At 71.5% G+C, this 56135-nt stretch carries 53 protein-coding genes (2 of these 53 only partly in view); 27 read left to right on the forward strand and 26 right to left on the reverse strand.

Annotated elements, in window-relative coordinates; translation table 11 throughout:
* On the reverse strand, positions 1–1062 hold the 5' portion of the coding sequence (locus M6I34_RS07560) for a helicase HerA-like C-terminal domain-containing protein (RefSeq protein WP_272485081.1). 450 nt of this gene lie to the left of the window's left edge; 1062 of the gene's 1512 nt are visible here — the first part of the coding sequence; its start codon is at positions 1060–1062; the stop codon falls past the left edge of the window.
* A gap of 136 nt (positions 1063–1198) precedes the next feature.
* On the opposite strand from M6I34_RS07560, the gene M6I34_RS07565 reads away from it, so the two are divergent.
* Genes M6I34_RS07565 through M6I34_RS07605 form a run of 9 tightly spaced genes read left to right on the forward strand, consistent with a single transcriptional unit; the run spans position 1199 to position 8835 of the window.
* The gene (locus M6I34_RS07565) at positions 1199–1936 is read left to right on the forward strand and encodes a YebC/PmpR family DNA-binding transcriptional regulator (protein ID WP_272485082.1); all 738 of its coding nucleotides are present in this window, start codon (positions 1199–1201) and stop codon (positions 1934–1936) included.
* Positions 1933–3225: a phosphoribosylamine--glycine ligase gene (gene purD / locus M6I34_RS07570; RefSeq protein WP_272485083.1), complete on the forward strand. Its 1293-nt coding sequence runs from the start codon at positions 1933–1935 to the stop codon at positions 3223–3225. Before M6I34_RS07565 ends, purD begins: the two co-directional genes overlap by 4 nt.
* Positions 3222–4202 carry an oxygen-dependent coproporphyrinogen oxidase gene (gene hemF / locus M6I34_RS07575; protein ID WP_272485084.1) on the forward strand — a complete coding sequence of 327 codons (981 nt, stop codon included), beginning with the start codon at positions 3222–3224 and terminating at the stop codon, positions 4200–4202. The genes purD and hemF overlap by 4 nt, the downstream gene beginning before the upstream one ends.
* Positions 4202–4855, forward strand: coding sequence for a nicotinate-nucleotide adenylyltransferase (gene nadD / locus M6I34_RS07580; RefSeq protein ID WP_272485085.1), 654 nt, complete (start codon positions 4202–4204; stop codon positions 4853–4855). Before hemF ends, nadD begins: the two co-directional genes overlap by 1 nt.
* Positions 4856–4889: 34 nt before the next feature.
* On the forward strand, positions 4890–5459 hold the full coding sequence (gene rsfS / locus M6I34_RS07585) for a ribosome silencing factor (protein WP_272485086.1): 570 nt from the start codon (positions 4890–4892) through the stop codon (positions 5457–5459).
* A 21-nt stretch (positions 5460–5480) separates the two neighbouring features.
* Positions 5481–5951 carry a 23S rRNA (pseudouridine(1915)-N(3))-methyltransferase RlmH gene (gene rlmH / locus M6I34_RS07590; protein WP_272485087.1) on the forward strand — a complete coding sequence of 157 codons (471 nt, stop codon included), beginning with the start codon at positions 5481–5483 and terminating at the stop codon, positions 5949–5951.
* A gap of 55 nt (positions 5952–6006) precedes the next feature.
* The gene (locus M6I34_RS07595) at positions 6007–6624 is read left to right on the forward strand and encodes a Maf family protein (RefSeq protein WP_272485088.1); all 618 of its coding nucleotides are present in this window, start codon (positions 6007–6009) and stop codon (positions 6622–6624) included.
* Positions 6621–8084, forward strand: coding sequence for a ribonuclease G (rng, locus tag M6I34_RS07600; RefSeq protein ID WP_272485089.1), 1464 nt, complete (start codon positions 6621–6623; stop codon positions 8082–8084). Before M6I34_RS07595 ends, rng begins: the two co-directional genes overlap by 4 nt.
* Before the next feature lie 37 nt (positions 8085–8121).
* Positions 8122–8835 (forward strand): hypothetical protein, encoded by a 714-nt coding sequence (locus tag M6I34_RS07605; RefSeq protein WP_272485090.1) that lies wholly within the window; start codon positions 8122–8124, stop codon positions 8833–8835.
* Here M6I34_RS07605 and M6I34_RS07610 read toward each other — a convergent pair.
* Genes M6I34_RS07610 through dnaE form a run of 9 tightly spaced genes read right to left on the reverse strand, consistent with a single transcriptional unit; the run spans position 8795 to position 20885 of the window.
* Entirely contained in the window at positions 8795–10615 is a 1821-nt protein-coding gene (locus M6I34_RS07610) for a cation:proton antiporter (protein ID WP_272485091.1), read from the reverse strand. The genes M6I34_RS07605 and M6I34_RS07610 overlap by 41 nt on opposite strands.
* Positions 10616–10652: 37 nt before the next feature.
* Entirely contained in the window at positions 10653–11009 is a 357-nt protein-coding gene (locus M6I34_RS07615; protein WP_272485092.1) for a DUF4870 family protein, read from the reverse strand.
* A gap of 58 nt (positions 11010–11067) precedes the next feature.
* Entirely contained in the window at positions 11068–11646 is a 579-nt protein-coding gene (locus M6I34_RS07620) for a peroxidase-related enzyme (protein ID WP_272485093.1), read from the reverse strand.
* A 26-nt stretch (positions 11647–11672) separates the two neighbouring features.
* Entirely contained in the window at positions 11673–12500 is an 828-nt protein-coding gene (locus tag M6I34_RS07625; RefSeq protein ID WP_272485094.1) for an FkbM family methyltransferase, read from the reverse strand.
* On the reverse strand, positions 12497–13258 hold the full coding sequence (locus M6I34_RS07630) for a glycosyltransferase family 2 protein (protein WP_272485095.1): 762 nt from the start codon (positions 13256–13258) through the stop codon (positions 12497–12499). The genes M6I34_RS07625 and M6I34_RS07630 overlap by 4 nt, the downstream gene beginning before the upstream one ends.
* Positions 13255–14373 (reverse strand): glycosyltransferase family 4 protein, encoded by a 1119-nt coding sequence (locus M6I34_RS07635; RefSeq protein ID WP_272485096.1) that lies wholly within the window; start codon positions 14371–14373, stop codon positions 13255–13257. Before M6I34_RS07635 ends, M6I34_RS07630 begins: the two co-directional genes overlap by 4 nt.
* Positions 14374–14384: 11 nt before the next feature.
* Positions 14385–16145, reverse strand: coding sequence for a lipid A export permease/ATP-binding protein MsbA (gene msbA / locus M6I34_RS07640; RefSeq protein WP_272485097.1), 1761 nt, complete (start codon positions 16143–16145; stop codon positions 14385–14387).
* Positions 16142–17353, reverse strand: coding sequence for an O-antigen ligase family protein (locus M6I34_RS07645; RefSeq protein WP_272485098.1), 1212 nt, complete (start codon positions 17351–17353; stop codon positions 16142–16144). Before M6I34_RS07645 ends, msbA begins: the two co-directional genes overlap by 4 nt.
* A 52-nt stretch (positions 17354–17405) precedes the next feature.
* Positions 17406–20885: a DNA polymerase III subunit alpha gene (gene dnaE, locus M6I34_RS07650; RefSeq protein ID WP_272485099.1), complete on the reverse strand. Its 3480-nt coding sequence runs from the start codon at positions 20883–20885 to the stop codon at positions 17406–17408.
* Between the two features lie 18 nt (positions 20886–20903).
* Between dnaE and M6I34_RS07655 the strand changes: the two genes are divergently transcribed.
* The 3 genes from M6I34_RS07655 to M6I34_RS07665 are packed head-to-tail and all read left to right on the forward strand — an operon-like array spanning position 20904 to position 23495.
* Positions 20904–21794, forward strand: a complete 891-nt coding sequence (locus M6I34_RS07655; protein ID WP_272485100.1) for a DMT family transporter — start codon at positions 20904–20906, stop codon at positions 21792–21794.
* A 37-nt stretch (positions 21795–21831) separates the two neighbouring features.
* Entirely contained in the window at positions 21832–22668 is an 837-nt protein-coding gene (locus M6I34_RS07660) for an HAD-IIB family hydrolase (protein ID WP_272485101.1), read from the forward strand.
* Positions 22665–23495, forward strand: a complete 831-nt coding sequence (locus M6I34_RS07665; RefSeq protein WP_272485102.1) for an alpha/beta hydrolase — start codon at positions 22665–22667, stop codon at positions 23493–23495. Before M6I34_RS07660 ends, M6I34_RS07665 begins: the two co-directional genes overlap by 4 nt.
* Here the strand turns inward: M6I34_RS07665 and M6I34_RS07670 are convergent.
* Both M6I34_RS07670 and M6I34_RS07675 read right to left on the reverse strand, forming a co-directional pair.
* Complete coding sequence (locus tag M6I34_RS07670) at positions 23455–24042, reverse strand: flavodoxin family protein (RefSeq protein WP_272485103.1); 588 nt, start codon at positions 24040–24042, stop codon at positions 23455–23457. The two genes, M6I34_RS07665 and M6I34_RS07670, sit on opposite strands and share 41 nt — an antisense overlap.
* Before the next feature lie 49 nt (positions 24043–24091).
* Positions 24092–24790, reverse strand: coding sequence for a pirin family protein (locus M6I34_RS07675; RefSeq protein WP_272485104.1), 699 nt, complete (start codon positions 24788–24790; stop codon positions 24092–24094).
* Positions 24791–24907: 117 nt separating this feature from the next.
* Between M6I34_RS07675 and M6I34_RS07680 the strand changes: the two genes are divergently transcribed.
* Positions 24908–25852 (forward strand): LysR family transcriptional regulator, encoded by a 945-nt coding sequence (locus M6I34_RS07680; RefSeq protein ID WP_272485105.1) that lies wholly within the window; start codon positions 24908–24910, stop codon positions 25850–25852.
* A complete protein-coding gene (gene gluQRS, locus M6I34_RS07685) occupies positions 25849–26832 on the forward strand; it encodes a tRNA glutamyl-Q(34) synthetase GluQRS (RefSeq protein ID WP_272485106.1) in 984 nt (327 codons plus the stop codon). The genes M6I34_RS07680 and gluQRS overlap by 4 nt, the downstream gene beginning before the upstream one ends.
* A gap of 27 nt (positions 26833–26859) precedes the next feature.
* Here the strand turns inward: gluQRS and M6I34_RS07690 are convergent, their stop codons facing one another.
* Positions 26860–28362, reverse strand: coding sequence for a DEAD/DEAH box helicase (locus M6I34_RS07690; protein WP_272485107.1), 1503 nt, complete (start codon positions 28360–28362; stop codon positions 26860–26862).
* A 182-nt stretch (positions 28363–28544) separates the two neighbouring features.
* On the opposite strand from M6I34_RS07690, the gene M6I34_RS07695 reads away from it, so the two are divergent.
* Together M6I34_RS07695 and M6I34_RS07700 are read left to right on the forward strand one after the other, a co-directional pair.
* Positions 28545–29123 (forward strand): hypothetical protein, encoded by a 579-nt coding sequence (locus tag M6I34_RS07695; protein WP_272485108.1) that lies wholly within the window; start codon positions 28545–28547, stop codon positions 29121–29123.
* A gap of 152 nt (positions 29124–29275) precedes the next feature.
* Entirely contained in the window at positions 29276–30877 is a 1602-nt protein-coding gene (locus M6I34_RS07700) for a peptide chain release factor 3 (RefSeq protein WP_272485109.1), read from the forward strand.
* 246 nt (positions 30878–31123) lie between these two features.
* Here M6I34_RS07700 and M6I34_RS07705 read toward each other — a convergent pair whose 3' ends face one another.
* From M6I34_RS07705 to M6I34_RS07725, 5 genes are read right to left on the reverse strand one after another with little or no spacing between them, the layout of a single operon-like run.
* Positions 31124–32368 carry a YbfB/YjiJ family MFS transporter gene (locus M6I34_RS07705; RefSeq protein ID WP_272485110.1) on the reverse strand — a complete coding sequence of 415 codons (1245 nt, stop codon included), beginning with the start codon at positions 32366–32368 and terminating at the stop codon, positions 31124–31126.
* 1 nt (position 32369) lies between these two features.
* On the reverse strand, positions 32370–33719 hold the full coding sequence (locus M6I34_RS07710) for an MATE family efflux transporter (RefSeq protein ID WP_272485111.1): 1350 nt from the start codon (positions 33717–33719) through the stop codon (positions 32370–32372).
* Positions 33720–33744: 25 nt separating this feature from the next.
* Entirely contained in the window at positions 33745–34725 is a 981-nt protein-coding gene (locus tag M6I34_RS07715) for a quinone oxidoreductase family protein (protein WP_272485112.1), read from the reverse strand.
* A gap of 17 nt (positions 34726–34742) precedes the next feature.
* Positions 34743–36182 (reverse strand): aldehyde dehydrogenase family protein, encoded by a 1440-nt coding sequence (locus M6I34_RS07720; RefSeq protein ID WP_272485113.1) that lies wholly within the window; start codon positions 36180–36182, stop codon positions 34743–34745.
* Positions 36183–36196: 14 nt separating this feature from the next.
* Positions 36197–37126 carry a dihydrodipicolinate synthase family protein gene (locus tag M6I34_RS07725; RefSeq protein WP_272485114.1) on the reverse strand — a complete coding sequence of 310 codons (930 nt, stop codon included), beginning with the start codon at positions 37124–37126 and terminating at the stop codon, positions 36197–36199.
* Positions 37127–37320: 194 nt separating this feature from the next.
* On the opposite strand from M6I34_RS07725, the gene M6I34_RS07730 reads away from it, so the two are divergent.
* Both M6I34_RS07730 and M6I34_RS07735 read left to right on the forward strand, forming a co-directional pair.
* Complete coding sequence (locus tag M6I34_RS07730; protein WP_272485115.1) at positions 37321–38730, forward strand: DUF3300 domain-containing protein; 1410 nt, start codon at positions 37321–37323, stop codon at positions 38728–38730.
* A gap of 10 nt (positions 38731–38740) precedes the next feature.
* Positions 38741–39757 carry an alpha/beta fold hydrolase gene (locus M6I34_RS07735; RefSeq protein WP_272485116.1) on the forward strand — a complete coding sequence of 339 codons (1017 nt, stop codon included), beginning with the start codon at positions 38741–38743 and terminating at the stop codon, positions 39755–39757.
* Here M6I34_RS07735 and M6I34_RS07740 read toward each other — a convergent pair.
* Positions 39720–40730 carry a recombination-associated protein RdgC gene (locus M6I34_RS07740; protein ID WP_272485117.1) on the reverse strand — a complete coding sequence of 337 codons (1011 nt, stop codon included), beginning with the start codon at positions 40728–40730 and terminating at the stop codon, positions 39720–39722. The two genes, M6I34_RS07735 and M6I34_RS07740, sit on opposite strands and share 38 nt — an antisense overlap.
* Positions 40731–40853: 123 nt before the next feature.
* Between M6I34_RS07740 and M6I34_RS07745 the strand changes: the two genes are divergently transcribed.
* Positions 40854–42149: an MFS transporter gene (locus M6I34_RS07745; protein WP_272485118.1), complete on the forward strand. Its 1296-nt coding sequence runs from the start codon at positions 40854–40856 to the stop codon at positions 42147–42149.
* A 46-nt stretch (positions 42150–42195) separates the two neighbouring features.
* On the opposite strand, the gene M6I34_RS07750 is transcribed toward M6I34_RS07745, so the two are convergent.
* Together M6I34_RS07750 and M6I34_RS07755 are read right to left on the reverse strand one after the other, a co-directional pair.
* On the reverse strand, positions 42196–42336 hold the full coding sequence (locus tag M6I34_RS07750) for a hypothetical protein (RefSeq protein ID WP_272485119.1): 141 nt from the start codon (positions 42334–42336) through the stop codon (positions 42196–42198).
* Between the two features lie 220 nt (positions 42337–42556).
* Positions 42557–43633: an FAS1-like dehydratase domain-containing protein gene (locus M6I34_RS07755; protein WP_272485120.1), complete on the reverse strand. Its 1077-nt coding sequence runs from the start codon at positions 43631–43633 to the stop codon at positions 42557–42559.
* Positions 43634–43758: 125 nt separating this feature from the next.
* Between M6I34_RS07755 and M6I34_RS07760 the strand changes: the two genes are divergently transcribed.
* The 4 genes from M6I34_RS07760 to M6I34_RS07775 all read left to right on the forward strand — a co-directional run bounded on the left by M6I34_RS07760 (position 43759) and on the right by M6I34_RS07775 (position 47494).
* Complete coding sequence (locus M6I34_RS07760; protein WP_272485121.1) at positions 43759–43884, forward strand: hypothetical protein; 126 nt, start codon at positions 43759–43761, stop codon at positions 43882–43884.
* Between the two features lie 9 nt (positions 43885–43893).
* Positions 43894–45570 (forward strand): gamma-glutamyltransferase, encoded by a 1677-nt coding sequence (gene ggt, locus M6I34_RS07765; protein WP_272485122.1) that lies wholly within the window; start codon positions 43894–43896, stop codon positions 45568–45570.
* A 20-nt stretch (positions 45571–45590) separates the two neighbouring features.
* A complete protein-coding gene (locus M6I34_RS07770) occupies positions 45591–46211 on the forward strand; it encodes a glutathione S-transferase family protein (RefSeq protein WP_272485123.1) in 621 nt (206 codons plus the stop codon).
* A 110-nt stretch (positions 46212–46321) separates the two neighbouring features.
* Positions 46322–47494 carry a hypothetical protein gene (locus M6I34_RS07775; protein ID WP_272485124.1) on the forward strand — a complete coding sequence of 391 codons (1173 nt, stop codon included), beginning with the start codon at positions 46322–46324 and terminating at the stop codon, positions 47492–47494.
* Here the strand turns inward: M6I34_RS07775 and M6I34_RS07780 are convergent.
* Positions 47458–48594 carry an iron-containing alcohol dehydrogenase gene (locus tag M6I34_RS07780; RefSeq protein WP_272485125.1) on the reverse strand — a complete coding sequence of 379 codons (1137 nt, stop codon included), beginning with the start codon at positions 48592–48594 and terminating at the stop codon, positions 47458–47460. The two genes, M6I34_RS07775 and M6I34_RS07780, sit on opposite strands and share 37 nt — an antisense overlap.
* Before the next feature lie 62 nt (positions 48595–48656).
* On the reverse strand, positions 48657–49313 hold the full coding sequence (locus M6I34_RS07785) for an RraA family protein (protein ID WP_272485126.1): 657 nt from the start codon (positions 49311–49313) through the stop codon (positions 48657–48659).
* Positions 49314–49465: 152 nt separating this feature from the next.
* Here M6I34_RS07785 and M6I34_RS07790 point away from each other — a divergent pair, with 152 nt between their 5' ends.
* Entirely contained in the window at positions 49466–50647 is a 1182-nt protein-coding gene (locus tag M6I34_RS07790) for an alpha-hydroxy acid oxidase (RefSeq protein ID WP_272485127.1), read from the forward strand.
* Between the two features lie 79 nt (positions 50648–50726).
* Here M6I34_RS07790 and M6I34_RS07795 read toward each other — a convergent pair whose 3' ends face one another.
* Both M6I34_RS07795 and M6I34_RS07800 read right to left on the reverse strand, forming a co-directional pair.
* Entirely contained in the window at positions 50727–51713 is a 987-nt protein-coding gene (locus M6I34_RS07795) for an NAD(P)-dependent oxidoreductase (RefSeq protein WP_272485128.1), read from the reverse strand.
* Positions 51710–52495 (reverse strand): HpcH/HpaI aldolase family protein, encoded by a 786-nt coding sequence (locus tag M6I34_RS07800; protein ID WP_272485129.1) that lies wholly within the window; start codon positions 52493–52495, stop codon positions 51710–51712. Before M6I34_RS07800 ends, M6I34_RS07795 begins: the two co-directional genes overlap by 4 nt.
* Before the next feature lie 169 nt (positions 52496–52664).
* Between M6I34_RS07800 and M6I34_RS07805 the strand changes: the two genes are divergently transcribed.
* From M6I34_RS07805 to M6I34_RS07815, 3 genes are all read left to right on the forward strand, one after another.
* The gene (locus M6I34_RS07805) at positions 52665–53567 is read left to right on the forward strand and encodes a DMT family transporter (protein WP_272485130.1); all 903 of its coding nucleotides are present in this window, start codon (positions 52665–52667) and stop codon (positions 53565–53567) included.
* 141 nt (positions 53568–53708) lie between these two features.
* Positions 53709–55109, forward strand: a complete 1401-nt coding sequence (locus M6I34_RS07810; RefSeq protein ID WP_272485131.1) for an NAD(P)-binding protein — start codon at positions 53709–53711, stop codon at positions 55107–55109.
* 31 nt (positions 55110–55140) lie between these two features.
* Positions 55141–55782 (forward strand): urea carboxylase-associated family protein, encoded by a 642-nt coding sequence (locus M6I34_RS07815; RefSeq protein WP_272485132.1) that lies wholly within the window; start codon positions 55141–55143, stop codon positions 55780–55782.
* Here M6I34_RS07815 and M6I34_RS07820 read toward each other — a convergent pair.
* On the reverse strand, positions 55779–56135 hold the 3' portion of the coding sequence (locus tag M6I34_RS07820) for a 2-hydroxychromene-2-carboxylate isomerase (protein ID WP_272485133.1). The gene runs 285 nt beyond the window's last position; only the last 357 of its 642 coding nucleotides appear in the window; the start codon falls outside the window, past its right edge; the stop codon is at positions 55779–55781. The genes M6I34_RS07815 and M6I34_RS07820 overlap by 4 nt on opposite strands.

A 56135-nucleotide genomic window follows, 5' to 3' on the forward strand; every position in this document is an offset into this window, starting at 1 on the left:
GGTGATCGCCTTCTCGGTGTCGATCGCCGGGTTCTGGCGCATCGTGCTCGCCGCGGTGCGCACCGCCTTCTGGTCGCGCGGCGTGTAGGCGCGCAGCGCGTGCTGCACGCGGTTGCCGAGCTGGCCCAGCACGGTCTCGGGGATGTCGAGCGGATTCTGGGTCACGAAGTAGACGCCGACCCCCTTGGAACGGATCAGCCGCACCACCTGCTCGATCTTGTCGAGCAGCGCCTTGGGCGCGTCGTCGAACAGCAGGTGCGCCTCGTCGAAGAAGAACACCATCTTCGGCTCGTCGCGGTCGCCGACCTCGGGCAGGCGCTCGAACAGCTCGGACAGCAGCCAGAGCAGGAAGGTGCCGTAGAGCTTCGGCGCGTTCAGCAGCCGGTCGGCGGCCAGGATGTTGACGACGCCCCTGCCCTGCGCATCGGTCTGCATCAGGTCGTCGACGTTCAGCATCGGCTCTCCGAAGAAGCGATCCGCCCCTTGCTGGTCGAGCACCAGCAGCGCGCGCTGGATCGCGCCGATCGAAGCAGCCGACACGTTGCCGTAGCCGGTGGTGAATTCCCGGGCATTGTCGCCCACGAACTGCAGCATCGCCCGCAGGTCCTTGGCGTCGAGCAGCAGCAGCCCCTGCTCGTCGGCGATCCTGAACACCAGGTGCAGCACGCCCTCCTGGGTCTCGTTCAGGCCCATCATCCGCGACAGCAGCAGCGGCCCCATGTCGGACACGGTGGCGCGCAGCGGGTGCCCCTTCTCGCCGTAGACGTCCCACAGCGTGACCGGGAAACCGCTGAAGGCGGGCATCTCGAAACCGAGGCGGTCGAGCCGCTCCTTCAGCTTGGGCGAGGCGGCGCCGGGCTGCGAGATGCCGGTCAGGTCGCCCTTCACGTCCGCCATGAACACCGGCACGCCGATCCCGGAGAAGCGCTCGGCGAGCACCTGCAGCGTGACCGTCTTGCCGGTGCCGGTGGCCCCGGTGATCAGGCCGTGCCGGTTGGCGAGCGCGGGGAGCAGTTGCAGCGGCGTGTCGCCGTGTCGGGCGATGACGAGGGGCTCGGTCATGGTCTCGGGGCGACGAATCGCGAAGGGAAGGGCGAGGGCCGAATGGTAAAATATCGGGTTTTCCGACGAAGCTATTCGACCACGGTCGCCGCGCGGCAGGCAAGCGGCGCCGGCAGGTCGGTTACGAGGGCGCACCATGGCCGGCCACTCGAAATGGGCCAACATCCAGCACCGCAAGAACCGCCAGGATGAAAAGCGCGGCAAGCTCTTCACCCGGCTGATCCGCGAGATCACCGTCGCCGCCAAGATGGGCGGCGGCGACCCGGCCGCCAACCCGCGCCTGAGGCTCGCGCTGGACAAGGCCTCCGACGCGAACATGCCCAAGGACACCGTGCAGCGGGCGATCCAGAAAGGCATCGGCGGCCTCGAGGGGCAGAACTACGAGGAAATCCGCTACGAGGGCTACGGCATCGGCGGCGCGGCGGTCATCGTCGATTGCCTCACCGACAACCGCACCCGCACGGTCGCCGAGGTGCGCCACGCCTTCTCCAAGAACGGCGGCAACCTCGGCACCGACGGCTCGGTGGCCTTCATGTTCAAGCACTGCGGCCAGGTCCTGTTCGAGCCGGGCACCTCCGAAGAGAAGGTCATGGAGGCCGCGATCGAGGCCGGCGCCGAAGACGTCGCGACCGACGACGAGGGCGGCATCGAGGTGCTGTGCGCGCCCGGCGACTTCGCCGCGGTCAAGGCGGCGCTCGAGGCCGCCGGCCTGAAGCCCGCGGTCGCCGAGATCACGATGCGGCCCGACACCACCACTTCGCTGGCCGGCGACGACGCAGCGAAGATGCAGAAGCTGCTCGACGCGCTCGAGAACCTCGACGACGTCCAGCAGGTCTACACCAACGCGGAATTCGACGAGACCGGCCAATCATGAAAATCCTCGTAGTCGGTTCGGGCGGCCGCGAGCACGCGCTGGCCTGGCGGCTCGCGCGCTCGCCGCGCGTGCAGATGGTCTACGTGGCGCCCGGCAACGGGGGCACGGCCCGCGAGCGCAATCTCGTCAACCTGCCGGTCACCGACCTTCGCACGCTGGCGGCCTTCGCCGAGCGCGAGAAGATCGCCTTCACCGTGGTGGGCCCCGAGGCGCCGCTGGCGGCCGGCATCGTCGACCTGTTCCGGGAGAAGGGCCTGCGCATCTTCGGCCCCACGCGCGCCGCGGCCCAGCTCGAGTCGTCGAAGGACTTCGCCAAGGCCTTCATGAAGCGCCACGGCATCCCGACCGCCGACTACGAAACCTTTTCCGACCCGAAGGCGGCGCACGACTACGTGAACCGCCGGGGCGCGCCGATCGTGATCAAGGCCGACGGCCTGGCGGCCGGCAAGGGCGTGGTCGTGGCCACCACGCTCGACGAGGCCCACGCGGCGATCGACGCGATGCTGGTCGACAACAGCATGGGCGACGCCGGCGCGCGCGTCGTCATCGAGGACTTCCTCGAGGGCGAGGAAGCGAGCTTCATCGTGATGGTCGACGGCCGCAACGTGCTGCCGCTGGCCTCCAGCCAGGACCACAAGCGGCTGCGCGACGGCGACCAGGGCCCGAACACCGGCGGCATGGGCGCCTACTCGCCGGCGCCGGTCGTCACGCCCGACGTGCACGCCCGGGTGCTGCGCGAGATCGTCAAGCCGACGGTCGAGGGCATGGCCGCAGACGGCATTCCGTTCACCGGCTTCCTCTATGCCGGGCTGATGATCGACGCGGCCGGCAAGCCGCGCACCCTGGAGTTCAACTGCCGGATGGGCGATCCCGAGACCCAGCCGATCATGGCCCGCGTGAAGAGCGACCTGGTCGACGTGTTCGAGCACGCGCTGTCGGGCACGCTGGACCAGGCCGAGATCGAATGGGACCGCCGCACCGCGCTCGGCGTCGTGCTGGCCGCCGCCGGCTACCCCGAGTCGCCGCGCAAGGGCGACCCGATCGACGGGCTGCCGGCGCACGGCAACGAGTTCGGCGAGGACTGCATCGTGTTCCACGCCGGCACGGTCGCCGACGGCGATCGCACGCTCACCGCCGGCGGGCGCGTGCTGTGCGTGACCGCGCTGGGCGACTCGGTCAAGATCGCGCAGGCGCGCGCCTATCGGGCGGTCGAGTCCTTGCGCTTCGACGGCATGCAGTACCGCCGCGACATCGGCCACCGCGCGATCGGCCGCGGCAACAGCCGATGAGCGACGCACGCCTTCGACCCGTCGGCGACGCGCCGCATGCGGCGCGGCCCGACGCCGGCGAGGTCCGCGACTGGCTGCTCGGCCTGCAGCAGCGGATCGTGTCGGGGCTGGAGGCGCTCGACGGCCAGCGCTTCCGGCGCGACGAATGGCGGCGCGAGCCAGGCGGCGCCAGCCAGCTCGGCGGCGGCGGCGGCATCAGCTGCGTCATCGAGGAAGGCGGCGTGTTCGAGCGCGGCGCGGTGCTGTTCTCGCACGTGCACGGCGAACGGCTGCCCGCGTCGGCCAGCGCCCAGCGCCCGGGGCTCGGCGGCCGGCCCTTCGAGGCCACCGGGGTCTCGCTGGTCCTGCACCCGCGCAATCCCTACGTGCCCACCGTGCACCTGAACGTGCGCTTCTTCATCGCCGGCGCGCCGGCCGAAGGGCCGGCCGATGCCGAGCCGATCTGGTGGTTCGGCGGCGGCATGGACCTCACGCCCTATTACCCGTTCGAGAAGGACGTCGTCCGCTTTCACGGCGTGTGCCGCCAGGCGCTCGAGCCCTTCGGGCCGCAGTGGCACCCGCGCTTCAAGAAGTGGTGCGACGACTACTTCTTCCTGAAGCACCGCAACGAGCCGCGCGGCGTCGGCGGCGTGTTCTTCGACGACCTGAACGAGCCCGGCTTCGAGCGTTCGTTCGCGATGACCCGGGCGGTCGGCGATGCCTTCCTCGAAGCCTACGGGCCGATCGTCGAGCGCCATCGCGACGAGCCCTACGGCGAGCGCGAGCGCGACTTCCAGGCCTATCGCCGCGGCCGCTACGTCGAGTTCAACCTGGTCTACGACCGCGGCACGCTGTTCGGCCTGCAGTCGGGCGGGCGCACCGAGTCCATCCTGTGCTCGATGCCGCCCGTCGCGCGCTGGCGCTACGACTGGCACCCCGAGCCCGGCTCGCCCGAGGCGCGGCTGCACGACTTCCTCGTTCCGCGCGACTGGGTCTGATGCCCCGCAAGCGCATCGGCCTGCTCGGCGGCACCTTCGATCCGATCCACGTCGGGCACCTGGCGCTGGCCAGCGCGGCCCAGCTGGCGCTGGCGCTCGACGAGGTCCGCTTCATCCCGACCGGCCACTCGTGGCAGAAGCACGGCGCATCGACCGCCGGCGAGCACCGCCTGGCGATGACCCGGCTGGCCGTCGGCGACACGCCGGGCTGGAGCGTCGACACGCGCGAGCTCGACCGCGAGGGCGCGACCTACACCGTGGAAACGCTGCGCGAGCTGCGCGAGGCGCTCGGCCCCGAGCCGTCGCTGGTGCTGCTGCTCGGCAGCGACCAGATGCGCAACCTGGCCACCTGGCATCGCTACCGGGAGCTGCTGCGCTACGCGCACATCGCCGCGACCCAGCGAGGCCCGCACCGCCTCGCCGAGTTCGACCCGCTGGTCGAGGTGCTGGTGGCCACGCACGGGCGCGACGCGCTTCCCGACGAGCCCGCGGGCTCGATCGTCTTCTTCCGGATGCCGCCGGTGCCGGTCTCGGCCACCGCGCTTCGCGAGGCGCTGGCGCGCGGCGAACGGCCGGCCGAACTGTTGCCGCCCCCGGTTCTCGACTATATTGACCGACACCACCTCTACCAGGACCGGCCGGCGACCCGTTGACATCGGGCGCAACCGGTCCGCAGCCCGGACACGGATGGACATCAGAAAACTGCAGCGCGTCATCGTCGACGCGCTAGAAGACGTCAAGGCCCAGGACATCAGGGTCTTCAACACCGTCGGCCAGACCGAACTCTTCGACCGGGTGATCCTCGCCACCGGCACCTCGAACCGCCAGACGCGGGCGCTCGCCTCGCACGTGCGCGACGAGGTCAAGAAGGCCGGCGGCCAGGTCGTGTCGATGGAAGGCGAGGAAACCGGCGAGTGGGTGCTGGTCGACCTCGGCGACGCGGTCGTGCACATCATGCAGCCGGGCATCCGCGACTACTACCGGCTCGAGGAACTGTGGGGCGAGAAGCCCGTCCGGCTGAAGCCGGCGGAGTCGCCGGCCGCGAAGGCGGCGGCGGCCATGGCGCAAGCGAGGAAGTCCCCGGATGCCGCGAAGCCCCCGGCGAAGAAGCCGGCGGCCAGGAAGCCGGCCGCGAAGAAGCCCGCTGCCGCGAAAAGGCCGACCGAGGCGAAGAAGCCGACGGCTGCGAAGGCCGGCGTCGCGGCGAAGAAGCCCGCCGGGAAGAAGCCAGCGGCGAAGAAGGCGGCCGCCCGCTAGCCGGCGGCGCCGGTACGGCCGATGCTGATCCGGGTCGTCGCGGTCGGCACGCGGATGCCCGCCTGGGTCGGCGCCGCGGTCGACGATTACCTGAAGCGGCTTCCTGCGGGCTTCACCGTGGAGATGCGCGAGGTCCGCGCCGAGGCCCGGTCGAGCTCGGGGAGCGCAGCCGCCTGGATGCAGAAGGAGGCCGCGCGGATCGAGGCCGCGCTGCCCGCCGGCAGCCGGATCGTCGCCCTCGACGAGCGCGGCAGGGACCTCGACACCCAGAAGCTCGCCGCGCGCATGCGCGCCTGGCAGGAGGACGCGCGGCCGGTGGCGATCCTGATCGGTGGACCGGACGGCCTGGACCCGCCCCTGAAGGCGCGGGCCGACGAAACGATCCGGCTCTCCAGCCTCACGCTGCCGCATCCGCTGGTCAGGGTCCTGCTCGCCGAGCAGCTCTATCGCGGCTGGTCGATCCTGGCCGGCCATCCGTATCATCGCGATTGAGCATCGCGCGCCCCGGGCACCGGCCCGGAGCGCCCTTCCAGGACCTGCCGCGACCGTGCCCGCCGAATTCGTCTACCTCGCCTCCACCAGCCCCCGCCGCCAGGAACTTCTGCGCCAGATCGGCGTGCGCTTCGAGTTCCTGCTGCCCGATCCCGAGGAAGACGCCGAGGCGCTCGAGGCGCTGCGCGCCGGGGAGTCGCCGACGCGCTACGTCGAGCGCGTCACCCTCGCCAAGGCCGGCGCTGCCCGCGAGCGGCTAGCGCGGCGAGGGCTCGTGCCGGCGCCGATCCTGGTGGCCGACACCACGGTCGCGATCGGCGGCCGCATCCTGGGCAAGCCGGTCGACGACGACGACGCGCGGCGCATGCTCGCCGAGCTGTCGGGCCGCGGCCACCGCGTGCTGACCGCGGTGGCGGTCGTGCGCGGCGCGCGCATCGAGCACCTGGTCAACGTTTCTCGGGTGTGGTTCGCGCGGCTCGGCGCCGCCGAGATCGGGCGCTACGTGGCCACCGGCGAGCCGCGCGGCAAGGCCGGGGGCTACGCGATCCAGGGCTTCGCGGCGCGCTTCGTGCGCCGGATCGAGGGCAGCCACTCCGGTATCATGGGCCTGCCGCTGTACGAGACCGCGCGGCTGCTGCGCGCAGACGGCCTGCACCTTCCGGCCTCCCGATGACCGAAGAGATCCTCGTCAACCACGCCGCGCACGAAACCCGCGTCGCCGTCATCCAGCAGGGCGCGATGCAGGAACTGCACGTCGAGCGGGCGGCCACCCGCGGGCTGGTCGGCAACGTCTACCTCGGGCGCGTGTCGCGGGTGCTGCCCGGCATGCAGTCGGCCTTCGTCGACGTCGGGCTCGAGCGGGCGGCCTTCCTGCACGTGGCCGACCTCTGGCAGTCGCGCGCGAGCGCTCACGGCAACGGTTCGCCGGTCCCGATCGAGAAACTGCTCTTCGAGGGCCAGCCGCTGCTGGTGCAGGTCATCAAGGACCCGCTGGGCACCAAGGGCGCCCGCCTGTCCACCCAGATCAGCATCGCGGGCCGCTTCCTGGTCCACCTGCCGCAGGACCCGCACATCGGCGTGTCGCAGCGGATCGGCGACGAGGCCGGGCGCGCCGAGCTGCGCGCCCGCCTGCAGCGCCTGATGCCGGAAGACGAGAAGGGCGGCTTCATCATTCGCACCTCCGCCGAGGACGCCGCCGACGACGAGCTGGCCGCCGACGTCGCCTACCTGCGCAAGCGCTGGCGCCAGATCCTCGCGGCGAGCCGCGAGCGGCCGGCGCCGTCGTTGCTGTACCAGGAACTGAGCCTGGGCGAGCGGGTGCTGCGCGACCTCGCCACCGACCGCACCGGCGCGATCTTCGTCGACTCGCGCGAGGCGCTGGCCGAGCTGTCGGACTTCGCCCGCACCTACATGCCGTCGATGGCCGGCCGGCTTCGCCACTACGCCGGCGAGCGCCCGCTTTTCGAGCTGCACGGCGTCGAGGACGAGATCGCGCGCGCGCTTTCGCGCCGGGTCGACCTGAAGTCGGGCGGCTACCTGATCATCGACCAGACCGAGGCGATGACGACGATCGACGTCAACACCGGCGGCTACGTCGGCGGGCGCAACTTCGACGACACGATCTTCCGCACCAACCTCGAGGCCGCGCACTCGATCGCCCGCCAGCTGCGGGTGCGCAACCTCGGCGGCATCATCATCATCGACTTCATCGACATGGCGAGCAACGAGCACCGCGAGTCGGTGCTGCAGGAGCTGCGCAAGGCGCTGGCGCGCGACCGCACCAAGTCCAGCGTCAACGGCTTCACCTCGCTGGGCCTGGTCGAGATGACCCGCAAGCGCACCCGCGAGTCGCTCGCCCACGTGCTACTCGAACGTTGCCCCACCTGCGAGGGCAAGGGCCAGATCAAGACCGCGCGCACAGTCTGCTACGAGATCCTGCGCGAGATCCAGCGCGAGGCCGGGCAGTTCAGCCCGAAGGAGTTCCGGATCGTGGCCGCGCAGTCGGTGATCGACCTGTTTCTCGAGGAGGAATCGCAGCCGCTCGCCGTGCTCGGCGACGCGATCGGCAAGCGAATCGCGCTGCAGGTCGAGACCGTCTACGCGCAGGAACAGTACGACATCGTGCTGATCTGAGCCCCGCCGGGCCCTGAGGAAGTTCACCGCACCGAACATGAAGAAGACGCTCGTTCCGCTGGCCCTCGCAGGGATGCTGGCATTCGCGGCCCCTGCCCGCGCCGGCGATCCCGCCACCGACGCGATGCAGGCCGCCTACGCCCCGTATCGGGCAGCCCTGTTCCAGACCAACATGAAGAAGCAGGCCGAGTCGGAACAGGCGATCGAGCAGGCTCGGGCAGCCTGGAGAGGCGTGGTCGCCCGTTTCGCGCCGACGCCGCCACCGCCCTACTCGCGCGACTCGGGCTTCTCCGCCACCCTGGTCCGGGTGAGCGACATTCTCGGCAAGGCCGCGGGCGAGGCGCGCGAGGGCCGGCTCGCCGAGGCGCACGAAACGCTCGAGGCGGTGCGCGAGCAGCTCGCCGAGCTCAGGCGGCGCAACGACGTCGTGATCTACAGCGACCACGTCGACGCCTATCACGCGGAGATGGAGCACCTGCTGCGCGACGCCACGGCGCTGCTCGGCCGGCCCGACGGGCTACTGCGGATCATGGCCGCCGCGGGAACGCTCGAATACCTGGCGCGCAGGCTGCGCGTCGAGGCCCCGCCGGCGCTGGCCGAGAGCCCCGAATTCAAGGCGCTGCTCGAGGCGGTGGCGGCCTCCGTGGCCGGGCTTCGCGATGCGGTGCTTCGCGGGGACGCGGAGGCGGTGCGCGAGGCGCTCGGCCGGCTCAAGCCTCCGTACGCCCGCCTGTTCCTGAAGTTCGGCTGACCGACTGGGCGGAGCTCATCGCGATCACGGTCCAGCCGGCCTGCGGCTCGAACTGCGAGTCGACGGCGAACACCCTGAGCTTGCCTTTCGGGTCCAGCGCGAACAGCGGCAGGAAGGACTCGCGTTCGCGGGCACGCAGCGCATCGAAACCGTAGGTCTCGGTCAGCGTGGTGGCCCGGAGCTGGGCGCCGCGTGCCAGCTCGCGGTTCATCGCCTCGTAGCTGGCGCCTTCGCCGAAGGCGTCGCGCCCGCGCCCGCTCGCCACTGCCCTGGACTCGCCCTCCGTCACCCTGAGCTGGTAGACCTTGTTGGGCCCGAGATCCCGCGCCAGCCGCTCGCAGGCGAGCGCGTTCAGGTGCGGATCGGATGTCATCGCGAGCATCGTCCCGAGCCCGGACAGGTCGAGCGCCACCTCGGCGTGCTCCGACAGGGGGTTACCGAAATAGGTCCTGATACCCAGCATGCGCGCGCGGCTCAGGCTGTCCCACTGCGTGTCGGTCAGCATGACCGGCAGCTTCCGGTCCACCAGCACCTTGGCGATCGCGCGGGCGAGCGGATTGGCGCCGACGATCAGCAGGCCGCGCGGTTCGGGCTCGGCCACCCCAAGCGCCCGGGCGAGCGGCCCCGCAGTGAGGCTCTGCAGGACGACCGTGCCGATGATGACCACGAAGGTCAGCGGCACCAGCGACGCTGCGCCCTCGAACCCGTGCGCGTCGAGCTGGAAGGCGAAAAGGCCCGACACCGCGGCAGCGACGATGCCGCGCGGTGCGATCCACGCGAGCAGTACCCGCTCGTTCCAGCCGAGCGACGACCCCATCGTCGACCACAGGATCTTGAGCGGCCTGGCGACGAACTGCATCGCGGCGAAGACACCCAGCGAGGGAAGGCCCAGCGCACGCAGGTCGTCGAGGTCGAGGCGCGCCGCCAGCAGGATGAAAAGGCCGGCGATCAGCAGCAGGCTGAGGTGCTCCTTGAACTCGAGGATCTCCTCGACCGGCACGCCCTTGCGGTTGGCAAGGAAGGCGCCCATGACGGTCACGGCAAGGAGCCCCGACTCGTGCGCCAGCATGTCGGACAGTGCGAGCGCCGCGAACACGCTCGCGAGGGTGAGCACGTTGTACAGGTAGACGGGAACCAGGTGCCGGCGCAGCGCCTCGCCCAGCAGGAAGGCGAGGACCGCGCCGACAACGAGGCCGGACATCGTCATCTTCGCGAAGATCCAGGCGGTCGCGAGCAGCGCCCCGCCCTCGCCCGCGGACACGACGAACTGGAAGACCAGCACCGCCAGGAACGCGCCGACCGGATCGATGACGATCCCCTCCCAGCGCAGAACGCTGGCGACCCGCGCATTGGGCCTGACCGTGCGCAGCATCGGGACGATGACCGTGGGCCCGGTCACGATCATGATCGCGCCGAAGAGCGTGGCAAGGGGCCAGGACAGACCAGCCAGCCAGTGGGCGGCGCTCGCCGCGACCGCCCAGGTGATCAGCGCGCCGCTGCCGACCATGCGTCGCACGATTCGCTCCAGGCCGGCGATCTCCGAAAGCCTGAGCGTCAGCGCGCCCTCGAACAGGATCAGCCCGACCGCCAGCGAGACGAGAGGGAACAGGAGCTCGCCGAACAGGGCGTCGGGATCCAGCCAGCCCGCGACCGGGCCGACCGCGATGCCGGCCAGCAGCAAGAAGACGATCGCCGGCAGCCGGACCCGCCAGGCCAGCCACTGCGCCGCCGCGCCCAGCGCGCCGATCGCGGCGAGCGCGACGATCGGGTGCTCGGTCACGTGCGGCCTTCCCGAACCGCCGCCGGCCCGGCCGACCTCAGACCAGCTTCGACGCGTCGACCGGCTTGCCGTCGTACAGCGCCAGCCAGCCCTTCACCACCCGGTAGATCGCCCACACGCCGACCGCGAGCAGCATCGGGAAGCCGATCAGCACGAACATCAGCATCCAGCTGACCAGCGCGCCGACCAGCGCGTACCAGAAGGTCTTGATCTGCCACTCGAAGTGGCTTGCGACCCAGGTTCCGGCCACGTCGTCGCGCTTCAGGTAGTTGATGATGATCGCCGCGATCGCGGTCACGCCGATGATGCAGGACACCGCGTACAGCGCATAGCAGATCGTGGCGAGCTTCCTCGCCTGCTCGGTGCGAGCGTCGTCGGACGGCATCGGTTCCATTCGGTTCCTCCGTGTGTGCGAAGCGCCTTTGCCGCGGCAGCGGCTCCCGACCGGGGCCTCAGCTCCTCGGCATCCGCCCCATCGCGTAGAACTCGTGATTGGGCATCATGCCAGACAGGTTGGCCATCCGGTTCGACAGCGCGAAGAACGCGGCGATCGCGCCGATGTCCCAGGCGTCCTCGTCGGAGAAGCCGTGCGCGTGCAGCGCGTCGAAGTCGGCCGGGACCAGCGAGGCCGAGTCGGTGGCGACCTTCATCGCGAACTCGATCATCGCGGCCTGGCGCGGCGCGAGCTCGGCCTTGCGCCAGTTCGTGGCCAGCTGGTCGGAGACCCGCGGGTTCTTCGCGTAGATGCGCAGGATCGCGCCGTGGGCCACCACGCAGTACAGGCACTGGTTGGCGCCGCTGGTCGCGACCACGATCATCTCCTTCTCGGCCTTCGACAGCGCGTTGTCGCGCAGCATCAGCGCGTCGTGGTAGGCGAAGAAGGCGCGGAACTCGTCGGGGCGGCGCGCCAGCTTCAGGAACACGTTGGGCACGAAGCCGGCCTTCTCCTGGACGGCGAGGATCTTCTCGCGGATGTCGTCGGGCAGCCCGGCGATCTCGGGCAGCGGGTAGCGGTCGGTCTGGTCGGTCACTTGGGGGCCTCCTTGATGGTCCTTCGTCATGGTATCCGCTGCCAGAGCAGGTCGACCTGGCCGCCCATCGACAGCAGGGCGACCGGGTCGACCGGCACCGGCCCGCCCTCTTGCAGCACCGAAGCCCGCATGCCGGTCGACGCGAGCAGCTCGACGAGCGACGCCGGGTCCACGCCGCCCTGCCGCATCAGGTCGGGCGAGTACTCGACGACCAGGTTCCGGCAGCGGGAGAGCGCGAGCGGGCCGCCCCGCAGGACGAATGGCTCGTAGCCCTCGACGTCGATCTTGATCAGGTCGATCGGACGCTCGTCGAGCGCGAGCGCGCGCAAGCGCTCGTCGAGCGTCGTGACGGGCACCTCGACCGCGTCCGCGCCCGACGCGCCCAGCATCGAATGGCGACCGGGGTTCGACGGCTTGTAGAGCCGCAGCGAAAGCACTCCGGGGCGTTCCGCCAGCCCCTCCTGAAGCGCGATCACGTTCGGGCAGCCGTTGCGGGACAGGTTGGCCTTCAGCAATCCGTGATTGACCGGCTCGGGCTCGAAGGCGACGACCTTGCCGCGTTCGCCCGCGATCAGTGAGAACAGGCAGGCGTACCACCCGAAGTTGGCGCCGATGTCGACGAACAGCCCGCCGCCGCCGAAGGGGAAGTTCGCGAGCACCCAGTTGCCGACGTGCGGCTCGTAGGACCGGTACTTGTACAGGTGCCTGGCCAGCCCCGAGCGGGCCGGCAGGGCGAAGCTCAGGCCCAGCGCGGGCACGTCGGCGACGAGCGGGCTGTCCGGTGCCAGGGCCCGGCGCAGCGCGTAGGCAAGCGACCGCAGCACGCTCGGCGAACGAGCCAGCACGGGCGTCATGCGCGCTCCTCGCGAACGAGCCGGTACTTCAGCCAGCTGCCGAGCGCGTTGAGCCGCGCGATCGTGAAGCCGGCGCGCCCGTCGAGGAAGCCGCCGCGCAGCAGGTAGCCGCGAACGAAGGTCCAGCCGGCGTGCAGCGCGGCATCGGCAACGCCCCCGCCGCGCCCCTTCGCGCGCAGCTTCGCCGCGCCGAGCCGGGCGTAGCGCACGGTCTTCTCGCGCATGTCCTCGACCGAGTCCACGCTGTCGTGCAGCAGCAGGCCCGGCAGCACGTCGTGCGGCGGCGGGCAGTCGACGCGCTCGTGAACCAGGTCGTCGGTGAAGCGCGCGTGCTCGCGCCGGAACAGGCGCAGCACCTTGTCGTTGCGCCAGTCGCCATGGCGGATCCGCTTTCCGCAGAAGAAGCTCGCGCGGCGCAGCCAGTATCCGAGCGGGTCGCCGGCCTTCGGCTGCGCGCGGACCACGGCGAGGATGGCATCGCGCAGCCGCTCGTCGACCGCCTCGTCGGCGTCGATCGACAGCACCCAGTCGCCGCGGCAGGCGTCCAGCGCGCGGTTCTTCTGCGGGCCGAAGCCCGGCCAGTCCGGGGTGTCGATCACCCTCGCGCCGAGGCGCCTGGCGATCTCCGGCGTGCCGTCGCCGCTGCCCGAGTCGACCAGCACGATCTCGTCGGAGAAGGCCACCGAGCGCAGGCAGCGCTCGATCCGGTGCGCCTCGTTCTTCGCGATGACCGCGACCGAAAGCGACGGGCCGCTCAAGGCGCGATCCTGGACGCGACGTCGGCGAACAGGCGCTCCATCCGGTCGAGCATCGCCTCGATCGAGCAGCGCTGGAGCGCCGCCTCGCGCGCCGCGCCGCCGAGCCGCTCGCGCAACCCGGCATCGCCGAGCACGCGCTCGATGCCTGCCCGCAGCTCGTCGACCTTGCCGGGCGCCACGAACAGCGCGCTCTCGCCGTCGACCGCGATCTCGGGAATGCCGCCGACCGGCGTGGTCACGCAGCACAGCCCCACGCCCATTGCCTGGGACAGCGACTGCGGGATTCCTTCGTGCAGCGTCGGCAGCACGAACACGTCGAGCGCCTGCAGCCAGGGCAGGACGTCGGCCTGCCGGCCGGCGAAACGCACGCGGTCCGGCGGCAGCATCGCGTCGGCCTGCTTCTCGAGCGCGGCCCGCTGCGGGCCGTCGCCGACCACGAGCAACCGCGCCGGCTCCCGGAGGCCGGCGAGCGCCTCGATCAACAGGTGGTGCCCCTTGGCGCGCCGCAGCGACGCGACGATGCCGAGCACCGGCCAGCCGTCGTCGGGCAGCTCGAGCGCGTGCCGCGCCTCGGCGCGGTCGCCGGGCCGGAAGTGCTGCAGGTCGACGCCGGTGGGCACCGAGACGATGCGCCGCCCGTCGAAGCCCTGGTCCCGGACGAGCGACTGGCGGATCGCCTCGCCCCCGGTCACGACCCGCGAGGCGGCCCGCATGTAGAGCCAGCGATTCGCCGGCCCGCGCGGCGCGGAGGCGGAAGGATGGTGGATGCGCACCGTGGCCGGCGCGCGCGCGAGGCTCGCTCGGGCCAACGCGACCAGCCAGCTGTCGACCGGGCCGTGCGTGGCGATCACGTCGAACTCGCCCTCGGCGATCAGGCGGCGCAAAGCGGCCAGCGCGCGCGCGCGTCCCGCGAGGCTGTCGCGCCCCAGCCCGAGGCTCGCGGGAAGCTCGACGACCGGCACGCGGTGCGAGGCGGCCCTCGCCGCCAGCGGCGATCCGGCCGGGCAGGCGATCGTGACCTCGTGGCCCCGCGCGACCAGGCCGGCCGCCTCGGTCAGCGTTCGGATCTGCGCGCCGCCCCAATCGGCCGAGGAGGAGGTGTGGAGGATCCTCAAGCGCGCCCCCGTCAGCCGGTCGGGCCGTCGGCGATCGCGGCCGCCGCGTACTGCGCGCGGTGCAGCGCGGCGTAGGATCCGCCCAGCGCCAGCAGTTCCTCGTGCCTTCCCTGCTCGACGATCCTGCCGCCCTCGAGCACCACGATCCGGTCGGCCCGCTCGATCGTCGACAGCCGGTGCGCGATCACGAGCGTGGTGCGGCCCGACATGCCCCGCTCGAGCGCCTCCTGCACTTCGCGCTCGGTGCTGGTGTCGAGCGCTGAGGTCGCCTCGTCGAGCAGCAGGATCGGCGCGTCCTTCAGCAGCGCGCGAGCGATCGCGAGGCGCTGCCGCTGCCCGCCCGAGAGCTTGGCCCCCCTCTCCCCGATCGGCGTGTCGAGGCCCTCGGGCAGGCCGTCGACGAACGCTTCGAGCGCGGCCTTGCGCAGCGCGGCGCGGATCGCGTCGTCGCCGACCGGCCCGCGCACGCCGAAGGCCACGTTGGCCCGGACCGTGTCGTTGAACAGCACGATGTCCTGGCTCACCAGCGCGAGCTGGTCGCGCAGGCTCTCGAGCGTGAGCTCCTCGATCGGGACCTCGTCGATCAGGATCCGCCCCGCCGTGGGCGAGTGGAAGCGCGGCAGCAGGTTGGCCAGCGTGGTCTTGCCGCCGCCCGACCCGCCTACGAAGGCGACCATCTCGCCCGCGCGGATGTGCAGGTCGATGCCCGACAGCGCGTCGCGCGCCGCGCCCGGGTAGCGGAACGAAACGTTCTCGAAACGGACCTCGCCGCGCGCCCGGCCGATCGTCCGGGTGCCGGCGTCGGGCTCGGCCTGGCGGTCGAGCAGCGCGAACACGCTCTCGGCCGCGGCCAGTCCGCGCTGCAGCGGGCCGTTCAGGTCGGCCAGGTGCTTGAGCGGGCCGAGCAGCATCAGCATCGCGGTCACGAAGGAGACGAAGCCGCCGACCGTGGTCTGGTTTTCCATCGACTGCAGCAGCGCGATCGAGACGACGGCCGCCACCGCGATCGCGGCGCAGAGCTGGCTGATCGGCGCCATCGCGCCGCTGGCGATCGCCTCGCGCATCGCGAAGCCGCGCAGGCGCTCCACCGTGCGATCGAACAGCGCCTTCTCGCGCTCGTAGGCGCCGAAGATCTTGATCACCTTGTAGCCGTGCACCGCTTCCTCGACCACCCGCGTCAGCTCGCCGGTGTGCTGCAGGCTCTGGCGGCCGAGCTTGCGCAGCCTGCCGCCGAACACCCGGACCAGCAGCGCCATCACCGGGATCAGCGCGAACGCGACCAGCGTGAGCTGCCAGTTCAGGATCAGCAGCCAGGCGAGCAGGCCGATGACGATCAGGGTGTCGCGCACCAGCGTGGACAGCACGCTCGAGGTGGCCGCCATCAGGTTGTTGACCTCGAAGACGATCCGGGAGATCAGCAGGCCGGCGGCCTCGCGCTCGAACTCCGAGGCGGGAAGTTTCAGCGCGTGGCCGAACATCTGCCTGCGCACCGAGGCCAGCACGTTGTTGGCGACCCAGGCCAGGCCGTAGTGGCCGGCGAAGGTGCCCACGCCGCGCACGACGAAGATCAGCACGATCACCGCCGGCACCAGCCAGAGCGGGATATTGCCTCGCTCGACGAAACCCTCGTCGAGCAGCGGCTTCATCAGGGCGGGGAACAGCGGCTCGGTCAGCGCGGCGACCACCATCCCGAGGATCGCGAGGGCGAAGCCCTTGCGATAGGGGACCGCGTAGCCGAGAAGCCGCCGGTAGACCGCGAGGCTCTTGTTCATCGGGTCGTGTCGGAGTCCGCGCCGATTCTAGCAGCGGCCAATGCCGCGAGCGCCGCGAAGAGCTGGCCTTCCACCGAGTCCCAGAGGAAGGCGTTGACGAGCGACCCCGCCGCGTAGGCGACGAGCGTCACCGCCAGCAGGTCGGCATCGCCGCGCATTCGAGCGGCGTATCGGGCGATCGACAGCAGCCCGACGAGGAAGAGCGCCACGCCCAACGCCCCGGTCTGCGTCGCCACGTGCAGCAGTTCGTTGTGAGGGTGCTCGTGGCCCATCAGCATCCTTTCGCGCTGCTCCGGCGTCATGACCTCCGCGGCGCGGTCGTGCCAGCTGCCGAGGCCCGTCCCGAAAAGGGGCTGGCGAGCGATCAGTTCGATCGAGCTCTCCCAGAACAGCAGTCGCGAACCGGCAGACGTGGGCGCCACCTCGCCGTCGGCGAAACGCAGGGTCTCGGCAACCGCCGCGTCGATGCGGTGCCTGAAGACGTCCGAGGCCCGGTAGGCGGCGCTGCCGAGAACGGCTGCCGCGAGCAGCGCCGCGAGCAGGCCGCGCCAGCCGAAACGCCGGAAGCCGGCATAGGCCAGGCCGGCCGACAGGATCAGGTAGCCGGTGCGCCCGGGCACCATCAGCAGCGCGTTCGCGGCGCACGCGAGCGAGACAATCCGCCAGAAGGCGGACGGCATGTTCGCCGTCGGGCGCGCCGCCTGCAGCCACGCCACGAGCGCCAGGGTCGCCAGCACCGTCGAGTGAGTGATGCCGTGGCGAAGCACGAGCGCGGCTTCCGCCGGGCCTCGCGGACTTGCGAGCAGGCCCAGCCACTGCGCGCTCGACACGGTGGCCAGCGCCAGGCCCGAAACCGCGAAGGCGAGCAGCGCCCGATCGCGCCACGCGGGATCCCGAAACAGGGCGACGATCGGGACCGCCAGCAGGAGCTCGCGATAGCGGAGCAGGGCCGCGAAGGACTCGCCAGCCGACATCGGGGATGCGATCGCCGCGACAGTGAGCAATGCGAACCCGGCCACGAACACCCTGACCAGTGGCTCCCGGCCGAGCTCGCGCAGCGAGAGGCCATTGCGGCCGCCGGCCAGCCAGAGCAGGAAACCGAGCGCGAAGAACGTGTTGACCTGCGCGATCAGCCAGGGCGTCAGGGCGAGGCCCGCGACGAAGCAGCAGCGGCTCGCCTGGGTCAGCGCGTGAGCCCGGCGCGCCACTGCGGGGCTCGTGCCAGGAAGCGTGGGCCCCGACGACGCGTGACCGCCCAAGTCAGTACTCGATCGCGGTTTCGACCGGATGCAGCGCGTCGACGATCGCGCCGATCAGGTCGTCGTGCGGCTGCACCCGCCAGCCCGCGCCCAGCTCGACCGCGCAGACAGCCTCGGCGTTGCCGTACTCCACGACGACCGGCACCGCCGGCACGTCCTGTCGCTCGCCCACCGCGAAGGGCCCGATCGCGCCGCGCAGCGCGGCGCCGTCGGCGATGCCGTTGAGCCGGATCCGCAGCCGCCGGGCGAACTCCTGGCGCGCGCCGACCAGGTCGAGCACCCGCTCGGCCACGACCCGCTGGCCGCCGGTGTAGTCGTCGCGGCTGACCTTGCCCAGCACCACCAGCAACTCGTCGTCGCGGATGATCCGGCGGTGCGCGTCGTAGAGCTCGTTGAACACCGACACCTCGACCGCGGCGCTGCCGTCGTCGAGCGTGACGAAGACCATCTTGCCGCGCCGGGTCATCATCGTGCGCTGCGCGGCGACCACCCCGGCGATCCAGACCGGCTGCGGCGCGGGCTGCAGGTCGGCGAGCTTCGTGCGCACGAAACGGCGAACCTCGTCGCGATAGCCGTTGAACAGGTGCCCGCTCAGGAAGAAGCCGAGCGCGGACTTCTCCTCCTGCAGTCGCTGCCGCTCGGACCACGCCGGCGCGGGCAGCCACTCGGGCGCGCTCGGCATGCCCGAGTCGTCGCCGAACAGGCTGACCTGGTCGGCCGCGGCGCCGGCCGCCTCGGCCGCGTCGATCGCGCGCCCGACGTTGGCCAGCAGCTTGGCGCGGTCCGGATCGAGCGCATCGAAGGCGCCGGCGCGCACCAGCGCCTCGATCGCGCGGCGGTTGACCGTCTTGCGGTCGATCCGCTCGCAGAAGTCGAACAGGTTCTCGAAGGGCCGCTCGGCGCGGGCGCGCAGGATGTCGACCACCGCCGACTCGCCGGTGCCCTTGACCGCGCCCAGGCCGTAGCGGATCGCGCGATCGGACACCGGCTCGAAGCGAAAGCCCGACGCGTTGATGTCGGGCGGCAGCACCTCGACGCCGTTCGCCTTCGCGTCGGCCACGAACAGCTGCACCTTGTCGGTGTCGTCCATGTCGGACGACAGCGTGGCCGCCACGAACTCGGCCGGATAGTGCGCCTTCAGCCAGGCCGTGTGGTAGGTGACGACCGCGTAGGCCGCGGTGTGCGACTTGTTGAAGCCGTACTCGGCGAACATCGCCATCAGGTCGAACAGCTTGTTCGCGAGCTCGACCGGATAGCCCTTCGTCTTCGCGCCCTCGACGAACAGCCCGCGGTGCTGGGCCATCTCCTCGGGCTTCTTCTTGCCCATGGCCCGGCGCAGCAGGTCGGCGCCGCCCAGCGTGTAGCCGCCGATGATCTGCGCGATCTGCATCACCTGTTCCTGGTAGACGATGACGCCGTAGGTCGGCTCCAGGCAGGCTTTCAGGTCGGGGTGGAAATAGTCGATCTGCTGCTGGCCCTTCTTGCGCAGGATGAAGTCGTCGACCATGCCCGAGCCCAGCGGACCGGGCCGGTACAGCGCCAGCACCGCGATGATGTCCTCGAAGCGGTCGGGGGCGAGCTTCTTCAGCAGCTTCTTCATGCCCTCGCTTTCCAGCTGGAAGATCGCCGTGGTGTTGGCGTCCTTCAGCACCTGGTAGGCCTTCGGGTCGGTGAAGGGCAGCGTGTTCAGGTCCAGGCCCAGCTCGGGGTGCCGCTGGTTGATGTAGCGCACCGCCAGGTCGATGATGGTCAGGTTGCGCAGGCCCAGGAAGTCGAACTTGACCAGGCCCACCGCCTCGACGTCGTCCTTGTCGAACTGGCTGACCACGCCGGCGTCGGCCCCGGGCTGCCGGTACAGCGGGCAGAAGTCGGTCAGCCTGCCCGGTGCGATCAGCACGCCGCCGGCGTGCATGCCGACGTTGCGGGTCAGGTCCTCGAGCGGCTCGGCCAGCGCGAGCAGGCCGCGCACCTCGTCTTCCTTCTCCTCGCGCTCCTTGAGCAGCGGTTCGGACTCGCGCGCCTTGGCCAGCGAGACCGGCTTGTTCTGGACCACCGGGATCAGCTTGGAGAGCTGGTCGCAGAAGTTGTAGCCCATGTCGAGCACGCGGCCGACGTCGCGGATCACCGCCTTGGAGGCCATCGTTCCGAAGGTCGCGATCTGCGAGACGGCCTGCTCGCCGTAGCGGCCGCGCACGTACTCGATGACCTTCCAGCGGTTGTCCTGGCAGAAGTCGATGTCGAAGTCAGGCATCGACACCCGCTCGGGGTTCAGGAAGCGCTCGAACAGCAGCGCGTACGGGATCGGGTCGAGGTCGGTGATGCCCAGCGCGAACGCGACCAGCGAGCCGGCGCCCGATCCGCGGCCCGGCCCGACCGGCACGCCGTTCTTCTTCGCCCAGTTGATGAAGTCGGCCACGATCAGGAAGTAGCCGGGGAAGCCCATCTGCACGATCGTGTCGCACTCGTAGTCGAGCCGCTTCGCGTACTGCTCGCGCTTCGCCTCGAGCACCTCGGCGGGCGTGCTCTCGGGCGGGAACAGCACCTTCATCCGCTCGGCCAGGCCCTCGCGGGCCAGCTGGCGCAGGTAGTCGTCGAGGGTCACGCCCTCGGGCGTGGGAAACTGCGGCAGCTGCGGCTTGCCCAGCACCATCGGCAGGCTGCAGCGCCGGGCGATCTCGACGCTGTTGGCCAGCGCCGACGGCAGGTCGGCGAAGGCCTCGCACATTTCGTCCTGCGTGCGGAAGTACTGGTCCTCGGTGAACTTCCTCTGCCGCCGAGGGTTGGCGAGGATCTCGCCCTCGGCGATGCAGACGCGCGCCTCGTGCGCGCGGAACTCGTCGCGCGACAGGAACTGGACCGGGTGCGTGGCCACCAGCGGCAGGTCCAGCTCGGCGGCCAGCCGGGCGGCGCCGCGGGTCTGGGCCTCGGCCTCGGGCGCACCGTAGCGCTGCACCTCGAGATAGAAGGCGCCGGGGAAGCGTTGCGCCCAGCGCCCGGCCGCGGCGGCCGCCGCCTCGCGGTTGCCGGCCAGCAGAGCCTGCCCGACCTCGCCGGCCTGCGCCCCCGACAGCGCGATCAGCCCGTCGGCAATCGGGCGGCCATCCTGCGCGGATTCGTCGAACCACTCGGCGCGAAGCTCGGCCCGGCCGCGATACTCGTTCTCGAGCCAGGCCCGGCTGAGCAGCTCGCACAGCCGCAGGTAGCCCTCCCGGTTGCGGGCGAGCAGCAGGATCCGGAACGGGCGCTCGCGCTCGGCCTCGTTCGTGACCCAGCAGTCGGCGCCGCAGATCGGCTTGACCCCCTTGCCGCGGGCGGCCTTGTAGAACTTGACCCAGCCGAACAGGTTGCCCAGGTCGGTGACCGCGACCGCCGGCTGGGCGTCGGCCGCGGCCGCTGCGACCAGCGCGTCGAGGCGCACGATCGAGTCGCTGATCGAGTATTCCGAATGGACTCGGAGGTGGACGAATCTGGGGTCGGTCATCGGTACAATTCTATCCCCATGCCCCGCGACCTCTCCCACCGCAACGCCGCCCTGCTGCTCGCCTTCTGCGCGATCTGCTGGAGCATCGCCGGCGTGTTCACCCGGCACCTCGAACGGGCCGACGGCTTCGAGATCACCTTCTGGCGAAGCTTCTTCTGCGCCGTCGCGATGATCGCGATCCTGGCCTGGCAGCGGCGCGGCAACCCGCTCGTTCCGGTCGTGGCCATGGGCTGGCCCGGCCTGTTCTCCGGGTTCATGTGGTCGATCATGTTCACCTGCTTCATGCTGGCGATCACCCGCACCAGCGTGGCCAACACCCTGCTGGTGCTGAGCGTGTCGCCGCTGCTGGCCGCGCTGCTCGGCCGCGCGGTGCTCGGCAACCGGCTCTCGCCGATGACCTGGGCGGCGATCGGGCTGGCCGGCTTCGGCATCTGGTGGATGGTCCGCGACGGCGTCTCGGCCGACGGCCTTGCCGGCATGCTGATCGCGGCGGCGGTGCCGGTGGCCGCGGCGGTCAACATCGTCACGCTGAAGAAGCTGCAGGCCGACGTGGACCTCGCCCCCGCCGTGCTGATCGGCGCGCTGCTGTCCTGCCTGTTCACGCTGCCGCTGGCCTGGCCGCTGGGGGCCACCTCGAACGACCTGGCGATCCTCGCGCTGCTAGGCGTGATCCAGCTCGCGGTGCCCTGCTTCCTGATGATCCGGGCCACCCGCTCGCTCGCGCCGCACGAAGTGGCGCTGATCGCTCTGCTCGAGGTCGTGTTCGGGCCGATCTGGGCCTGGCTGGGCGCCGGCGAGGCCATGCCGCCCGCCACGATCCAGGGCGGCCTGGTCGTGCTGGCGGCCCTGGTCGGCAACGCGCTGGTCGGCCGGGCACCGCCGCCCGCGGTCGCCCGGGCGACGGCTTGAGCCGCCACGGCCCGGCGCCTCGCACGGAGTTCCCGGCATGACGCGGCCCGATGCCGGCCCCCCGCCCACGGGTCCGGACGCCGAGCCCCCGCGGCTGAGGCCGCTCGAGGAGTTCGACGCGCGCGGCGTCCACGGCGTGCTGACCGACCTCGACGACACGCTGAGCACCGACGGCCGCCTCGACCCCGAGGCCTTCGCGGCGATGAACCGGCTCCGCCAGGCCGGGCTGCGGGTCGTGCCGGTGACCGGCCGCTCGGCCGGCTGGTGCGACCATTTCGTGCGGATGTGGCCGGTAGACGCGGTGATCGGCGAAACCGGCGCCTTCTACATGCTTCGCCAGGGCGGCGGCGTGCGCACCGTGTTCACGCCCGGCGCCGAAGACCTCCATGCCGCCCGCACCCGGCGCGAAGCGATCGCCGCCGAAGTGCTGCGCGAAGTGCCCGAGGCCGCGCTCGCCGGCGACCAGCCCTACCGGCTGATCGACCTGGCGATCGACGTCGCCGAGGCGGTGCCGCCAGTGGCGCCGGCGCGGGTCGCCCGCATCGTCGAGATCCTGCGCGCGCACGGCATGCACGCGCAGACCAGCTCGATCCACGTGAACGCCTGGTTCGGCGAGTTCGACAAGGGCCGCACCGCCCGCAAGCTGCTCGCCGAGCAGTTCGGGGAGAGCGACGACGATGCCCGCGACCGCTGGGTCTGCGTCGGCGACGCGCCGAACGACGCCCCGCTGTTCGCGGCCTTCCGGAACTCGGTCGGCGTCGCCAACCTGCTGGCGCGCGCCGACCGGATGCCGGTGCTGCCCCGCTGGATCACCCGCGCGCCCAGCGGCGCGGGCTTCGCGGAGCTCGCCGCCCACCTGCTGGCGGCCAGATGATCGAGGAAACCGAACTCGGGCGACCCGACGGCGCCTTGCTGCGCGGCTGGATCCGCCACCCGGCCGCGCCCGATCCGGCGCGAGCCGTGTGGATCGTCCACGGCCTGGGCGAGCACATGGGCCGGCACGCGGAACTGGCGGACTGGTTCGTCGCTCGCGGCTACACGGTGGCGGGGCACGACCATCGCGGCCACGGCCGCTCGTCGGGGCGGCGCGGCGCGATCCCGGAAACCTGGGACCTCGTCGACGACCTCGAGGCCGGCCTTTCGGCCTTCGCCTTGCGGCTGTCCGCGCCGCCGCTGATGTTCGGCCAGAGCCTGGGCGGGCTGACCGCGCTCGCCTTCGCGCTGCGCGCGCCAGATCGCCTTCGCGGCCTGGTCCTGTCCTCGCCTGCCCTGGATCCCGGCCTCTCCGGAGCGCAGCGGCTCCTGCACCGCGCGCTGCTGCGCCTCGCTCCGGACCTGCCGGTGCCGACCGGGCTCGATCCGGAGCGACTGTCGCACGACCCCGAGGTCGCCCGTCGCTGGCGCGCCGATCCGCTGGTTCACGGCCGGATCACCGCGCGCCTGCTCGACTTCGTGGTCGAGGGCTCCGCCCGGGCCGCGCGCGAGGCCGCTGGTCTCTCGGTGCCGACGCTGCTGCAGTACGGCACCGACGACAGCTTCGTCGATCCGGCGGGAAGCCGCCGCTTCGCCGCCGCCGCGCCGACGCGGCTGCTGACCGTGCACGAATACCCCGGCCTGCGGCACGAGCTCCATCAGGAGCCGGCTGCGATGCGCGAGCCTGTCAGGGCCGACCTGCTGGCCTGGCTCGCGCGGCTCGGCTGATACCGGCGAAACCCGCGATCCGCTCGCCATAGGCGAACGCGGTCTCCAGGTCGCCGGCCGGCGGGCTCTGCTCCGGCGGCACGTTGTCGGCCTGGGCCATCGGGCCGATGTAGCTGCCCAGCCGGTTCCGTTCTTCCGGATCGCCCGGCCGCTGCGGCGGCATCATGCCGAGACCGACCCAGACCATGCCGTGCTGCATCGCCAGCGTGACGAAGTAGCTGAGCGTGGCGAACTTGTCGCCGCTCATGTTCAGCGAGCAGGTGAAGCCGCCGGCGACCTTGTCCTTCCAGCCCTGCGTGAACCAGACCTTGGAGCTCGCGTCGGCGAAGGCCTTGAACGGCGCCGACGGGCCGCCCATGTAGGTCGGCGCGCCGAAGACGATCGCGTCGGCATCGGCGAGGCGCCGCCAGCCGGCGTCGTCGATCGCGGAAACGTCGAGCGGCGAGGCGTCGACGCCGGCCACCGAGGCGGCGCCGTCGACGACCGCCTCGGCGAGCTTCTTCGTGTGGCCGTAGCCGGAGTGGTAGGCGACGATCACGATCGTCATGCGCGAGCCTTCCTGTCGTCGAGCGAGTGATGAAACCGCCAGCGCGCGCTCAGGCGAGGTCGAACACGAGCACTTCCGCGCCCTGGCCATCGGCGAACTCGAAGCGGGTCTCGCCGGTGAACTTCGCGGCGTCGCCCGCCTCGAGCGGATAGCCGTTCACCGACAGGCGCCCGCGGGCCAGGTGCACGTAGACCTGCCGCCCCGGCGCCACTTCGAGCGTGGCCCGCTCGGCCGCGTCGAACAGCCCGGCGTGAAGCCGCGCGTCCTGGTGCACGGTGACCGAACCGGCCGCGCCGTCGGGCGACGCGACCAGCGCGAGCCGGCCGCGGCGGGCGGCCGGCTCGAAGTGCTTCTGCTCGTAGCCCGGCGCGATCCCCTGCTGCCCGGGGATGATCCAGATCTGCAGGAAGTGGGTCTGTCCGGTGGCCGAATGGTTGAACTCCGAGTGCATGACGCCGGTGCCCGCGCTCATCCGCTGGACGTCGCCCGGCCGGATCACCGAGCCGTTGCCCATGCTGTCGCGATGGGCGAGCTCGCCGTCGAGCACGTAGCTGAGGATCTCCATGTCCCGATGCCCGTGCGTGCCGAAGCCGGTGCCCGGCTCGATGCGGTCCTCGTTGATCACGCGCAGCGCCCCGAAGCCCATGTGGGCCGGGTCGTGGTAGCCGGCAAAGGAAAAGCTGTGGAAGGACTTGAGCCAGCCGTGATCGGCGTAGCCGCGCTCGCGGCCGCGTCGGAATTCGACCATCGGGGAACCTCCTTGCAGGGAAACGGTTTCGATGTGGGTAGTCTAGGCGCCGCAGGGCTTGCATCCGTCGCTAGAATTCGTGCGGTTCGTTCAAATTTCTTGAAGGCCCGGCCCGCGGTGAATCTCTCGCTCGAAGCCCTCGAGATCGTCGACATGATCGCCAGGCGCGGCAGCTTCGCCGCGGCGGCGGCCGAGCTCGGCAAGGTGCCGTCGGCGCTCAGCTACACGGTTCGCCGGCTAGAGGAAGACCTCGACGTCCTGGTCTTCGACAGGCGCGGCGGCCGGGCCCGCCTGACCGACGCGGGCCGCGAGTTGCTGGACCAGGGCAGGCTGCTGCTGCGCGCCGCGGACGACCTCGCCTGCCGGGTTCGCGAGGTCGCGACCGGCTGGGAAGTCGAGCTCAGGATCGCGGTCGACGGCGTCGTCGCCTTCGACCGCCTGCTCGCGCTGATCGCCGACTTCCACCGGATCGGCGCGCCGACCCGCCTGCGCATCTCCCACGAGGTGCTCGAGGGCGGCTGGGATGCGCTGGTCGACGGGCGCGCCGACCTGGCGATCGGCGTCGCCCACGACGCGCCGGCCGAGGCGGCGATCGCCGGCCAGTTCAGCCATCGCCCGCTCGGCGAGCTGGATTTCGTGTTCTGCGTGGCCCCGCACCACCCGCTCGCGGCCGAGCGCGGCCCGGTCACGCTCGCGATGCGGCAAGCGCACCGCGCGGTGGCGATCGCCGACACGTCGCGCGGCCGCCCCGCGCGCAGCCGGGGCCTGCTCGGCGGCCAGGACCTGCTGACCGTCGCGACGATGGAGCAGAAGGTCGCCGCCCAGCTCGCCGGCCTGGGCTGCGGCTTCCTGCCCGAGCCCTTCGCCCGCCCGCATCTGGCAGCGGGCCGGCTGCTCGCGCTCGAGCTCGACGAGCCCCGGCCGCCCGATGCGCTGCGCTATGTGTGGCGCACCGCCGCGCTCGGCAAGTCGCTCAGGTGGTGGCTGTCGCGACTCGAGGTCGCGCGGGTCCGCAAGAAGCTGCTCGCCGGGCCGTCCGCAGCCGACGAGGCGCCGCGGTGAACGACGAACGCCTGCCGCCGCGCGGCGAGCGCCTTGCGACGGGCGGCGAGCGCCCGAACCCTGGCGCAGGGCGCCGCGCCTACGTCGGCCGCTTCGCGCCCTCCCCGACCGGCCCGCTGCACGAGGGGTCGCTGGCCACCGCGCTGGCGAGCCGGCTCGATGCGCTCGCCCACGGCGGCCGCTGGCTGCTGCGGATCGAGGACCTCGACCCGCCGCGCGAGATGCCGGGCGCCGCCGCCGGCATCGTCGACACGCTCGCCCGGCTCGGCTTCGCGCCCGATGGCCCGGTCGAATACCAGAGCCGGCGCGGCGCGCTCTACCAGCAGGCATTCGAGCGGCTGCGGGCGGCCGGCCTGCTCTACCCCTGCGCCTGCACCCGGCGCGAGATCGCCGATTCGCTGACCCGGGTGGGCCTCGCGCGCGAACGGCACCGCGAGCTCGTCTATCCGGGCACCTGCCGGCACGGCATGCCGGCGGGCCGCGAGCCGCGGGCGTGGCGGCTGCGCGTCGGCGACGCAGTCGTCGCATGGCGGGATCGCAGCGGAAGGTCCTTCGAGGACCGGATGGCCGAAGAGGTCGGAGATTTCGTGCTGAAGCGGGCCGACGGCCTGTGGGCCTACCAGCTCGCGGTGGTCGTCGACGACGCCGCGCAGGGCGTCACCGACGTCGTGCGCGGCGACGACCTGATCGGGTCCACTTCGCGCCAGATCCTGCTGCAGCGCCTGCTCGGCCTTCCGACGCCGCGCTACCTGCACCTTCCGGTGGTGCTCGGCGCGGACGGCGAGAAGCTCTCGAAGCAGAACGGGGCGCAGGCGATCGATGCCGAGCGCCCGCTCGAAGCGCTGGCCGCCGCGATGCGGCACCTGGGACTGCCCACCGTGCCGCCCTCTGGCGGCGTCAAGACCGGGCTCGACGCCTTCTGGCGCGAGGCAACCGAGGCCTGGCGCCGGTCGCGCTGGTTCGCCGCCGGGGGACCGTGAGCGGCCCCCGGCGCCTGGCTCAATGCACTAGCGCTTGCCGAGTCCGCCGAGCAGCGCGGCGACCGGCTTGCGCGACCGCCTCGCGCCGGTGATCGAGCCGCGGCCGCCCTTTCCGTGATGCCCGCCGGCCTCGGCCGCCGCAGCGGCGAGCTCGGTTTCGGCCTCGGTCGCGGCCGGCGGCTCCGGCGGCTCGTAGGGCTGGTGAAAGAGCGGGTCGTCGCGCAGCGACGGCCCGGCCGGCCGCTGGTCCGCGCGACCTTCGCGCGAACGGCGCGGACGCGACGGGGCTTCCTCGCGACCGCCGCGCGCGGCACGCTCGCCGCGACCCGGCCTCTCGCCGCGCTCGGGCCGCGGCTCGCGCTCGACCGGGCCGACGTCGATCGACTCGGGCGTGAACTTGCGCTTGGTGAGCTTCTCGATGTCGGCGAGCAGGCGCTCGTCGTTGCTGCCGCACATCAGCGAGAGCGCGACCCCGCTGGCGCCGGCGCGGCCGGTGCGGCCGATCCGGTGGACGTAGTCCTCGGCGTTGTGAGGCAGGTCGTAGTTGATGACCGCCGGCAGCTCGGCGATGTCCAGACCTCGCGCGGCCACGTCGGTGGCCACCAGCACGCTGGTCTCGCCCTTCTTGAAGGCCTCGAGCGTGGCGAGCCGCTCCTGCTGGGTCTTGTCGCCGTGGATCGCCGCGGCGTTGAGGCCGTCGCGCTCGAGCAGGCGGGCAAGCCGGCCGGCGCCGATCTTGGTGTTCGTGAACACGATCACCTGCGACAGCGCCCGGTCCTTGATCAGCTTGGCGACCGCCGCGCGCTTGGAGTCGGCGTCGGCCACGCGGTAGATCGTCTGCTCGACGTTCTCGGCGGTGGCGTTGCGCCGCGCGACCTCGATCGACACCGGGTCGTGCAGGAAGCTCTCTGCCAGCTTGCGGATCTCGCCGGAGAAGGTGGCCGAGAACATCAGGTTCTGCCGCTTCTTCGGCAGCAGGTTGATGATCCGCTGGATGTCGGGCATGAAGCCCATGTCGAGCATCCGGTCGGCCTCGTCGAGCACGAGCAGCTCGGCCTGCGCCAGCGACACCGTGCGCTGGCCGACGTGGTCGAGCAGCCGGCCCGGCGTGGCGATCAGCACCTCGGCGCCCTTCTTCAGCTCGGCGATCTGAGGCTTGATGTCGACGCCGCCGAACACGACAGCGGCGCGCAGGCCGGTGTGCTTCGCGTAGTCGCGGACGTTCTCGAAGATCTGGTCGGCGAGCTCGCGGGTCGGCGCGAGGATCAGCGCACGGACCGGATGGCGCGCCGGGGAGGCGCTGGTGTTCGCGTGCCGCATCAGCAGCTGCAGGATAGGCAGCGCGAAGCCGGCGGTCTTGCCGGTGCCCGTCTGGGCGGCGCCCATGACGTCGCGGCCCTGGAGCACGATCGGGATCGCCTGGGCCTGGATCGGGGTGGGTTCGCGGTAGCCGAGCTCGGTGACGGCCCGGAGGATGGGTTCGGCCAGGCCGAAGGAATCGAATGTCGTAGTCAAATGCGTGCTTGACATGCCGCAGGACGCGGCACAGGGGTGAAAAAACGATATTGTCCGGCTTTCGGAACGCAATGCAACATAAATCGGCAGCCGGGAGGCTTGCGCTGGCGCAAGACACCGATGCGCGGTCGTGGACAAAGCGGACCCGAATCGCGATGATCGACCGACCCGTTTGCCAGGCAGGACCTCCGTTTCCAGTGCTCCCGCTCGCCCCTTTCCTTCGCGCTCTGGCCATCGTGCTGGCCGTCCTGGCGCTCCCGGCTTGCCGGTCGCTGCTGCCCGACGCCCACGAGGACACGCTCGTCGAATGGAAGACCTTCGACGACGCCAAGGCGGCGATCGACGCCATCGAGCCCTTCAAGACGACCCGTGCCGAGCTCGCCGCCCAGGGGATCGACCCGCTGCGCAACCCGGCGATCACGGTCCTCTCCTACCCGGACGTCGTCCAGCGCTTCTCGCCCGGCGCCGCGGTGCTGCCGCACCAGCTCGACCCGGGCGTGCTGGCCTGCCTGAAGGCCGCGAAGACCTGCACCGGTTACGCGATCGCGATGCGCCGGATCAAGCGCGACCGGACCGGCAACTTCTGGCTCGACTCTTTCAACTTCAACCGGGAAGTCACGATCACCGGCTGGACCTTCAACGCCACCGTGCTGTTCGTCGACGGCCTGGCGGTCTTCGCGGTCTACGGCGGCCAGCCCGCGATGCACGAGCGGCAGGTCACCCGCAATCCGCTCGGCCCGCTGCAGGGTTGGGGCGACGCGCTGCGGCCCCGGTGAGTCGAAGCGGCGGCACAGGCAGACCACGCTGCCGGCGATTGGCTGCGCTGTTATACTGAAGGGTTTTCCACCCTCCCTGCACGATGAGGCTGGCCCCGGGAAGCGCCCACGGCGCTTCGGCGGCCCCGATCCCGCAGGCGCGATCCAGACAGATGTCGATCCAGACCGAAGTCGCCCGCCGCCGGAGCTTCGCGATCATCTCGCACCCCGACGCCGGCAAGACCACGCTCACCGAGAAGCTGCTGCTGTTCTCCGGCGCGATCCAGATCGCCGGCACGGTGCGCGCGCGCAAGGCCAGCCGCTTCGCGACCTCGGACTGGATGGAGATCGAGAAGCAGCGCGGCATCTCGGTGGCCAGCTCGGTCATGCAGTTCGTCTACCGCGACTGCGTGATCAACCTGCTCGACACCCCCGGCCACCAGGACTTCTCGGAAGACACCTACCGGGTGCTGACCGCGGTGGACGCGGCGCTGATGGTCATCGACGGCGCCAACGGCATCGAGCCGCAGACGATGCGGCTGCTCAAGATCTGCCGCGCGCGCAACATCCCGATCGTCACCTTCGTCAACAAGTTCGACCGCGAGGTCCGCGAGCCGCTCGACCTGCTCGACGAGCTCGAGCGCGAGCTCGGCATGACGCCGGTGCCCTTGACCTGGCCGATCGGCATGGGCTCGCGCTTTCGCGGCGTGTTCGACCTGCGCGAGAACCGGGTCCGCGTGTTCCGCGCGGGGGAGGACCGGGTCGGCGAGGAGAGCTTCGTGTCGCCCGGGGATGCCGCGGGCATGGCCGCGCTGGGCCCGGAGTGGCCGCATGCCCAGGCCGAGATCGAGCTGGTGCAGGGCGCGTCCGAGCCCTTCGACCGGCAGGCCTTCGTCGCGGCGACCCAGACGCCGGTCTACTTCGGCTCGGCGATCAACAACTTCGGCGTGCGCGAAGTGCTCGACGCGATCGTCGACTTCTGCCCGCCCCCCGGCCCCAAGCACGCGGAGCAGCGCGAGGTCGAGCCGACCGAGAGCGCCTTCACCGGCGTCGTGTTCAAGGTCCAGGCGAACATGGACCCGCAGCATCGCGACCGGGTCGCGTTCGTGCGCGTCTGCTCGGGCCGCTTCGAGCGCGGCATGCCGATCCACAACGCCCGCACCAAGCGCACGCTGCGACCGCAGAACGTGGTCACCTTCCTGTCGCAGCGCCGCGACATCGTCGACGAGGCCTGGCCCGGCGACATCATCGGCATCCCGAACCACGGCACGCTGCGGCTCGGCGACACGCTGACGCAGGGCGAGAACCTGCAGTTCACCGGCCTGCCCTGGTTCGCACCCGAGGCCTTCCGCTCGATCGAGGTCGTGGACCCGATGAAGGCCAAGCAGCTGCGCGCCGCGCTGGAGCAGTTGGGCGACGAGGGCGCGATCCAGGTCTTCCGCTTCGACGACGGCCAGATGCTGCTCGGCGCGGTCGGCGTGCTGCAGTTCGAGGTCGTCGCGCACCGGCTCGCGGCAGAGTACGGCGTGGCCGCGCGGATCGGCCCGTCGCCCTACATCGCGGCGCGCTGGGTCAGCTCCGACGACGAGGCCGAGCTCGATCGGTTCATCTCCTACAACGAGTCGCGGATCGCGCGCGACACGGTCGACGCGCCGGCCTATCTGGCCAAGATGCTGGTGGAGCTCGATGTGGCGAAGGAGCGCTGGCCGAAGGTGCGGTTCAGTGCGTTTCGCGAGTTCGGGAGTTCGACCTTCGCTGGCGTGGCGGCGGACTGAGCTGGTCCGCGTCGAGCGGCGCGGGTGCCGGCTCCACTTCCGCAGGCCGGCGGCGCTGTCCGCTTCGCGGAAACGCTTGGTCGCGCGGACGCTCAGCCCCGTCGCCGAGCCGAACTCGGCCCGCCTTCGGCGGACCTCGGACAGGGCTCGGCTCTCGCTTCGCTCGCCGGGTCTTCGCTGCGCTCCCGCGCCAGCGCCGAAGGCCTGCGGAAGCGGACCCGGCACCGCAAATCCTAACTGCCGCTATTACGGCCCGCGCGCCTCGCTGGCTGCGGTCTTCTGGCCCAGCGCCACTGCCGCGCCGGCCAGCAGGACCAGTGCGGACAGGGCCAGGCCGGGGCGCAGCGAGCCTTGCAGGTCGGCGAGCCAGCCGGTGAACGTGGGGCCGACGATCTGGCCGGCGGCGAAGACGATCGTGAAGACGGCCATCGCCTGGCCCCATGCGGGCTTGGGGAGTTCCTTGCGGATCAGCGTGCTGATCGCCGCGGGGGTGGAGAACATGCCGGCGCCGAACAGGGCGGCCGAGGCGAGCATCGCGGGCAGCGACGCGTTCAGCAGGGGCAGCCCGGCGCCGGCGGCGAGCACGGTCATCACCAGTGCGATCACCGGGCCGCCGCGCCAGTCGGCGAACGGGCGCTTCCACAGCCAGGGCGCCACCAGCGTGGCGAGGCCGAGCAGGCTCCAGACCACGATCACGTCGCCGGTCGAAGCGCCCTGCTCGCGCATCCAGGCGATCACGAAGGTCATGTAGCCGATGTAGCCGAGACCGAAGCAGGCGTAGGCGATCAGGGACGGCACGAACTCGGTCAGCCGCCAGGCCAGGCCCGGCCTGGCGTCTGCCCCGGCGACCCGCTCTGCGCGATCGGGGGCCCTGGCCGCCCCCAGCGCGGCCGGCTCGGCGATCCTCGCGGCAGCGGCCACGGCGGCGGCGGTCATCGCCAGCGAAGCCAGTCCCATCGCGATCCAGGCCTGCGGCCAGGCCGTGTCGCCGCCCCACCCGAGCAGCAGCGGGATGCCGACCCCGCACAGGACCAGGCCGATGCCCGAGCCGCCGAAGAAGACGGTGATCGCCAGCGTCGCCCGGCGCGGGTCGTCGGGGAAGACGTTGCCCGACAGTGCCCCACCGCACACGAAGATCATCGCGCCCGACACGCCGGCCAGCACGCGCAGCACCGACAGCCAGAACAGGTCGGCGACGAAGCCGGTGGCCAGCAGCGACACCGCGGTCACCGGCATCCCCACGATGAACAGCGCGCGGTTGCCGATCCGGTCGACCAGCGCCCGCGCGAGCACCGCGCCGCCCAGGTAGCCGAGCGCGTTCGCGGTGTTCAGCGCGCCGGCCTGCGACCAGTTCCATCCGAGGTCGTCGCGCATCGCCGGCAGCACCAGCGCATACGCGAAGCGGGCGAAGGAGTTCGACACGACGGTGCCGAGCGAGAGCAGGAAGGCCAGCGCCAGGCCGTCGATCCGCGCGGCGCCTCGCCCGGCCATGCTAGCGCCCGCCCCCGGACCAGGCGCCCGGCCTGACGCCGATCGCGGTCACGACGCCGTACGAGGCGATCCCCAGCGCCACCCCGAGGAAGTAGCCGTCGATCCCCATGCCGGCCACCTCGGCCAGCAGCCAGCCGCCACCCACCGCGAGCGCGATCCGCGACAGCGCCGCCATCACCGGCCAGCGCATGCGGCCGGCGCCCATCGCGGCGAAATAGAGCGCCATGCCGAGTCCGAACAGGCCGAACGCGAAGCCGGTGTAAGACAGCGCGCGCACCGCGATCGCCAGCACCGCCGGATCGCTGCTGAACAAGCCGGCGAACGAGGCCGGTGCCAGCGCGACCGCGATGCCGGCCGCGCCGGTCGCGGCGAAGACCAGCAGCGCGCCGGTCCAGGCGGTCCGCCGCGCCGTCGGCCAGTCGCCGGCCCCGACCGCGTGGCCGACCAGCGCGGTCAGCGCCGAGCCCACGCTGAAGGCGGCCGGGATCACCAGGAACTCGAGGCGCGCCGCGATGCCGAAGGCGGCGACCGCTGCCGCTCCGTGGCGCGACACCTGCGAGGTGACCAGGATCGTGGTCAGGTTGGCGATCGCGGCCAGCGCGCACGCGACCAGTCCGACCGACAGGATGCGGTGGAACAGCGCGCCGGAAGGCCTGACGCGAAAGGCCGGCGTGAAGCCCGCATCGCCGCGCATCACCGCGGTCGCCATCGCGATCGCGGCGCCCCAGAAGGCCAGCGCGAAGGCGGCGCCCAGGCCCGCCAGCCCCATGCCCAGCGGCTCGGCCAGCAGCCAGCCCAGCACCGGGCAGGCCGCCCAGGTCAGCACCAGCACGCGTGCGGCGAGCGCATGGCGGCCGCCGCCGCGCAGCACCGATGCGAAGGTGTTGGCCAGCCAGATCGGCGCGGCGCCGGCGCCGAACAGCCAGATCGCGTAGGCCGACGCCGCTTGCGCCACCTCGGGCCCGGCGATCGCGCCGAGGAGCTGTCGCGGGAATCCGGCCAGGGCCACCCCGAAGGCCGCGCCGGCGGCGACCGCGATAAGCGCCGCGTGCATCACCAGCGCGGAGGCTTCTTCGCGCCGGCCGGCGCCGAGCGCCCGCGCGATCGCCGACGCAACGCCACCGCCCATCGCGCCGGTCGACATCTGCTGCATCAGCTGCGCGAAGGGAAGCACCACGGCCCAGCCGGCGAAGGCGGCCACGCCCTGTCGCGCGGCCAGCCAGATCTCGACCAGTTGCGCCACCACCTGCAGCGCCGCGAGCAGGCCGGTCGGCGCGGCCAGCACGAGAATGCGCCGCAGAAGCGCGCCGGTGTCGGCGTTCAGCGGCCGTGGCGTCGCAGTCGTCGTCACCGCGGCCCCGGGCGGCGCGTCGGCGTCAGGGGTGCAGGACGATCGCGCCGGTGGTCGCGCGCGACTCGGCCGCTCGATGCGCCTGCGCCGCCTCGTCGAGCGCGAAGCGCGCGCCGATCGCGGCCCGCACCTGCCCGGCGGCGATCGCCTGGAAGACCTCGATCGCATTGGCGCGGAAGGTGGCCGGGTCGGCGTTGTGCGGGAACACCGACGGCCGGGTCAGGAACAGGCAACCCTTCTTGTTCAGCAGCTCGGGCTCGATCGCCGGCGCCGGCCCCGAGGCCGCACCGTACAGCACGACGAGCCCGAAGGGCGCGGCGCAATCGAGAGAGTGCAGGAAGGTGTCCTTGCCCACCGAATCGTAGACGACCCGGGCCTTGCGCCCGTCGGTTGCGGCCAGCAGGGCCTGCGGCCAGTCGGGCTTCGAGTAGTCGATCGCATGGTCGGCGCCGGCCGCGCGGGCGATCTCGCACTTGGCGGCCGAGCCGGCCGTGCCGATCACTTCCGCCCCGAGCGCCTTGGCCCAGCGGCACAGGATCTGGCCGACGCCGCCCGCGGCAGCGTGCACCAGCAGCAGGTCGCCCGGCTCGACCCGGTGCGTCCTGCGCAGCAGGTACTGCGCGGTCATCGCCTTGAAGAACACCGCCGCCGCGTCCTCGTCGGACACCGCGGCCGGCAGCGTGGCGAGCCGGTCGGCCGGCAGGTTGCGAAGGTCGGCGTAGGCGCCGATGCCGGCGTTCATGTAGACGACCCTGTCGCCGACCTTCAGGTCGGCCACGCCCGGACCCACCGCCTCGACCACGCCCGCCGCCTCGTGCCCGAGGCCGGTCGGCAAGGGCAAGGGATAGGTGCCGCGCCGCTGGTAGACGTCGATGAAGTTGAAGCCGATCGCCGTCTGGCGGACCCGCACCTCGCCGGCCGCCGGATCGGGCAGCTCGACCTGCTCGACCCGCATCACCTCGGGCGCGCCGAATTCGCGGACGCGTACTGCGCGTGCAATGCTCATCGCCTGGCCGCCTTCGCTCACGCCAGCGAGTAGGCGGTCTTCACCGTCGTGAAGAACTCCTGCGCGTAGCGGCCCTGCTCGCGCGGGCCGTAGCTCGAGCCCTTCCGCCCGCCGAACGGCACGTGGTAGTCGACGCCTGCGGTGGGCAGGTTGACCATGACCATGCCCGCCTGGCAGTGCCGCTTGAAGTGGGTCGCGTACTTCAGCGACGTGGTCGCGATGCCGGCCGACAGGCCGAAGGTGGTGTTGTTCGCCTCGGCGAGCGCGGCCTCGTAGTCCTTGACCCGGATCACGCTGGCCACCGGGCCGAAGATCTCCTCGCGATTGATCCGCATCTCGCTCGAGGTCTCGGTGAACAGCGCAGGCGCCACGTAGAAGCCCTCGGTGTCGCGCTTCAGGCGCTCGCCGCCGGCCGCCAGCGTGGCGCCTTCGGACTTGCCGATCTCGATGTAGGAGAGATCCTGCTCGAGCTGCGCCTGGCTGGACGCCGGACCGATGTCGGTGCCGGCCTTCAGCGCATCGTCGATCTTCAGCGTGGCCATCCGCGCCTTCATCGCCTCGATGAACTTCGGGTAGATGCCCTCGGTCACGATCAGCCGGCTGGAAGCGGTGCAGCGCTGGCCGGTCTGGAAGAAGGCGCTCTGAACGCACAGCTCGACCGCCTGCTTCAGGTCGGCGTCGTCGAGGACGACCTGCGGGTTCTTGCCTCCCATCTCGAGCTGGACCTTCTTCATGTTCTGCGCGCAGGCCTGCGCGACGCGCCCGCCCACGCTGACCGAGCCGGTGAAGGTGACCGCGTCGATGCCGGGATGATTGATCAGGCGCTCGCCGACCACGCTGCCGCGGCCCATGACGAGATTGAACACGCCGGCCGGGATTCCCGAGCGCGAGATGATTTCGGCGATCGCCCACGAGCAGCCCGGCACCAGGTCGGCAGGCTTGATGACGACGCAGTTGCCATAGGCCAGCGCCGGCGCGATCTTCCAGGCCGGGATCGCGATCGGGAAGTTCCACGGCGTGATGATGCCGACCACGCCGACCGGCTCGCGGGTGATCTCGACGCCGATGCCGGGGCGCACCGACGGGATCGTCTCGCCGGCCAGCCGCAGGCACTCGCCCGCGAAGAACTTGAAGATGTTGCCCGCGCGCACCGCCTCGCCGATGCCGTCGGCCAGGGTCTTGCCCTCCTCGCGGGACAGCAGCCTGCCGAGCTCCTCCTTGCGCGCGATGATCTCGTTGCCGATCTTGTCGAGCGCGTCGTGGCGGGCCTGGATGCCGCTGGTCGACCAGGCCGGGAACGCGGCCCGGGCGGCCTGCACCGCGGCCTCGAGTTGCGCCGCGTCGGCCTGCGCGTACTCGCCGATCACGTCGGCCAGGTTCGACGGGTTCACGTTCTTCGTGTAGGCGTTTCCGGCCACCCACTGGCCGTCGATCAGGTTGTCGTGCTTGGTCGTCATCGTGCTCTCCTTGTTCACTTGCCCCAGCGCAGCACCATCGGATCGAGGCGCTTCGCGGTCTCGATCAGGCCTGCCCGGGTCTCGGGATTCATCGGCGCCACCGGATGGCGGGGCGCTTCGCAGTCGATCACGCCGCCCTCCTTCATCAGCGCCTTGGCGGTCAGCAGCCCGCCCTGGCGGTTCTCGTAGTTGATCAGCGGCAGCCAGCGATTGTAGGCCGCGGCCGCTTCTTCGCGCCGGCCGGCGAACCAGGGGTCGAGGATGGTGCGGAACGCGTCGGGATAGCCGCCGCCGGTCATCGAGCCGTTGGCGCCGGCCTCGAGGTCGGCGAGCAGCGTGATTCCCTCCTCGCCGTCCCAGGGTCCCTCGATCGCGTCGCCGCCGAGCCGGATCAGCTCGCGCAGCTTGGAGGCCGCGCCGGCGGTCTCCATCTTGAAGTAGCGCACGTGCTCGATCTCGCGGGCCAGCTTCGCGAGGAAGGCGGGCGGCATCGGGGTGCCGGCCACCGGTGCGTCCTGGATCATGATCGGGATGTCGATCGCGTCGGACAGCGCCGCGAAGAACTCCTGGATCTTCGGCTCGGCGACTCGGATCGTGGCGCCGTGATACGGCGGCATCACCATGACCATCGCGGCGCCCATGTCCTGGGCGCGGCGGCTGCGGGCGGCGCAGACGCGGGTGCTGAAGTGGGTCGTGGTCACGATCACCGGCACTCGGCCGGCCACGTGCTCGAGGATCGCCTTCGTGAGCACCTCGCGCTCCTCGTCGGACAGCACGAACTGCTCGGAGAAGTTCGCCAGGATGCACAGGCCGTTGGAGCCGGCGTCGATCATGAAGTCGACGCAGCGCTTCTGGCTGTCGAGGTCGAGCTCGCCGTTCTCGCGAAAGGTGGTCGGCACGACGGGAAAGACGCCGGTGTAGCGGGCCTTGCGGGGGCTGGTCATGGGGGTGTCGCCCTTGTTGTCGGTTGTCTGGAGCCGGCGGACTGCGGCCGCCGGTCTGCGGGGTGGTCCATGATACCGGCCCGGCGAATGCGCGGCCCCTTGAGTGCGGTCAAGCGAAGCCACTCCCGGAACGCCCGCTTCGGTGCCATCATCGACCCGATGCCCGCGCAGTTCCGGGCCGAGAGGTGTCCGTCATGAAAAGTTCCCGCCCGCTCGCCGCGCTGCTCTGCGCGGCGCTCGCCCTGGTTCTCCTGGCCGCACCGGTCGAGCCGCTCCGGGCCCAGCAGCAGTTCGACCAGCGCGCTGCGGCGCCGTTCAGCCAGCAGGAGCTCGACCAGATGCTGGCGCCGATCGCGCTGTACCCGGACGCATTGCTCGCGCAAGTGCTGATGGCGGCCACCTATCCGCTCGAGGTCGTGCAGGCGGCGCGGTTCATGCAGCGCAACCCCGGTCTGTCGGGCGACACGCTGGCGCGGGCGGTCGAGCCGATGCGCTGGGACCCGAGCGTGGCCGCGCTGACCCAGTTCCCGTCGGTGCTGGCCATGATGAACGAGGAGCTCGACTGGACGATCCGGCTCGGCGAGGCCTTCCTCGCGCAGCGCGAGCAGGTGATGGAAACCGTGCAGGTGCTGCGCGAGAAGGCCAGGGCGGCCGGCACGCTTCGATCGAACGACTACCAGAACGTTATCGTTCGCGATCGGGTCATCGTCATCGACACCTGGCGCCCCGACTACTACTGGGTGCCCTACTACAACCCGCTGATCGTGTTCGGCACCTGGTGGTGGCCCGCCTACCCGCCCTTCCTGTGGGTGCCGCCGGTGATCTACCGGCCGCCCTACTTCCCGCAGGTGTACTCGGTCGGCATCGTCTGGGGGCCGCTCACCTTCGTGATCTCGTCGCTCTGGAACGATCCCCTGCCGGTCTGGCGCGACCGCACGGTCGTGTACGGAAGCGTGGCGGTCACGAACGTGATCGTCACGAATGCGACCGCGCCGCGGCCGGTGATCTGGCAGCACGATCCTACCCACCGCCGCAGCGTCGAGTACCGCACCCCGGTCGTGCGCGACCGCTACCCGCCCGCCTTCCCGGAGAAGCCGTCGCGGGTGTCGCCCAGCGTGCAGCCCTCGCGCGAGCCCTACCCCTATCCGGTGCCGCGCGAGCCGAGCGTGCAGGTGCCTCGCCAGCCGGGGATCCAGGCGCCCCGGGAGCCGGGCGTGGAAGTGCCGCGACAGCAGGTTCCGGTGAAGCCGTCGGTCGAGCCAGGCGCGCCCGGCGCACCGCAGCAGCCCCGGACGATCCAGGAGCGGCCGCGGATCATGGAGCAGCCGCGCTACCAGGAGCAGCCCCGGATCCAGCAACCGGCGATCCGGGAGCCCCAGACCCGGCAACCGCAGGTCCAGCAACCCCAGTTCCGGCAGCCAGTGCAGCCGCCGGCGGCCCGACAGCCAGAGATGCGCGAGCCGCAGATCCGGCAACCGGCCATCCGCCAGCCCGAATACCGCCAGCCCGACGTCCGGCAGTCCGTTCCGAGATCGGTGCCGCAGCGCGATCCGCGCCAGCAGGGCGGGCAGAATCCCGAGTCTCCGCGACGACCCACGAACTGAGCGAGCACGCGTGTCGAACCCCGCCTCCGTCTTCGAAGCCGGCGACCTCCGGCTGAGCTCCGGCGCCACCTATCGCGGCGCGCGGCTCTCCTATCGCACCTACGGCACGCTCTCGCCGGCACGCGACAACGTCGTGCTGTACCCGACCTCGTATTCGGCGCAGCACCTCGACACCCAGTGGCTGATCGAGCCCGACGGCATCCTCGATCCGACGCGCTGGTTCGTCGTGATTCCGGACATGTTCGGCAACGGCCTCTCCTCGTCGCCCGGCAACACCGCGCCGCCCTACGACGGCAGCCGCTACCCGCACTTCAGCATCCTCGACAACGTGCGCGCGCAGCGTCGCCTGTTGCGCGAGGTCTTCGGGGTCGAGCGGCTGAAGATGGTCTACGGCTGGTCGATGGGCGGCATGCAGGCCTACCAGTGGGCAGCCAGCTTTCCCGACGAGGTGGAACGGATCGCCGTGGTCTGCGGCGCCGCCCGCTGCGCGCGGCACAACTACGTGTTCCTCGAGGGCGTGAAGGCCGCGCTGACCGCCGACCCGGCCTGGCAGGACGGCCGTTTCGTCCGCAAGCCCGAGCGGGGCCTGCGCGCGATGGGCCGGGTCTACGCCGGCTGGGCGATGTCGCAGGCCTTCTACCGCGACGAGCTCTGGCGCGAGATCGGCTTCTCGTCGCTCGAGGATTACCTGGTCGGCGGCTGGGAGGGCAACTTCCTGCGCCGCAACGCCGAGGACCTGCTCGCGCAGATCCACACCTGGCAGCACTTCAGCATCGCCGACGACCCCGCGTACGGCGGCGACTTCGACGCGGCGCTGCGCGCGATCCGCGCCGAGGTGCTGTTGATGCCGAGCCGCACCGACCTCTACTTCCGGGTCGAGGACAACGCCGACGAACTGCCGCTGCTGTCGCGCGCACGGCTGGCGCCGATCGAGTCCGACTGGGGCCACCGCGCCGGCAACCCGGTGCATCGCGGCGCCGACTGGTCCTTCATCCGGGCGCAGGTGCGCGAGCTGCTGGCTCGCTGACGGACTCGGGCGCGATCTCGCCGCCCAGCGCCTCGACCAGTTCCGGGATCATCCGGCCGAGCTCGCCGGTGGCGATCGCCACGTCGGCATCGAAACCGTCGTCGGCCGGATCGTCCCCGCTCTCCGCCTTGCCCTCGAGCACCACGTCGAGCATCTCGATCCGCTTGAGCGTCATGCTCGCGTCGAGCAGGAAGGACACGCGATCCCGCCAGGTGATCGCGAGCTTCGTCGCCACCTTGCCCTGCCGGACGTGGGCGACGACCTCGTCGATGTCCAGGCTGTGCCGCGCGTAGCGCACGGTTGCCCGGTCGCCCGCGCGCGCCTGCCCGGTTCCCTCGAGCGCCGCGTCGGACTCGCCGGCGCCCGCCTGCTTCAGCTCGCATTCCTGGTCGATCGAGAAGCCCGGCGGGGCCTCGCGCTCGGCGAGCCATAGCGACATCGCGGTGGACGGCGCCATCTGCGTCTTCAGCAGGCCGGCCGGCAGCACGGCGCCCAGGTCGCGGAAGGCCTCGATCAGCGCGCCGACCGCTTCGTCGGCTTTCGCCGCGCTGCCCGCGCCCACCACCAGCAGCCCGGCCTTCGGGTCGAGCCAGATCCGGGTGGTCGCGAACTTGCTGAAGGCGCGCGGCAGCAGGTCGACGACGATCTCTTCCTTCAACTCCTTGCGAAGCTTGCCGCGCGGCCGGCTGCCGGTTTCCTGCTCGATCTTCTGCAGGCGCGCCTCCAGCGCATCGCGGACCGCCGCGCCGGGCACGGCCCGGGTCTCGGTGCGCAGGCAAAGGATCCAGTGGCCGCCGACCGATTCCACCAGCGCCTCGTGCTCGCGTCCGCGCGGCTCGATCCACCCTGCCGAGCGCGGCTCGGTCGGGCCGCAGGGAACGAAGCGGGCGCGATCCAGCGCGCCCTCGAGGCTGGCGAGCGACGGCGGCTCCCATCCGGGAGCGATCCGGTAGACGATGGCTGACTTGAACATGGGCGACGGTGCGATCCGGTTTCGGGAGCGGGAGACTAACCGAAAGCGGCGGTCCGGCGAAAACGCGCGAACCGGAATGCCCGCCCTGGCGGGCCCTCGCGCCGCGCGGATAATCCTCTCGCCATGAGAGGCTTCTACGGCTGGCGCATGGTCGTCGCGGGTTCGGGTCTGCAGTTCCTGCAGGCCAGCCTGATGATCCAGGCTTTCGGCGCCTACGTGGCGGTCCTCACCGAGGAAAAGGGCTGGAGCAAGACCGCACTGGCCGGCGCGGCGGCGCTGCAGTCGGTCGAGACCGCGCTGATCGGCCCGGTGCTGGGCTGGCTCGTCGACAAGGTCGGCGAGCACCGCCTGATCCGCTTCGGCATCGTCGTGTTCGGTCTGGGCCTGATCGCGATGGGCTTCGTCGACACGCTTGCCGGGTTCTACGGCGCGGTGCTGATGATCGCGCTGGGCAGCAGCCTGGCCGGCTACTTCACGATCAACATCGCGATCATCCACTGGTTCGAGCGCCAGCGGGCGCGGGCGCTGTCGTCGGTGGGGCTGGGGCTGGCGCTGGGCGGGATCGCGGTGCCGCTCGTGGCCGCGTCGATCACGGGCTTCGGCTGGCGGGCCACCGCGATCGGCTCCGGCGTGCTCGCGATCGCGATCGGCTGGCCGCTGGCGCGCGTCTTCCGCGGCCGGCCGCAGTCGCTGGGCACGCGGATCGACGGCCACCTGCCGCGCCCCGCGGCGGCCGCTAGCGAGGCCTCGCCCGGGGCCGGCGCGACCGCGTCGGATGCCGCCGACGCGGCCCTGCCCACTGCCGACGAGACACCCGGCCTGACCGCCCGGCAGGCCCTGCGAACCCGCGCCTTCTGGCTGATCTCGCTGGGCCACGGCTTCGCGCTGCTGGCGGTCACGAGCGTCAACGTGCACGCGATCTCGCACATCAAGGAGGGCCTCGGATACTCGGTGGCCCAGGCCTCGCTGGCGATCACGCTGATGACCGCCGCGCAGATCGGCGGCGTGCTGCTCGGCATGGCAGTGGGCGACCGCTTCGACAAGCGGCGGATCTGCGCGGCCTGCATGGTCGGCCACGGCGCCGGCCTGCTGATGCTGACCTACGCGACCGGGCCCGCAATGCTCGCCGCCTTCGCGCTGCTGCACGGCACCGCCTGGGGCCTGCGCGGCCCGCTGATGCAGGCGATCCGCGCCGACTACTTCGGGCGCAGGTCGATCGGCCTGATCATGGGGCTGTCGTCGCTGATCATCGCGCTGGGGCAGGTCGGCGGCCCGATGGTGGCCGGCGCCTTCGCCGACCTGACCGGCGACTACCGGCTCGGCTACACCTTGCTCGCCCTTTTGGCGGTCGCGGGATCCCTCGCCTTCCTGCTGGCGAAGCCGCCACGCCTGCCGGCCACGCCCGGGGCGGTTGCCTGACGCCCGCTGCGCGCGGGCTGCACCGCCGCCGGGCCCGCCGGCGATGTCACGGCCCGCCCAGGCAGTTCTCGTAAGGCAACGGGCACGGCGTCACGCCGCCCGGGCCATAGGACTTCGCCGGCGCCACCGCGCAGGCGCCGAGCAGGCTCGCAAGCAAAAGGACGATGGACAGTCTCGCTGCGTTCATGACGGGCACCTCCAACATGCCGTTGCGACGGTCGCGCGCAGGCGGTGATCGGCGAGCGGACGCTCTCGGCGCGAGCGCCGGGAGGCGCGAAACCCCTGCACATTGCCATCGTAGGCGCGAGCCCGGTGGCCGTTCTTGACCTGCGACATCCTTCACGCCGAACCGGGCGCCGAGAGCGCCGCGCGGCGCCGGACCGGAAACCGGACCGGGCCAGGAAGCGTCAACCCTGCGCCGGCAAGCGGTCGTCGGATGCCGCGGCGCCGAAGTTGCGGCAGATCGAGGTCTGCTTCTCCTTCAGCAGCAGCCGGCCGCCGGTCGTGCGGTAAGTGTTCAGCGTCCGGACGATCAGCATCGCGGCGCCGCGCGATCCGCTCTTGACGCTCGCGCCGACGATCGCGCTGGTCGCGCTGACCGTCTCGCCGACGCGCAGCAGGCTGGCGATCTCGACGTCGTTGCCGCCGTTGACCGCCCCGGGCAGCGCGATCCCGAGCCGCGCCGCGAGATTGCGGCCGATCTCGTTGACACCTTCGCGGCCCATCGCAGCCGGATCGGTCGACAGCGGAAGACTGCCCGGCATCGCCTCGAGGCCATGGATCGGGAACAGTGGCGGCGCGACGACCGTGCCGTGCGCGCTCGCGCGGCCGGCCTCGGGATCGAAGTATTCTGCGCGCAGGTCGCCGATCGCATCGGCGAACAGGCGCAGCCTGCTGAGGTCCAGCGGATAAGCCGAGACCCGCCGCTGCGGCGCTTCGCCGATCGCAACGGCCAGTTGCGGCGGCACAGGACCGACGGGCTCCTCGATCGACTCGTCGAGCGCGAGGTCGCCCAGGGCTTCCGGCACCACGAACGCTTCGGTGGCGTCCCCGGGCGCCCGCCGCACGAGCACCGCCGAGCCCAGCGTGGTGTCGCGCTGCTGGCCGAGGTTCGTGATCGCCACATCGACGAGAACCATCTCGAGGCCGGCGCGCCGCTCGACCGATCGGACGCTGCCGCCGACGCTCAGCGCCTCGCCCAGGAAGTCCGGTCCGGCGAAGCGGAATGCCAGCCGCCACGGCCAGAAGGCCGGGCCGAAGGCCCTCTCCAGGCACTGCACGAGCAGGTGCTGCTTCAGCGCGCCGTTGACCACGCGCTCGGGCAGGCCCGCATGGCGCTGCGCGTAGTCGAGGTCGTAGTGGATCTTGTCCCAGTTCTGCTGCGCTGCGCACCACCTGACGATGTGGCTGCTCGCATAGGGGCCCTTGACCAGGGCCGGCAGGGCCTGGCCCGGCGCGGGATGCGAAAGCACGGCTGCGTCCATGGTCCTGGTTCCCCCTCGCTTTCCGGCCCTCGGCCGCTACCGCCCCGACGCTATCATGGGCGCGCCGCGGCGCATCGGCGCCTGCGGCAGACCGCCACGCGACGGCCCCCGCGCCGAGGTGCACGATGCGATTCCTGATTCCGTTTTTCGCCGCGATCGCGCTCGCAGCCTGCGCCGCGACGCCCGATTCCGGCACGACGTCCTGGCCGACCGCCTGTCCCGAGGGGTACAACGGCTGCTTCGCCGACTGAGAGGTCATAGTGAGCGGACTCCCCTTCGAATGCGAGAAGCGCCCGGCCACCGGCACCCGCGGGATGGTCGTCACGAACCACCCGCTCGCCTCGGCCGCTGGCGCGGAGATGCTCGCCGCGGGAGGCAACGCGATCGACGCGGCGGTGGCCGCGCTGTTCACGCTCAGCGTCGTCGAGCCGATGATGGTCGGCATCTTCGGCGGCGGCCTGTCGCACATCCGGCTCGCCGACGGCCGGCACACGGTCGTCGACGGCCTGAGCTGCGCGCCGTCCGCGGCGCGGCCCGACACCTACCGCCCGGTCTCCGACCGGATGCCGGACTACATGGAGACCGAGGGCCGCGAGAACGCGGTCGGCGCGACGTCGGTCGCGGTGCCCGGCAACCTGCTCGGCTGGTGCGAAGCCGCGAGCCGGCACGGCCGCTTGCCGCTGGCCGACCTGCTCGAACCGGCGATCCGGCACGCGCGCCGGGGCTTCCGGATCACCGAGTACCTGTCGGGCTGCATCGCGGAATGCGCGCCGGACCTGGCGGCCGACGCGGAGATCGCCCGCCTGTTCCTGCCGAACGGCCGCCCGCTCGCCGCCGGCGAGCGCCTGGTGTCCGGCGACTACGCGGAAACGCTCGCCGCGATCGCCGCGCAGGGCCCGGCGGCGCTGCACGGCGGCGAGCTGGGCCGCCACGCGGTCGATGCGCTGGCGGCCCGCGGCGGGTTGCTGTCGCTCGACGATCTTGCCGGCTTCCGGCTGGTCGACCGCGCGCCGGTGCGCGGCAGCTATCGCGGCCACGAGATCATCGGCCCCCCGCCGCCGTCGGCCGGCGGCGTCCACGTGCTGCAGATGCTGAACATCCTCGAGGGCTTCGACCTGCGGGGCATGGGATTCGGTTCGGCCGAATCGATGCACCTGCTGGCCGAGGTCCTGAAGATCGCGTTCGCCGACCGGGCCGCAGCCACCGCCGACCCGGCCTTCGTGAGCGTGCCGGTCGAGAGGCTGGTGTCGAAGGAATACGCCGGGCAGCGCCGCGCCGCGATCGACACGCGGCAGGCCAGCGAATGGCTGCCCGGCGTTGCGCTGCCGCGCGAGTCGGCCAACACGACCCACGTGAGCGTGGCCGACCGCGACGGCAACATCGTGGCCAGCACGCAGACGATCAACAGCCTGTTCGGGGCGCGGATCATGATCCCGGGCACCGGCATCATCCCGAACAACTACATGTACCTGTTCGATCCGCACCCGGGCAAGGCGCTGTCGGTCGCCCCCGGCAAGCGGGTCACGACCTCGACCGCGCCCACGATCGTGCTGCGCGACGGCCGGCCGCGCTACGTGCTCGGCCTGCCCGGCGGCCTGCGGATCTTCGGTTCGGTGATGCAGGCGCTGGTCAACCTGATCGACCACGGCATGACGATGCAGCAGGCGGTCGAGGCGCCGCGCCTGTGGACCCAGGGCCAGGAGCTGGAGGTCGAGCAGGGCCTGCCGGAAGCCGGCCGGGCCGCGCTGCGGGGGATGGGGCACCGGCTCGCGGTCGTGCCGCACGTGGCCGGCGGCATGAACGGCATCGAATTCGCGGACGACGGGTCGATGACCGGCGCCGCCTGCTGGCGGGCCGACGGCACCGCGATCGGGCTGGGCGGCGGACTGGCGCGGCCGAACACCCGGTTCTGGCCCGAAGCGCCGCGAGCCACATGATTCGAATGGAGAACTTGAAGATGCTGAAGATCTGGGGACGCCGCAACTCGATCAACGTGATGAAGGTGCTGTGGGTCTGCGACGAGCTGTCGCTGCCCTACGAGCGTATCGACGCCGGGATGCAGTTCGGCGTGGTGAACACGCCCGAATACGCCGCGCTGAACCCGAACCGCAGGGTGCCCACGATCGAGGACGACGGTTTCGTGCTGGCCGAGTCGAACACGATCGTGCGCTACCTGGCCGCCCGGCACGGCCGCGAGGACCTGCTCCCTTCGGACGTCCGCCAGCGCGCCCGCATCGAGCAGTGGATGGACTGGGCGTCGTTCAGCCTGGCGATCGGGATGACGCCGCTCTTCTGGCAGCTGGTCCGCACGCCCGAGGACAAGCGCGACCCGAAGCTGATCGCCGCCAACGCCGCCGAGGCCGAGCGCTGCATGCGCATCCTCGACGAGCAACTCGCCGACAAGGCCTACCTGGCCGGCCCCGGGTTCACGCTGGCCGACGTGCCCGCCGCCGCCTTCGTCCATCGCTGGCTGAAGCTGCCGATCGAGCACCCGTCGCTGCCCAGGCTCGAGGACTACTACCGCCGCATGCTCGAGCGGCCGGCCTACCGCGAGCACGTGGCGCTGGAACTGAGCTGAGGGCGCGCCTGAAGGACTCGCCGGCGACTCCTTCTTGACAAACATTTCCCCGATCGCATCTACTGACCCCACGCCGCCGAAGAGCGGCCGTCTCGAGGGGGAGAAGAAGATTGGACATCGGGAAATCCGGGGGCGGCGTCGTGCTCGGGCGCGTCGACCTGCCCGCCGCTGATCGATACATCGCGTCGCTGGGACTCACCGAGGCGGTCGAGCGCCACGCGGACGGAGAGCGCGTCCGCCTTAGGCTCGCCGGCCCGCAGGCGGCTGCCTGGCTGCCGGGCTTCGACACGCTGGGAATCGTCGAGCGCTTGTCGCTCGACGGCGAGCGCCGCCCCGACGACCTCGAACGCGAGATCCTGGTCGCGCTGCTCGGCTCGCCGATCGACTTCGCCTACCCGAGCGCCGACGAGTTCCTGGCCGCGATCCGGATGCGCCGTCGAATCGTCGAGGCGGCCCGGCGCACCGTGCTCGCCTTCGACACCGCCGCGGCGGAGCGCCCGGAAGGCTACTGGGACTACGCGGACGGTCGCGGATTCGTCGTGCTGCCGGGCAAGCCGCTGATCGACGCGCTGGTGCTCGCCACCCAGCCGGGGGCGTCGGGGCGTCTCTACTCGTTCTCCTGCTATAGGGCGACCGAGTACGTGATCCTGCTGGCGATCGCCCAGGAGGCCGAGCAGGTCAACCCGCCGCTGCTCGCCGCGCTGCAGGCGCAGTGGGAGGAGCGCCCGATCATGTCGGGCAAGTTCCACGACGTCTTCCTGCACGAGTTCGGCACCAACGAGGCTCCGCTGCCGCCGCGCTACTACATCCCCGGCGACCGGCTGTGGTTCCGCAATCCCGACCCCCATTCGTCCGACGTCGCCGGCTTCGAGGGCTCCTGGGTGTTCTACCTGGGCGGCGGCATCTTCACGAACTTCTGGAAGCCCGGCCGCCACTTCACGATGGCCGACAAGTGCCTGGAGATCTACCACTGGCGTCACGCGGTGCGGATCGGCGCCGACGGCGAACCCTGGATGGACGAGTCGCTGGTCGACGAGCGCGTGGCCCGCTCGAAGGCCGATCCGGCCGAGGCCGCGCGGATCGTGGCGCTGATGTCCCGGGTGCGCGACCCGAAGGGCGTCTATGCCGACGGCGGCTGCATCGACGCGACCCGCGAGTGCCCGCGCGAGGTCTGCCCGGGGACCGCGGACATCAGATTGCCCGCGCTGCGGCGCGACTCGGCGGCGCCGGCGGATGTCGGGCCCGCTCAGCCGCCGAACGCCGCCTCGAGCATCGCGATGTAGTCCTCGCGCGTGGCCGGCCGCGGATTGGTCGCGTGGCAGTGATCGAGCAGCGCGGCGTCGGCGATGGCGGGCAGCTCGGCGCGCTCGACGCCCATCGCAGCCAGGCCGGCGGGCAGGCCGAGCCGCGCGTTCAGGCCCTCGATGAAGGCCGCCGGATCGGCGCCCGGCGCGAGCCCCATCGCGTCGGTCAGCGTGCGCGCCTTGGCCTCGAGAACCGGCGCGTTGAAGCGCAGCACCGCCGGCAGCAGCACCGCGTTCAGCGTGCCGTGGTGCAGCGCCCGGCCGGGCAGCGCGCCCAGCGGATGCGACAGCGCGTGCACCGCGCCCAGGCCCTTCTGGAAGGCCATCGCGCCTTCCATCGCCGCCATCATCATCTCCCAGCGAGCCTGACGGTCGCCGCCGTCGCGCGTGGCCCGTTCGATGTGCGCGCTGCCACGGCGCAGGCCGTCGAGCGCGATCGCCTCGGCCGGCGGATTCACCGCCGGCGCGCAGAAGGTCTCGATACAGTGCGCGATCGCGTCCATGCCGGTGGCCGCGGTCAGCATCGGCGGCAGGCCCAGCGTGAGCTCCGGGTCGCACAGCGCGACCTTCGGCAGCAGGTGCGGGCTCAGCAGGCCCAGCTTGCGGCCGTTGCGCATCACGATCACGCTGCCGCGGCCGACCTCGCTGCCGGTGCCGGCAGTGGTCGGGATCGCGACCAGCGGCGCGACCTTGGGCGTGATCCGGCCGACACCGCCCTCGACCGCCGCGTACTGCAGCAGCGGCTCCGGATGCGTGACGATCAGCGCGACCGCCTTGGCCAGGTCGATCGACGAACCGCCGCCGACCGCCACCAGCCCGTCGCAAGCGCGCTCGCGGTAGACCTGCGCGGCCCGCATCACCGCGTCCTCGGTCGGGTTGGGAGGCGTGCCGTCGAAGACCGCCGGCTCGGCCGCGTCGCCGATCGCGCCGGTCACCCGGTCGAGCAGGCCGGCCGCTGCGACGCCGCGGTCGGTCACGACCAGCGGACGGCGGACACCGAGTCGCTGCAGTTCGCCGGGCAGAAGGCGCAGTGCGCCGAAGTCGAAGTGGATCGTCGTCAGGTAGGTGATGGTGGCCATGTCGGTTCCGGATCTGGGGTCGAATCTCGTCGGGGGTCGCGCGCGGCGCGGCAGGCGGCTTTTCAGCCCTTCAGGAAGGGCGGCAGGCGCAGGCCTGCCTTGACCTTCGCGTCGAGTTCCGCCTCGGCCGCCCGCACCTTGTCGAGGCGGGCGATCGTCTCGTCGATGCGATCGAAGGGAACGACGACCACGCCGTCCTGGTCGCCGATCAGGATGTCGCCGGTGGCGATCGCGACGCCCGCCAGCACGATCGGCAGGCCCACGGTGCCCGGGCCCTCGCGCGCCGGCGAATTCGGCGTGACGCCGGCGGCGAAGCAGGGCAGGCCCACGTCGCGGATGCCCGGAACGTCGCGCACGCAGCCGTCGGTCACGAAGGCCGCGGCGCCGCAGTTGCGCGCCATGCCGAGCAGCAGGTCGCCGGTGATCGCGCAGCCGGTGTGCCCGTCGGCGGCCGCGGCGATCACGTCGCCCGGCTGCAGGTGGACCAGCGCGGCGAAGACGGCCAGGTTGTCGGCCGGGCCGGCGCGGCAGGTGACCGCCGGCCCGCAGAAGGCGTGCTGCCCGGTCACCACCGGCTTGATCCGGTAGTCGAGCCCACCGCTGCCGGCCAGCGCGTCGACCACGAAACCGGTCGGCACGCCGTGCAGCGCCGCCAGCTGGTCGGGGCGCGGACGGCGGAAATCGTCCGCGACGCGGATCTTGGGTGCGTCATCGATCAAGGGATGGCTCCTCGCAGCGGCGTGACGATCCGGCATCTCCCGGAACCGCGTCGCGGCCGCCGGCATTGCCCCAGTGCTCGCGCCATGCTATCGATACGCGATCGTCGCGTCGAGCCGACGGGACCGTTTTCGAGCGATCGAGGGGATCCGCGATGAGCCGATCGTCCGGCTGGCGACACAAGGCAATCAACGTCGACGCGATGCGCCGGCTCGCGCGCCGCAAGCTGCCGCGCCCGGTGTTCGATTTCGCCGACGGGGGCGCCGAGACCGAGTGGACGCTCCGGCGCAACGAAGGCGCCTTCGCCCGCAAGGCCCTGGTGCCGCGGCCGCTGAACGGCGCTGCGCAGCGCGACCTGTCGACCACGCTGTTTCGCCACCGGCTCTCGATGCCGCTGATGATCGGCCCCACCGGCCTGGCCGGGCTGTTCTGGCCGGACGGCGAGCTCTGCTCGGCGAGGGCCGCGGCGGCCGCCGGGATCGGCTACTGCCTGAGCCACGGATCGGTCTGCACGATCGAGGAGCTGGCGGCCCTGCGCACCGAGCCGCGGTGGATGCAGGTCTTCGTCTATCGCGACCGCGGGCTCACTCGCGAGTTCACCGACCGCGCGGCGGCGGCCGGCTATCACGCGCTGGTGCTGACGGTCGACAACCAGTTGCTCGGCAACCGCGAGCGCGACCTGCGCAACGGCTTCGGCATACCGCCGCGCTTCACGCCCTGGCAGTTGCTGGCGATGGCGCCGCAACTGCCCTGGCTGTGGCGCATGCGGAACGCGCTGCCCCGCCTGACGATGGGCAGTTACCTGCGCGAAGGCTCGCGCGAGGAGCTCGCCGCGCTCGCCGGGCGGCTCGCCTCGCTGCTCGATCCGTCGATGGACTGGGACGATGTGCGCGCGCTGCGCGAGCAGTGGAAAGGGCCGCTGCTGCTCAAGGGAATCCTGCATCCCGACGAAGCCCGGCAGGCGACAGCCCTGGGCGTCGACGGCCTGATCGTGTCGAACCACGGCGGCAGGCAGCTCGATGGCGCGATCAGCAGCATCGAGGCGCTGCCGGGCATCGTCGCCGCGGCGCGATCCGCGCGCCCCGACCTGCCGATCCTGATCGACGGCGGCATCCGCCGCGGCGCCGACCTGGCCAAGGCGCTGGCGCTGGGCGCTACCGCGGGCCTGATCGGGCGGCCGCAGCTGTGGGGGCTGGCAACGGCAGGGGAAGCGGGCGTGGCCCACCTTCTGGAGATCTACCGGCGCGAGTTCGACCGCGCGATGGGGCTGCTGGGCGCCGCGCGCGTCGACGAGCTGGGGCCCGATCTGCTCGCCGAGGCGCCGCCCCTGGGCTGAGGCACCACTGCGCCGAGATGCCGGCCCGGGCCGAGACGCCAGCGATGCGTTGAAACGCAGGTCCCGGGCGTGGTCGCGCTCAGGCCGGCACGACCGACGCCGGCCGCCGGCCCATCGAGAAGTCGACGATGCAGCCGAGCCCCTCGCGGGCAATCGCGTCGAAGCACTCGTCGGTCCAGCACAGCGCGTGCGGGGTCACGATCACGTTGTGCATCTTGAGCAGCGGATTGCCCGGGTCGACCGGCTCCTGCTCGAACACGTCGAGCGCGGCGCCGGCGATCGTGCCCGAGCGCAGCGCCTCGATCAGCGCGGCCTCGTCGGCGATCGGCCCGCGCGCCATGTTCACGAAGAAGGCGGTCGGCTTCATCCGCGCGAAGCGCTCCGCGTTCATCAGATGGCGGGTGCTGTCGTCGAGCAGCACCAGCGCGACGACGAAGTCGGATTGCTCCAGCAGATCGTCGAGCGACACCTTGCTCGCGCCCAAGCCCTCGATGACCGCGGCGTCGACGAACGGATCGGCCGCCAGCATCCGCCAGCCGAAGGGCCGTGCCAGCGCGAGGAACTCCCGGCCGATGCCGCCCGCGCCGATCACACCGAGCGAGCGCGTGGTCAGGCCCAGGCCCATGTGCGCGGTTCGCTCGTTCCAGCGGCCCTCGCGGGTCAGCCGGTCCTTCGCGAAAAGCCGGCCCGCGAGCGCGAGGATCTGGGTGAGCGCCGCGACCGCGACCGGCCGGCGCACCGCCACCGGGGTGTTCGTGGTCACGATGCCGCGGGCGGCCAGCCCCTTCACGTCGACCGAGTCGTAGCCGACCCCGTGCCGGGCCACGATGCGCACGCGGCAATCGTCGCGCGCGGCCGCGGCGGCCGGCACTCGCGGGGAGCTCACGTACAGCCCGTCGTAGCGCGCCATGATGTCGGGCGTGATCTCGGAGACCTGTTCGGGCAGGAACTCCCACTCGATGGCCGGGTTTCGCGAAAGCGCCTCGAGCGGGCCGCTTCCGAACGACGGCCGGCCGGCGGGCGTCAGCAGGTCGCGGGTCAGGCCCACGCGGAATCTCGTGCTCATCGCGACGCTCCTTCGCCCTGGGCGACCTGCGCGACCAGGCCCCGCACCGCGGCGCCGAACAGCCCCGGGTCGGTGCCGACCGCGATCATCGTGTAACCCATCGCGCGAACCCGCTCGATCCACGCGCGATCGGTGGCCATGAAGCCGGCCGCCTTGCCGTGGCGCTTCGCGACCTCGGCCACGCGCCGCATCGCCTGCTCGAAGCGGGGGTCGTCGAAGCGGCCCGGGATCCCCATGAAGTTCGACAGGTCGAAGTGCCCGACCCACAGCACGTCGACGCCTTCGACGGCCGCGATCTCGTCGACCTTCTCGAGGCCGCGCTCGGTCTCGATCTGGGCCAGCACCATCGTTCGCGCGTTCGCCGCGCGAACCTTCTCGCCGACGTCGCCGCCCGCATAGTCGTCCTGCGCGAAGCCGAAGGCCGCGCCTCGCCTGCCGGCCGGCGGGTAGCGACATGCCTGCACGATCGCCTTCGCCTGCTCCGCGGACTCGACCATCGGCACCATCACGCCGCGCGCGCCCAGGTCCAGCGCGCGGGCGATCCAGGGGTACTCGCCGCGCGGCACGCGCACCATCGGCTCGATCGACAGGCCGCGGCAGGTCGCGAACAGCCACTTCAGCGTCTCGAAGCCGAGCCCGGTGTGCTCCATGTCGTAGATCGCGAAGCGGCAGCCCGCGTTGGCCAGGATCGCCGACATGCCCGGCGAAAAGAACTCGAAGACCATCGCGCCGGCCACCGGGCGGCCGGCCATGACCTCGGCCTTGATCGTGTTCGGGCGCATCGTGTCGGTCTCCTCGCAGGCTTTCCGGAGAATTCTAGGCGGGATCGCCACGGCACGCAGCCCGGCGTCGGGTCGGTCGCTTCGGCCAGCCCGCGGTCGCGGGCCGTTCGTTTCGAAACACGGCGCCCCCCGGCGGCGCGGGCCTCGTCATGCCCTAAGCTGCAGTGCCATGCCTCCTTCCTCCCCGGCTGCTGCCGGCCACCAGCCCTATCGCCCGCTGCTCGGCATCCTTTTCATGCTGACGGCGGCCAGCCTGTTTCCGGTCATGAACGGGCTTGCCAAGCTGATGAGCCAGGGCTATTCGTCGGAACAGGTCGTGTGGGCCCGCACCGTGAGCCACCTCGTCTTCATGCTCGCGCTGTTCGTTCCGAAGGCAGGGTGGCGCGTCGTGCGCACCCGGCGGCCGGGCGTCCAGTTCCTTCGCTCCTGCATGCTGATCGGATCGACCTTCCTGTACTTCACCGCGCTGAAGTACGTGCCGATGGCGCAGGCGGCCTCGATCTCGTTCACCGCGCCGCTGATCGTGGTGATGCTGGCCGGCCCGATCCTGGGCGAGAAGGTCACGCTGTCGCGGATCGCCGCCGTGCTCGCCGGTTTCGCCGGCGTGCTGGTGGTGATCCGGCCGGGCTCGGCGGTGTTCCAGTGGGCGTCGCTGCTGATCCTCGGCACCGCGACCTGCTACGCGATCTACCAGATCCTCACGCGCCGGGTGGCGGGCTTCGACCCGCCCGAGACCTCGGCGGTCTACTCGGCGCTGGTCGGCTCGCTGCTCATGAGCCTCGTGGTGCCGTTTTCCTGGCGGACGCCGACATCGGCGACCGACGCGCTGCTGCTGGTCAGCCTCGGCGTGATCGGCGGCCTCGGCCACTACTGCGTGGCCCGCGCGATGACCTACGCGCCGGCCAATTTCGTGTCGCCCTTCCAGTACTGGCAGATGATCGGCTCGGTGGCGGTCGGCTACCTGCTGTTCGCCGAAGTGCCCGATGCCTTCACCTGGCTCGGCGCGGCGATGATCATCGCCGCTGGCATCTACGTCGGCATCAGCGGCCAGGCGGGCAAGGCCGCGCGTTGACACCTGGGCGAGGCGCGCCCCACAATCGTCCGACAAGAAGCACCTCGCGCTCCTCCTGCCCACCGCCAAGCCGCGGCTCGACGGCGAGCCTGGCTGCCCCGACGCGGCAAGCGTCTTTCGTGATTCCTCGCGGAGACCGACATGGCCGAGCGCTCCCTGGAAACGGACTACCTGATCGTCGGCGCGGGTGCCACGGCGATGGCCTTCGCCGACACGCTGCTCGACGACAGCGACGCCAGCATGGCGATCGTCGACCGCCGGCACAAGCCTGGCGGGCACTGGCTCGATGCGTATCCCTTCGTGCGGCTGCACGGCCCGTCGGCCAACTACGGCGTCAACTCGCGGCCGCTCGGCTCGGGCCTGATCGACCGGACCGGCCTGAACCAGGGACTCTACGAGCTGGCTACCGGCCCGGAGATCTGCGCCTACTTCGACCAGGTCATGCACCAGCGGCTGCTGCCGAGCGGCCGGGTCGCCTGGCTGCCGCTGAGCGACTACGAGGACGGCGTCGTCCGCTCCCGCGTCAACGGTGCGGGCACCCGCGTGCACGCCCGCCGCAGGATCGTCGATGCGACCTTCGCCGACACCCGCGTGCCTGCCACGCACGCCCCGTCCTTCGCGGTGGCAGATGGCGTGCGCTGCGTGCCGCCGAACGAGCTCGTGCAACTGCGCGAGCCCTGCGCCGGCTTCGTGATCGTGGGCGCGGGCAAGACCGCGATGGACACGGCGGTCTGGCTGCTCGAGCAGGGCGCGGACCCGGACACGATCACCTGGATACGCCCGCGCGATGCCTGGCTGCTGAACCGCAGGAACGTCCAGCCGAGCCACGACTTCTTCGAGCAGACGATCGGCGCGTTCGCGCACGAGATGGAGTCGGCGCGCGATGCGACATCGCTGGACGACCTGTTCGCGCGACTCGAGGAGAAGGGGCAGCTCTGCCGCATCGACGGCTCGGTCTGGCCGACGATGTATCGCTGCGCGGTCGTCAGCGATGCCGAGCTCGCCCAGATGCGCAGGATCCGCAAGGTGGTGCGCCTCGGCCACGTGACGGCGATCGAGCCCGACCGGATCCTGCTGGAGGGCGGGACCGTCCCGACCTCGCCCGACCATGTCCACGTTCACTGCAGCGTCGACGGCATCCCGAGAAAGAAGCCGCAGCCGATCTTCCAGGAAGGGAGGATCCTGCTCCAGTACGTTCGCCGCTGCTCGCCGACCTTCAGCGGCGCGCTCGTCGCGCACCTCGAGGCGACGATCGCCGACGACGCGACGAAGAACGCGATGGCGACGCCGGTGCCGATCCCCGACGAACCGGTCGACTGGCTGCGCAACCAGCTGGCCGATGCCCGCAACAGCCTCGCCTGGCGCCAGTCGCCCGAGCTGCAGCGCTGGCTGGTCGAGTCGCGGCTGGACACCTTCTCGGCCATGATCGCCCGCGCGATGCGCGAGCCCACGCCCGCCGGCAGCGCGATCCTCGAGCGCTGGAGCCGCGCGATCAAGCCGGGGGTGGCGAGGTTGTCCGAGCTGCTCGCGAGCGCCCGCTGAACCCGAAGCCCGAACCCGCATGGAGACATCCTTGAACAAGGTCCTCGAAAGAGTCGTGCCCGGAAAGCACGGCATCGCCGTCGAGATGCAGCCCGGACAGCACCTGAGAGTCGTCGACCTGGAAGGCAGGCAGGTCGTCGACATGGCGTTGTTCAACCTGCAGAACCTGCGCGAGAAGCTCTCGACCTCGTACTCGCGAACCCGCTACCTGCCGAAGCACGTCGGGGACTACATCCCGCGCGACCGGATCAACGTCGGCGACTCCCTGATGTCCACGCTCTGCCGGCCGATGATGACCTTCATCGACGAGACGGCTCCCGAGAAGGGGGTGCACGACTGCCACAACCGGATGTGCAACCGCTACCTGTACGAGGTGCAGCTGGGACTCGGGCCGCAGGACGGCTGCCACGAGATCATCTCGAAGGCCGTCGCGCCCTACGGCCTGCTGCCCGAGGACATCGCGGACACCTTCGACATCAACATGCGCTACGAGCACGACTGCACGCGGCATCGATGGGTGATCGGCCTGCCGGCCAGCCGCGCCGGCGACCACGTCGAGTTCCGCGCCGAGATGCCGCTGCTGGTCGCGCTGTCGGTCTGCCCGCTCGAGTCCGGTGACTGCAACGGCGGCAAGTCGACGCCGGTGCGCGTCGAGGTGTTCGAGCCCGCCTAGCGGTCGCGCGGCAGGCCGTAGGGAAGTCGGGTCACCGCCTCCCAGTCGGGCCCGGCGAACCACGGGTCGCCTTCCAGGAAGGCCCGCAGCATCGGCAGCGAGTCCAGCCCCCAGAACAACCGTCCGTCGACCTCGAAGGCCGGCACGCCGAACACCTTTCGCGAGATCGCATCCGAGGTGTTCGAGCGCAGCAGTGCGCGCACCTCGGGGCCGTCCGGGTCCAGCACGGGGCTCAGCCTGCGCTCGAGCGCGGCCAGCCGTTCGGGATCCAGCGGGTCCTCGCCGCTCTCCCAGACGTGCCGGAACACCGCGTCGCACACGGCGGCGCCTGGCCGGCCGCCGGCATCGGTCGC

The organism is Zeimonas sediminis (genome assembly GCF_023721795.1).
Taxonomy (GTDB): Bacteria; Pseudomonadota; Gammaproteobacteria; order Burkholderiales; family Burkholderiaceae_E; genus Zeimonas; species Zeimonas sediminis.

What these genes read in the sequence shown, in the direction of transcription:
- M6I34_RS07790 (WP_272485127.1), top strand. Translation starts at nt 49,466, where the DNA reads ATGAGCCGATCGTCCGGCTGGCGACACAAGGCAATCAACGTCGACGCG.
- M6I34_RS07700 (WP_272485109.1), top strand. Translation starts at nt 29,276, where the DNA reads ATGTCGATCCAGACCGAAGTCGCCCGCCGCCGGAGCTTCGCGATCATC.
- M6I34_RS07770 (WP_272485123.1), top strand. Translation starts at nt 45,591, where the DNA reads ATGCTGAAGATCTGGGGACGCCGCAACTCGATCAACGTGATGAAGGTG.
- M6I34_RS07760 (WP_272485121.1), top strand. Translation starts at nt 43,759, where the DNA reads ATGCGATTCCTGATTCCGTTTTTCGCCGCGATCGCGCTCGCAGCCTGC.
- M6I34_RS07720 (WP_272485113.1), bottom strand. Translation starts at nt 36,182, where the DNA reads ATGACGACCAAGCACGACAACCTGATCGACGGCCAGTGGGTGGCCGGA.
- M6I34_RS07690 (WP_272485107.1), bottom strand. Translation starts at nt 28,362, where the DNA reads ATGTCAAGCACGCATTTGACTACGACATTCGATTCCTTCGGCCTGGCC.
- M6I34_RS07740 (WP_272485117.1), bottom strand. Translation starts at nt 40,730, where the DNA reads ATGTTCAAGTCAGCCATCGTCTACCGGATCGCTCCCGGATGGGAGCCG.
- M6I34_RS07670 (WP_272485103.1), bottom strand. Translation starts at nt 24,042, where the DNA reads ATGACGATCGTGATCGTCGCCTACCACTCCGGCTACGGCCACACGAAG.
- M6I34_RS07750 (WP_272485119.1), bottom strand. Translation starts at nt 42,336, where the DNA reads ATGAACGCAGCGAGACTGTCCATCGTCCTTTTGCTTGCGAGCCTGCTC.
- M6I34_RS07565 (WP_272485082.1), top strand. Translation starts at nt 1,199, where the DNA reads ATGGCCGGCCACTCGAAATGGGCCAACATCCAGCACCGCAAGAACCGC.
- M6I34_RS07615 (WP_272485092.1), bottom strand. Translation starts at nt 11,009, where the DNA reads ATGGAACCGATGCCGTCCGACGACGCTCGCACCGAGCAGGCGAGGAAG.
- M6I34_RS07715 (WP_272485112.1), bottom strand. Translation starts at nt 34,725, where the DNA reads ATGAGCATTGCACGCGCAGTACGCGTCCGCGAATTCGGCGCGCCCGAG.
- rlmH (WP_272485087.1), top strand. Translation starts at nt 5,481, where the DNA reads ATGCTGATCCGGGTCGTCGCGGTCGGCACGCGGATGCCCGCCTGGGTC.
- M6I34_RS07745 (WP_272485118.1), top strand. Translation starts at nt 40,854, where the DNA reads ATGAGAGGCTTCTACGGCTGGCGCATGGTCGTCGCGGGTTCGGGTCTG.
- msbA (WP_272485097.1), bottom strand. Translation starts at nt 16,145, where the DNA reads ATGAACAAGAGCCTCGCGGTCTACCGGCGGCTTCTCGGCTACGCGGTC.
- M6I34_RS07805 (WP_272485130.1), top strand. Translation starts at nt 52,665, where the DNA reads ATGCCTCCTTCCTCCCCGGCTGCTGCCGGCCACCAGCCCTATCGCCCG.
- M6I34_RS07730 (WP_272485115.1), top strand. Translation starts at nt 37,321, where the DNA reads ATGAAAAGTTCCCGCCCGCTCGCCGCGCTGCTCTGCGCGGCGCTCGCC.
- rsfS (WP_272485086.1), top strand. Translation starts at nt 4,890, where the DNA reads ATGGACATCAGAAAACTGCAGCGCGTCATCGTCGACGCGCTAGAAGAC.
- hemF (WP_272485084.1), top strand. Translation starts at nt 3,222, where the DNA reads ATGAGCGACGCACGCCTTCGACCCGTCGGCGACGCGCCGCATGCGGCG.
- M6I34_RS07780 (WP_272485125.1), bottom strand. Translation starts at nt 48,594, where the DNA reads ATGGCCACCATCACCTACCTGACGACGATCCACTTCGACTTCGGCGCA.
- M6I34_RS07795 (WP_272485128.1), bottom strand. Translation starts at nt 51,713, where the DNA reads ATGAGCACGAGATTCCGCGTGGGCCTGACCCGCGACCTGCTGACGCCC.
- M6I34_RS07800 (WP_272485129.1), bottom strand. Translation starts at nt 52,495, where the DNA reads ATGCGCCCGAACACGATCAAGGCCGAGGTCATGGCCGGCCGCCCGGTG.
- M6I34_RS07605 (WP_272485090.1), top strand. Translation starts at nt 8,122, where the DNA reads ATGAAGAAGACGCTCGTTCCGCTGGCCCTCGCAGGGATGCTGGCATTC.
- M6I34_RS07655 (WP_272485100.1), top strand. Translation starts at nt 20,904, where the DNA reads ATGCCCCGCGACCTCTCCCACCGCAACGCCGCCCTGCTGCTCGCCTTC.
- M6I34_RS07665 (WP_272485102.1), top strand. Translation starts at nt 22,665, where the DNA reads ATGATCGAGGAAACCGAACTCGGGCGACCCGACGGCGCCTTGCTGCGC.
- M6I34_RS07755 (WP_272485120.1), bottom strand. Translation starts at nt 43,633, where the DNA reads ATGGACGCAGCCGTGCTTTCGCATCCCGCGCCGGGCCAGGCCCTGCCG.
- M6I34_RS07675 (WP_272485104.1), bottom strand. Translation starts at nt 24,790, where the DNA reads ATGGTCGAATTCCGACGCGGCCGCGAGCGCGGCTACGCCGATCACGGC.
- purD (WP_272485083.1), top strand. Translation starts at nt 1,933, where the DNA reads ATGAAAATCCTCGTAGTCGGTTCGGGCGGCCGCGAGCACGCGCTGGCC.
- M6I34_RS07725 (WP_272485114.1), bottom strand. Translation starts at nt 37,126, where the DNA reads ATGACCAGCCCCCGCAAGGCCCGCTACACCGGCGTCTTTCCCGTCGTG.
- dnaE (WP_272485099.1), bottom strand. Translation starts at nt 20,885, where the DNA reads ATGACCGACCCCAGATTCGTCCACCTCCGAGTCCATTCGGAATACTCG.
- M6I34_RS07705 (WP_272485110.1), bottom strand. Translation starts at nt 32,368, where the DNA reads ATGGCCGGGCGAGGCGCCGCGCGGATCGACGGCCTGGCGCTGGCCTTC.
- M6I34_RS07660 (WP_272485101.1), top strand. Translation starts at nt 21,832, where the DNA reads ATGACGCGGCCCGATGCCGGCCCCCCGCCCACGGGTCCGGACGCCGAG.
- M6I34_RS07810 (WP_272485131.1), top strand. Translation starts at nt 53,709, where the DNA reads ATGGCCGAGCGCTCCCTGGAAACGGACTACCTGATCGTCGGCGCGGGT.
- nadD (WP_272485085.1), top strand. Translation starts at nt 4,202, where the DNA reads ATGCCCCGCAAGCGCATCGGCCTGCTCGGCGGCACCTTCGATCCGATC.
- rng (WP_272485089.1), top strand. Translation starts at nt 6,621, where the DNA reads ATGACCGAAGAGATCCTCGTCAACCACGCCGCGCACGAAACCCGCGTC.
- M6I34_RS07625 (WP_272485094.1), bottom strand. Translation starts at nt 12,500, where the DNA reads ATGACGCCCGTGCTGGCTCGTTCGCCGAGCGTGCTGCGGTCGCTTGCC.